This is a genomic window from Myroides guanonis (assembly GCF_900114085.1).
Taxonomy (GTDB): domain Bacteria; phylum Bacteroidota; class Bacteroidia; order Flavobacteriales; family Flavobacteriaceae; genus Flavobacterium; species Flavobacterium guanonis.
Window position 1 is genome coordinate 57,672 of record NZ_FORU01000006.1, and the last position, 57,334, is coordinate 115,005.

Below are 57,334 nucleotides of genomic sequence, written 5' to 3' on the forward strand. Positions count from 1 at the left end.
AACAATACAAACAATTACAAGAGGTATGGAACTGATTCATTTTTTGGATTTAAAAGCGCTGAATGCACCTTATGAACAGGAGTTCTTAGCAAAAACGCAATCGGTTTTGAACGAGGGTTGGTATATTCTAGGAGAAGAGGTCCTTACATTTGAAACGGACTTTGCTGCTTATTGTGGTGTGTCTCATTGTGTGGGTGTTGGAAATGGATTAGATGCGCTTCAGCTAATTTTTAAGGCGTATATGCAATTGGGAAAATTGCAATTGGGTGATGTGGTTATAGTGCCGGCTAATACCTATATAGCAAGTATATTGGCTTTGATTAATGTAGGGTTAAAACCGCTTTTGGTCGATCCTGATTTGGATACATACAACTTAAAGATTGGAGCTGTTGAGCGTGCTTATCACGGTCAAGTAAAAGCTATTTTAATGGTTCATTTATATGGACAAATTTCGGATGTGAACGAAATTAAGGAGTTTGCAAAAACTCATAATTTATTGTTGATTGAAGATGCCGCTCAGGCTCATGGAGCTAGTTACAAAGGAAAAAAAGCTGGGGCTATTGGTGATGCTGCGGGTTTTAGCTTTTATCCTGGTAAAAACTTAGGTTGCTTAGGTGATGGGGGTGCTATCACTACTCATGACGCTCATTTGGCTGGTGTTTTACGAGCTATGCGCAATTATGGTTCTCATATTCGATATCAAAATATTTATCTGGGTGTGAATTCTAGATTGGATGAAATCCAAGCTGCTTTCTTGAATGTAAAACTTCCACATCTAGATGCGGAAAATGCGAAGAGAAGCAAAATTGCGTATCGATATCTTACAGAGATTGAGAATCACAAAGTGTTGTTGCCGAAAATTGAAGATAGAAAGGCACATAGTTATCACTTATTTGTGGTGCGTGTTGCTGACAGAATGAGGTTTCAAAAATATTTACAGGATAATATGATTGAAACGTCTATTCACTATATCACACCTCCTCATAAGCAAAAAGCCTTAGCGACGTTTAATGATTGGGATTTACCTGTAACAGAATTAATACATCAAGAGGTGTTGAGTCTTCCTTTAAATTCTTCTCTAACTGAGGAACAGCAGCGTTATATTATTGAAGTGGTTAATTCTTATTAGTTTGCTTTCATTTAAAAATATAGTTAAGAGTACACTTTTTAAAGTGGGGATGTTGAATAATATATCCTTGCTCATTCGCCTTTTTACCGGTGTGATAAGCGCAAAGATGATTGCTGTTTTTGTAGGGCCAGCGGGTATGGCTTTTCTCGGAAATTTTAGAAATTTTTCTGCTTCTCTAGAGGCGATAACAACTATGGGGTTTAACCAAGGGGTTGTAAAATACGTAGCAGAAAATAAGAATGACCAACAGAAGTTGGCTAAGGCTACTTCAACCATTTTTATTTTTATGCTGGGAGTGGTTCTCCTAGTGGCTATAGCGCTATTGATTTTTAGATCGTATTTGAATCGTTACGTCTTTGGTGGTGGTTTCTCGTTTGAATTTCTTTTTGTTGTTCTTGCTTTTGCCTTTCCTCTGCAAGTATTGAATGGTTTTTTCTTAGCGGTCATAAATGGTTTGGAGCGCTATAGAACGGTGATTCAAGTCAATATTATTGGTAATGTATTGGGTTTTTTACTAACAATTGTCTGTTTGTATTTTTGGCAGCTTAACGGGGCATTATTAGCTTTGATTATTGCGCCTGCTTTAACGGGAATTTGTTCTTATGGTTGGGTAAGAAGGGATTTGGTAGTCGAGTTGCAGTATTGGGATTCCTCTTTTCTGAAATCGTTGTTTTCTTATTCCGCTATGGCTGTGTTTTCTGCTGTATTGTCTCCTCTTACATTCTTTTATATTCGAACTCATTTAATGAAGACACAAGGGGTATTAGAAGCGGGGTATTGGGAAGCATTGTTGCGCATATCTGGTTTTTATATGCTTTTTGTAATCACTTTTGTGTCGGTCTATTTTTTGCCTAAACTTTCTATTGCAGATTCTAGCAAATCGATTCGAAAGTTGATTGTGGAATATCTCACAAGGGTCTTGCCTTTATTTGCATTGGGATTAGTGTTGTTCTACTTTCTTAGATCGTGGCTTATTGAGCTGTTGCTTGATAGGAGTTTTTTACCTTTAATTGATATGATTCAATGGCAGCTAATAGGTGATTTTTTAAAGGCATTTTCTATGATTTATGGCATTTTATTTTATGCCAAAAAGTTAGTGATTCCCTTTATGATAACGGAGGCTTTATCGTATGTTGTGTTTTATGTGAGTAGCTTGTTCTTAACCGAGAGCTACGGTGTTGTTGGTGTTCCAATGGCGCACTGTATTACCTATTTGCTCTATTCTGCAACGCTACTGCTATATTTTACTGTATATTTGAAAAAAATGAATTAGAGGTTTACGAGTATGAATTGCAAGTTGATTGAGCTTCCAAAAATTGAAGACCCAAGAGGGAATTTATCTGTGATTGAAGGGGATGTTCTTCCTTTTTCTATGAAAAGGGTTTATTATTTGTATGATGTCCCTTCTGGAGCAGAGCGTGGCGGACATGCTCATATTGCTCAAGAAGCTTTTTTAATTGCGCTTTCGGGTAGTTTTGATGTGGTTTTACATGATGGGAGAGAGGAACAAACGATTTTACTTAATAAACCCAATGTCGGTTTGTTAATCAATCCTGGCACTTGGCGAGAATTGAAAAATTTTTCTTCGGGGGCTATTTGTTTAGTAGTGTCTCCAGCAGTGTTTGAGGAAGCTGATTATATTCGAGAGTTTGATTTGTTCTTGGAGCGATACGGTGTCTAATCTTTTCTTTTAGAACTTTCTGCTTTGCAGTTTTATTTTAAACCAAGCGTGTTTGGCAAAGTGAACATAATCTTTTCTCTTTAGCGTTTGTGTTAGTTCGTAATGAACGCGTTTTAGCAAAGCCTGGTCTTCTTCTTTGTTTTGGTTGAGCTGAAAGGCTTTTTGAAATATTTTAAATGTAGAGGCAGTCATTTTTATCGAAAATTGCTTTCGCTTTGAAAAACTACTTCCCAATGAGTTTGATAGTATGCGTTTTTTTACCCATATTTTATCTTCATAATAGACTTTATAGTTTCTTGAAGCTCGTATCCAATAGTCTAAATCTTCATATGCCAAGCTTTCGTCATAACCTTGGAGATTTTCAAATATTTTTTTGTTAATCATAGCGCTGACAGAACACATACAGACCCCACCTTTTAATAGACGTTTATAGATATCTCCAAAAGGAGGTGACACAATGGTTTGGTTATTTTCATTTACTGGAAAATAGTGAGATACAAAAACTCCTTTCTCATCTATGTTTTGAGCATTTCCATAAACGATAGCGGTTTGTTCTAGGTCGTGTTTTGAAAAAGAGTGCAGTTGTTCCGTTATAGCGTTCGGGAGTAATAAGTCGTCACAAGAAAGGTCTATTAAAAAGCTTCCTTTTGAATGTGAAACGGCTTTGTTAAAGCTTTTGGTATTCCCCAAATTCTCAGTGTTCTTAATAAATAATACTTCTGGGTTTTTTATTAACCATTGTTCAATTACTTTTACGGAGTTGTCAGTACTAAAGTCGTCAACGATAATTAATTCTGTATTTTTATACGTTTGTGAACATACGGATTGAAGAGTTTCAATAACGAATGCTTCGTGATTGTAACAAATACAAATAACGGTTACTAAAGGTTGGGAGACCATGAAAACTGAGTTTAATCAAATGTAGATAAAACTATATGAAACTGCAAAACAAATATAGAGTAGCATTGGTAGGCTATCGCTTAGGAATAGGTGGTGCGGAACGCGTTATGGCTAATCTCTCTGTTTTTTTTGACTCTATTGGAATAGAAGTGCATATAGTAACTGTGGTAGATGAGTTTGGATATGAATTTAAAGGAGAGGTGTTTTCTACTTCATCTCTAAAAAATGGAAATGAAGGGATTAGAGGTAGAGTCAACCGCTTTGTTGGTTTGTATCGATTTTTTAGAAAGCAGCGTTTTGATTATATCATCGATTTTAGGTTTCGTTTAAAAAGGTTGGAAGAGTTTTTTATTGCTAAGTTTCTTTATAATGCTCCAAGTATTTTTACAATTCACAGCTCAAAAATGGAGGTGTATCTCCCCAAAAACAAGCATTTGGCTAGATGGATGTATGGAAGAGTTTATGGACTAGTTGCTATTTCAACAGAAAGCGAAAAGGAAGTGATTGAGAGATATGGCTTTTCCAATGTGACTGTGATTCCAAACCCTATACGCTTTGATTTAATTGAGGAGCTAAAGGATGAGAAAGTAGATTTGTCTTTTGAATATGTTTTAGGAGTTGGTCAGTTTGAAAATAATGTGAAACAGTTTGACCATTTGATACGAGCGTATGCTTCGTCAAGATTAAAAACACAAGAAATTCATCTCGTAATTTGTGGTGACGGTGTGTTGTTGGATTCATTGAAAGCTTTGAGTGTTTCTTTAAATATTGATGATTTTGTACATTTTGTAGGTTTTCAGAGTAATCCGTTCAAATATATGAGAGCAGCGCGCTTTCTTGTGTTGTCTAGCGCTTTTGAGGGGTTTTCAATGGTGCTCGTGGAGTCTTTGGCTTGTGGTACTCCAGTTGTTTCTTACGATTGCAAAAATGGACCTAATGAGATTATAGTTTCTAGAAATAACGGGCTTCTGGTTGAAAACCAAAACGAAACCAAATTGTGTGAGGCGATGAATGAAATGGTGGAGGATTTGGTGTTGTATGAAAATTGCAAGCAAAATGCTCGAAAATCTGTTGCTCGTTTTTCTTTAGAGAGAATTGGTGAACAATGGATTTCTTTAATGAATATGAAATGAAACTAGTTTATATAGCTTCTCGAATTACTGCTTCTGGCGGAGTCTCTAGGATTTTGTCTCAAAAGCTCAGTGCTCTTGTTGAAGAAAATGGCTATGAGGTTATTGTAGTTAGTACTAATGATGAAAAGCATAATCCATTTTATGAGTTTCATCCGAAGATTCGCTTTCATTATATTGGAGGTTCTTTTAAAAGTGTCACAGATGTTTTACGTCTATATTCGATTTTGAGAGGGATTGTTGATCACGAAAGACCTAACTGGGTGATGGTCACTGATAATGGCTTTAAGGCATATTTCACTCCTTGGTTTTTAAAAAAGCATAAGGTGGTTTTCGAAATTCACGGTTCTAAGCGCTTTTTGTTTTCATCGGATTACAAAAGTTTGAAAAATAGAACGATGCTAGCTATAGTTAATTTCTTGGCGAAACGATTTCATAGTATTGTTTTGTTGAATAAAGCTATGTGCGTTGAATGGAAACATAAAAATATAAAGGTTATTCCCAATTATGTAGAGCGCTCGAAGAATGTAACTTCTATTCCACATTCGAAAAGAATTATAGCTATTGGTAGAGTGGTTGCTGAGAAAGGTTATGTTCGTATGATGGATATTTTTAGAAAAATTCATGAAAAACATCCTGAATGGAGTTTACATGTTTTCGGAGATTTAAAGGATGATGCTTTTTGCAATTCGCTGCTAGTCGGAGAAAATGATTGTGTGTTTTTTCATGGTGAAAGCACGTCTGTATTCTCTGAAATTGAAAGAGCAGATTTTTTAATCCACACTTCTTTCCATGAGGGTTTTTCTTTAGTTATAGCAGAAGCATTGTCTTTGGGGAGACCCGTTGTTGCTTTTGATGTTCCTTTTGTTATCAATAGTCTTGTTAAAAATCAAGAAACTGGTTTTTTGATAGAGGATGGTGATTTGAATGAATTTGAAAAACGAATGTTGGACTTGATTGAACAACCAGAATTATTAGTTGAAATGGGGGCAAAGGCATCTAACTCTCTAAAAATTTTGGAAAAAACGGTGGTATTGAAACAGTGGAAGTCTTTTTTTGAATCTTAAAGAGATTCTTTTTCTTCTAAATGTAATTTGCAATAGTATCCCAATCTATACAAATCAAAAACAAACATATTGGGTTTCTTGGAACACAAGTTTGCTAAAAAAAGAGGTGTCAGTTTTTGTGTTGTTTTGTAGAATAAATAATGCAGTTTAAAAGCTTTTAGTTTTTGATATTTTGCTTCAAAAGGTGTTTCTAGACTGTTTCGATATAGATAGCGCAGTTCTACAGCTTCTAGAGATTTGTTTAAAAATACGTCATTGCTTTCCAGTCCCAAATGATCTATTGTATTGTTAATGTGAATAACTTCAATTTGATTTTCGTATAGGGCTTTTGAAAAAAGAAGATCCATACCGTAAAGGTTTTCTTTTGGGAGGGATAATTGAATATAAGTTTGTTTGGAGATTAAAAAATTCCCTGAAAATACATATTTATAAGGCGTAACATTTCGAGTTTTTGCAGAAATGCTTTCTCGTTGCTTTCCAAAGGTCCAACGAAAGCTTTGAGATGGATGAAAATCATCTCGGTAGTTATAGCCTCCAACAATGATTTGTTTGTGATTTGGAAAAATGTTTAAATAGGTAGCGATAAAATTAGCCTGAGTAGGCATTACATCTGCATCTAAGTAAAGGAGTGTTTCATAAGTAGCTTTATTCGCTAAAAAATCCCTAGTGAATGTACGTCCTTTATTGTTTTCGTGTTGAAAAAAGTGACAGTTACTCAGTTGTTGTATGCGATTGTTTTCTGTTCTGTAGAGAGTCGAAGCATCGTCGCATACACATATTTCAAAAGCGATATTTAAGTTGGTTGCTTCGCTGTGTAGGGTTTTGACCAACTCGTAGATTGAGGTGTTGTAATTAGGTATTAAGATAGAGATCATTAGAGTGATCTTTGCACTACCTCAAAAACACTTCCGTCTTCACATTTTAAAGTTTTAGCAGGATATTTTAATAGTAAGGCGTAATCGTGTGTTACCATTATTATAGTTCTTCCATTTCCATTTATTTTGAAAAGAACCTCCATAACTTCAGCGCTTGTTTGTGGGTCTAGGTTACCAGTTGGTTCGTCGGCTAAAATTAAATCTGGATCGTTCAGCAAGGCTCTTGCAATTGCAACTCGCTGTTGTTCTCCTCCTGATAGTTGGTGTGGCATTTTGTTAGCATGCGGAAGCATTCCTACTCGATCTAGGACTTCTTCGATTTTTCTTTGAATGCCTTCTTTTTCTGTCCACCCCGTTGCCTTTAATACAAATTGTAAGTTTTCGAAAATGGTTCTGTCTGGTAGTAATTTAAAATCTTGAAAAACCACTCCTAATGACCTTCTCAAAAAAGGAATGTCTTTTTCCTTGAGCTTTCTTAAGTCATAATCAACGATGGTTCCCTGACCTTCATGAAGTGGTAAGTCAGCATAAAGAGTTTTCATTAAGCTACTTTTTCCAGAGCCTGTTTTACCAATCAAATAGATAAACTCACCTTTTTGCACTTCCAAATTTACATTGGATAATACTTTGTGTTCGTTTTGATAAATTCCAACTCCTTGTAAGGATAGTACCGTTTTAGACATGCTTATGTAATTTGTTGTAAAAGTAGCAAGTTATATTTTTTAATTGACTTTTTTATTAAATTTTTTGAACTTCGATAGTCTTGACTTTTTATAATAAATTTTATTAAACAAGCAACTACCATTACTAGAACTTCTTCTCATGCTTTAGAAGCTATAAAAGCAATGACTTTAAGCCAAACTTATTGGACTTTTTCTAGTGTTGGCATGATTTTTTCTAGTGTTTTAACAGCAGTGCTTGCACTCTTAATTTTAGAGTGGTTGAGGCATTGGTTTTAATGGTTTTTTTAATGAAATCTTGAGTATTTATGTTTTGAACAAAAAGTTATAGGAGTTCATAATATATTACTAAAAGCCGACGTTAAAAGTTTAATTAATGATATATTTGAGTTTTAATAAACACGGAGAATAATGCGAAAAATCAATAGATTACTTTATCTATCTTTATCTTTAGGTGGTCTTACAGCTGCTGCACAGCAAACTGCTGTTTATACGAATGAACTTTCCGATTTTAACCACGCTGTCGCTCTCTATAACGAAGAACAATATTTGGCTGCTCAGATTTTATTTAATAAAGTCAAGTCGAGTTCTGTTCACGCTAATAGTGAGGTAGAGGCTGATTGTGCATATTATATTGCAAATTGCGCTATTCGTTTAGATCAGCCTAGAGCGGAGGATGTAATTGATGAATTTGTAAAAAACTACCCAACTAGCTCAAAGCAAAATCAAGCTTATGTTGAGGTAACAAAATATTATTTCGATAAGGGTGATTATTCAAAAGCTCTTCGATATTCTGAAAAAGTAAGGGAACATGCTATTTCTAATGAAAAAGTTTTGAACCGCTTTTACTTTCAAAAGGGGTATGCCTATTTCGCTAATAAAAATAAAAATGGTGCACAAAAATACTTAGAAAAAGTAGAACGCTCTTCTGATTATGGGGAACAGGCTATTTATTATTTAGGTTATATTGCTTATGACTCTGATCGTTTTGATGAGGCAAAGAAACTTTTTGGTGAAGTGGTTAGCAAGGAAAAATATCAACAGAAGATGGGCTATTTCCAATCGGATATGAGTTTTAAATCGGGGAATTTTGAAAAGGCTATAGAGCAAGGGGTGGCTCAAATGCAGAAATCTACTCCTGAAGAAAAGTCTGAACTTTCAAAGATTGTTGGTGAGAGTTATTTTAATTTAAAAGAATACGATAAGGCTTTACCTTATTTATTGGACTATAAAGGTAAGAATGAGAAGTGGAGTAACACTGATTTTTATCAATTGGGATATGCTCACTATAAATTGAAGCAATATGATAAAGCTATTGAGCAGTTCAATAAAATAATTGGAGGTAAGGATGCTATCGCTCAAAATGCGTATTACCATTTGGGCGAAAGCTACTTGAATTCATCGAAGAAAACCGAAGCTCTCAATGCATTTAAAAATGCTTCTGAAATGAGCTATGATTTGAAAATTCAAGAAGATGCTTATTTGAATTATGGAAAGTTGAGTTATGAAATTGGAAATCCTTATCAAAGTACACCATCGGTTTTAGCTGGTTTTTTAGCTAAATATCCAGCAACTCCTTACAAGACGGAAATGGAGTCTTTGTTAATTGATTCTTATATTACTTCTAGAAACTTTAAAGAGGCTTTAGAGCTTTTGGAGAAAGATAAAGAGATCAAACACAAAGAGGCTTATCAGAAAGTTACTTTCTACAGAGGGGTAGAGCTTTTTGGAGAAGGTAAGTTCCAGGACGCTTTGGCGTTGTTGAACAAGTCTATTGCTGAGAAACAGAATCTGACTTTTACTAATAGAGCGCATTATTGGAAAGGGGAAACGCAGTATGCTTTAAACAAGTTTTCTGATGCGGTTACTTCTTACAGTACGTTCTTAAAAGACCCTGCTTCTAAAGAAACAGCTGAATATAAAAATGTTGATTACAATATAGCATATGCTTATTTTAAGCAGAAGGACTACGCTAATGCGGTTACTTATTTTCAAAGATATTCTAACACAAAAGGAGATTCAGCTCGTTTGCAAGATGCTTATGTGCGTTTAGGTGATTGTAATTTTGTTTTAGGGAAATATTGGCCTGCAATGGAGGCATATAATAAAGTAATTGATTCCAAAGGTCCAGAGATGGAATATGCGAGTTTTCAAAAAGCGCTTTCGTATGGGTTTGTAGATCGTTTGGATAAGAAAATAGAAGACTTGACTCAGTTTGTGAAAAAATACCCTAAATCTAATTTAGTAGATGATGCTCAATATGAGCTAGGGGTTTCTTATGTCGCTGCTGGTCAAACAACGAAAGCTATACAGGCTTTTGATCAATTGATGAAAGATTACCCAAATAGTGCATTCAAATCAAGAGCTATTTTAAGACAAGGGCTTATCTATTACAACAGCAATCAAAATGAACAAGCTTTGAGTAAGTTTAAAGCTGTGGCAGCTGCGCATCCAAATACGCCAGAGGCGGTGGAAGCAGTTGCGAATGCACGTTTGATTTATATGGATAGTGGTCGTGTTGAGGAATATGGGGAATGGGTAAAAGGTCTAGATTTTGTTGAGGTAACAAATGCAGACTTGGATAACGATACTTTCGAATCCGCTGAAAAACAATATGTTCAAAATAATGTGGCAGCTGCTAAAACAGGATTGAGTAATTATATAGATAATTTTCCTAATGGATTACATGCTGTAAAAGCTAATTTTTATTTGGCACAGTTGTATATGTCTTCTAATGAAACAGCTAAGGCAGTTCCTTATTTTGATTTTGTTATTTCTAAACCCAAGAGTGAGTTTACAGAACAGGCTCTTACGCGTTTAGGCGAAGTTTATTTGACTCAGAAGTCTTATGATAAGGCTATTGCAGTTTTAGAGCGCTTAGAGTTAGAAGCAAATCAAGAACAAAATGTGGTTTTTGCTCAATCTAATTTGATGAAAGTGTTTTATGAACAAGGTGATAAAAACAAGGCTTTGTTCTATGCAGAAAAAGTATTGAAATCTTCAAGAATTGATAATCGTGTCAAAAGTGATGCGCAGCTAATTGTTGCTCGAATTGCTATTCAAAATAACGATGATGCGAAAGCTAAGGCTGCTTATTTAGAATTAGCAAAAGTTGCTAAAGGGGAAGTGGCTGCGGAAGCAATGTATTACGACGCATATTTTAAAAATAAAGCGGGACAATACGAAGCATCTAATACTGCGGTTCAGAAATTGGCAAAAGATTATTCTAGTTATAAGTTATACGGGGCTAAAGGATTGATTTTGATGGCTAAAAACTTTTATAAATTGAAAGATAGCTATCAGGCTACTTATATTTTAGAAAGTGTAACTCAGAATTTTGGTGATTATCCAGAAGTTGTTTCGGAAGCTAAGAAAGAATTAGATAAAATTAAGCAAGAGGAGTCTAAACGAAATTCTTCAATTTCTAATTAATAGCGTTAAAATTTTAATACGTAAACGATGAATAAAAAACATATATACGCTTTATGCTTGTCAACTTTGTTTGTTTCAACAGGAGTTTTCGGGCAGGAGAAAGATAAAAAAGAAAAGAAAGAGGAGAATATTGGGACTGAAGTAGTAAATGTGGTTCGAGCTTATGATGCTACGATTTCAGATGCTTTTAAGGTACGGGAAACTCCTAGCTTTGATAATGAGGCAGGCGTTCAGAAAAAACCAGTTAAATACACTATTAATTCTTTTCCTGTGGCTTCGACCTTCGTTCCTGAAAAAGGAGAGGCGGCGGCCGTTGAAAAAGATGCTCGCCTAAAAGCTTTTGACAATTATTTATTGTTTGGAGCGGGGAGATATGTAAATCTACAAGGTGAGTTGTTTTTGTCTGGAAAAGTGAATGAAACAGATCAAATTGCTGGATTTGCAAGACACTTCTCTTCGCAAGGTGGTGTTAAAGGGGTTGCTCTTGATGATGCATTTTCGAAATCTAGTGCAGAGGTATCTTACAGAAGTCAGAAAGAAACATGGAATTGGAATTTAGATGTTGGTGGTAAGCATCAGATATCTAATTGGTATGGACTACCTAATGAGGAGTTTACTTTTCAAAATGCGCAATTGGACAATCTTGATGAACAACAGATTTATAAAACGGTTTATGTTGGAGGAAAAGCTGAGTTTAGCAATGCTCCTTTAACTGGTGTGGAATTTCAATACAAACGTTTTTGGGATTCTTATGATAGTAAAGAAAATCGATTTTTCATTAAACCGAATATTAGAACTGCAATTGGTTCTAGCGATTTGAATGTGGGAGTGATTGTGGATTATGTTGGAACTGATTATGAGAATTTCTTAATGAACACTTCAACTTCTTACAGTCATTTGAACTTAGGTTTAGAACCTAGTATTACATTTCAAGATGAAGATTATAGTTTTAAAGCAGGAGTAGGACTGTATTTTAATAACGGTAAAGTTGCTGGGGAAACAGATAACTCCTTTTATATTTATCCACAGGTAAAAGCTTCTTTTAAGTTAGTTCACGATATCTTAGTTACCTATATGGGAGCTGAAGGTGGTTTAAAGCAAAATTCGTATGCTGATTTTGTGGATCTTAATCCGTTTGTTTCACCAGATTTAATGATTACTCCTACTAGTGAACAATATGATTTATATGTTGGATTAAAAGGAAAGCTTGATAACTCTATTTCATACAATATTAAAGGGTCTATGAAGTCTGAGGATGATAAGGCGTTTTTTAGAAGTAATATAATTAATGGGCAAAGCCCTAGTAATGCCTATGAGTTAGGAAACTCTTTTGGGGTTCTTTATGGAAACTTAAAGACTTATAGTGTTTTTGGGGAATTAAAATTTGATTTCGAAGAGAATGTTAGTATAGGGTTGTTTGGAGAATTTAATCATTACGAGACAGATTTGTCAGAGGCTTGGAATATGCCAAAATCTCGTTTCGGTGCGGATATTCATATCGATTTTTCAGATAGTTGGTTTGCAGGTACAGAGATTTATTACATAGGTGAACGTAAAGATGTTTTTAGGAATTATGATACTGGAACTTCGATGTTATTAACAGAAGAAGTTCGCAATTTGGACGGATTTGCTGACTTGAATGTTAAAGTTGGTTATAGGCCAACGGCGAATTGGACCTTATTTTTAGAGGGTAATAATTTGTTAAATAAGAACTATGAACAATGGAAAGGATTTAAGAGTCAGGGAATTCAGGTAATGGGTGGAGCTCTTTATAAGTTCGATTTCTAAGATAAGAGTAGCAAAATATTTGAATTAAAGAGCGTTTTTAGACGCTCTTTTTTTTTGTTTGTTAAAAAAGCTTTTTAAAATGAAATAATTCTTATAGTTTTGCTAAAGCTGACTAACAGATAGTATCAAAAAATCAAATGATAGCCAATCTTTATGAGATAAGTTTATAAGATAAAAGTATGAGTATAAAAGAAAAGCTTCTTGAGGTACATTATGAAATGCTTGATGGCAAGATTGATGTTTTTCAAGACATGATCCGTACGATGACGGAAGATGCACAAAATGACGCAAAATCATCAGCGGGTGATAAGCATGAGACAACGCTCTCTAAAATGCATATCGAACAAGAGAATCTTAGTAATAAAATCAGGGAGGCAATCTCGGCTAAAGAAATATTAAAGAGAATTGACCCTAAGAAAAAATCGGAGGTTGTTGGTTTTGGTAGTCTTATTAGGATAAATGCTATTTATTTATTTGTTTCTACAGCTCTACCCAAGGTTTTTATAGATGATTATTCTGTATTAGCAATTTCAGAGGATGCTCCTTTGATTAAGATGTTATGGGGAAAGAAGATATTTGATGAGGTTACCTATAATGGTTCTGTCTTTAGAATTAATGAACTTGAGTAATTCTGATAATTATTCTTGTACTATTTATTATACGCTTTCTACTAGCGGACTCATTAACTGATTTATGTTTTGATTCTGCTTAAAAATCCTTTTTAAGTTAAAATCCGACACTTGTTCTTGTTGATTAAGTGCTCTAAAATGCTTATATTTGCTCGTTAGACATATAAGAAAATAAATATGAGCCAAGAAACAAATAAGAATAGTTATTCCGCGGATAGCATTCAGGCCCTCGAAGGAATGGAGCACGTAAGAATGCGACCTTCCATGTATATTGGAGATGTCGGTGTTCGTGGATTACATCACCTAGTGTATGAAGTTGTCGATAACTCTATCGATGAGGCGTTAGCTGGTCATTGTGATACTATTAGTGTTATTATTAATGAAAACAATTCTGTTACTGTTGAAGATAATGGTCGTGGTATTCCTGTAGATATTCATAAGAAAGAGGGAGTTTCTGCGTTGGAAGTTGTAATGACTAAAATTGGAGCTGGTGGTAAGTTTGATAAAGATTCTTATAAGGTTTCTGGAGGTTTACATGGTGTTGGGGTATCTTGTGTGAATGCTTTGTCTGAACTTTTGGTAGCTACTGTTTATCGTAATGGAAATGTTTACGAACAGGAGTATTCTAAAGGTAAAGCTTTATATCCAGTGAAAGTAGTTGGAGAAACTGACAAGACTGGTACTGCCGTTACTTTTACTCCCGATGCTACAATATTTACGCAAACTCAAGAATTTTCCTATGAAGTTTTAGCGAATCGTTTAAGAGAGCTTGCTTTCTTGAACAAAGGACTTGTCATTAATCTTACTGATAAAAGACACGTTGATGACAAGGGTGAATATCTTTATGATAGATTTCATTCAGAAGAAGGATTAAAAGAATTTATCAAGTTTTTAGATGGTAATCGTACGCCAATTATTGGAGATGTTATCAGTATGGAAACTGATAAAGGAGAAGTTCCTGTAGAGGTTGCTTTGATTTATAATGATACTTATTCTGAAAATATATACTCTTATGTGAATAATATTAATACACATGAGGGTGGAACGCATTTACAAGGTTTCCGTAGTGGTTTAACTCGTACTTTGAAAAAGTATGCGGATGCTTCTGGGTTATTAGAGAAATTGAAGTTTGAGATTTCTGGGGATGACTTTAGAGAAGGATTAACCGCTATTATTTCTGTGAAAGTTATGGAACCTCAGTTTGAGGGACAAACCAAAACGAAATTGGGTAATAGAGAGGTTGTTTCTCCTGTGAGCCAGGCTGTTTCTGAGATGTTGGAAAACTACTTAGAAGAAAATCCAAATGATGCTAAGATTATAGTTCAAAAGGTGATTTTAGCTGCACAAGCTCGTCACGCTGCTAAAAAAGCACGTGAGATGGTTCAGAGAAAAACCGTTATGACAGGTGGTGGGTTGCCTGGAAAACTGTCAGATTGTTCAGAACAAGATCCTACAAAATGTGAAGTGTTCCTTGTAGAGGGAGACTCTGCGGGGGGGACTGCTAAACAAGGTCGTGATCGTCAATTCCAAGCTATTTTGCCATTACGTGGTAAGATTTTGAATGTTGAGAAAGCGATGAATCACAAAGTTTTTGAAAGTGAAGAGATTAAAAATATATTTACTGCTTTAGGGGTTACCATTGGTACTGAAGAAGATAGTAAAGCTTTGAATCTTTCTAAACTGAGATACCATAAAGTAGTGATTATGTGTGATGCTGACGTCGATGGTAGTCACATTGCTACACTTATCTTAACGTTTTTCTTTAGATATATGAGAGGTTTGATCGAAGGTGGTCACGTTTATATAGCAACACCTCCTTTGTATTTGGTGAAAAAAGGACAGCGTAAAGAATATGCTTGGTCAGAAGAAGAGCGTACAGAAATATCTGATAAAATGGGTTCTGGTTTTGCTATTCAACGTTATAAAGGTCTTGGAGAGATGAATGCAGAGCAGTTGTGGGAAACCACAATGAATCCTGAACATAGAATTCTTAGACAGATAACCATTGATAGTCTTGTAGAGGCAGATCGTGTTTTCTCTATGTTGATGGGGGATGAAGTTCCGCCAAGACGTGAGTTTATAGAGAAGAATGCGGTTTATGCAAAAATTGATGCGTAATATTTGATAAATAGAGAGGAGAACCTAATTAGTTCTCCTCTTTTTTTTATATATTTAGCTTTAAAATTGATAAAATATGAAAGTTACAATTATAGGAGCTGGTAATGTTGGTGCATCATGTGCTGATGCAATTTCTTACAGACAAATAGCTAATGAAATTGTTTTGTTAGATATAAAGGAGGGGTTTGCAGAGGGTAAAGCAATGGATATGATGCAATGTGCAACTCATACAGGTTTTAATTCTGTTATTAAAGGTGTAACGAATGATTATTCTCAAACTGCTAATAGTGATGTTGTGGTCGTAACATCAGGGATTCCTAGAAAACCTGGTATGACTCGTGAAGAGTTGATTGATGTAAATGCTAAGGTAGTACAGAGTGTAATGGAGCAGGCTTTAGATCATTCTCCAGAGGCTGTATTTGTATTGGTTACAAATCCTTTGGATTCGATGGCTTATTGGGCTTTAAAGCTGACAGGTTTACCTAAAAATAGAATTATAGGAATGGGAGGTGCGTTGGATAGTGCTCGTTTTAGATATTTCTTGGCTCAAAAATTGCAAAAACCTATTAATGATATTGAAGGTATGGTTATTGGTGGACATGGAGATACTACGATGATTCCATTAATTCGTTTTGCTACTTATGGGGGAATTCCAGTTGAGAAGTTCTTGAGTAAAGAAGAGCAGGATGAGGTAGTTGCTGCTACTATGGTAGGAGGAGCTACTTTAACGAAGCTTTTGGGTACTTCTGCTTGGTATGCTCCTGGTGCTTCAGTTGCTGCTGTAGTGGATAGTATTTTAAATGATAGAAAACGCATTATTACTTGTTCTGTTTTGGTTGAAGGGGAGTACGGAGCAAATGATTTGTTTATTGGTGTGCCGTGTGTTTTGGGGAAAAATGGATTAGAAGAAATTATAGATTTGAAGTTAAATAATATTGAGAATGAAAAGTTTCAGAAAAGTGTAGCTGCTGTTCATGAAATGAATCAAGGTTTAAGAAAGTTTTTAGATTAATTTTAGATATTTCTATACATGAAAGAACGCCTTTTTTAGGTGTTTTTTTTTTATATTCTATTTAAATTAATTGGTTAATCATTGTGTATATCATATATTTGCTCGTTTTAAAAAATTAAAAACATTAATTATTAGTAATAATGCAGAATAAAGGACTCGTTAAATTTTTTGCAATAATTTTTGCATTGGTAAGTATTTACCAACTATCATTCACCTTTGTTACCAGTCATTACGAGAAGAAAGCTAAGGAATTTGCACAAGGCGATTCTGAAAAAGAATTGCTTTATCTTGATTCGATTGGTAATCAAACCGTTTTTCTTGGCGAAACCTTCAATGAAGTTAGAGCGAAGCAGATCAACAAAGGGCTTGATTTAGAAGGGGGTATTAATGTTACCTTACAGATTTCAATTAAAGATATTTTAAAAAGCTTAGCAAACAATTCAAAAAATGCTGTTTTTAACAAAGCATTAGCCGAAGCTGAAAAAAATAGAGAAGGAAATCAGACGTATTTGAACGCATTTTACGATGCTTTTGAAAAAGAATCAAAAGGAACTATTAAGTTAGCTTCTCCTGAGATTTTTGCAAATAGAAACTTATCAGAAGTTACTATTGAAATGAGTGATAGTAAAGTAAAATCTATCCTAAATCAACAAGTTAAAGAGTCAATTGAAAGTGCTTATAAAGTTCTTAGAGAGCGTATCGATAAATTTGGAGTAAGTCAACCGAATATTCAAATGGTTGGTGATTCTGGACGTATTTTGGTTGAATTACCTGGTGCGAAAGATGTTGATAGAATTAAAAACTTATTGCAGTCTACAGCACAATTAGAATTCTGGGAAACTTATAAAGTTGATGAGATTGGTAATTTCTTATTAGCAGCTAATCAAGCTTTAAAGAGTACTGAGAATGTAAAGACAGAAGAAGCTGTAAAAGATACTACTGCAGCTGCTCAAACAGACGTTGATAAATTGTTGACTGGTGTTTCTGCTGATACTACAAAAACTGCAGAGGTGAATCCTTTGTTAGATTTATTTGTAATGGGTGGACAACAAGGTAGTCCTATCTTAGGTTTCTTTAATGTTAAAGACACTGCTCAAGTAAATTCTTATCTTAAAAGAGCTGATATCCGTAATTTATTGCCAGCTGACCAAAAGTATGCTCGTTTTGCTTGGGGTAAACCAAGTAAAAAGACTCCTGATATGGTTGAGCTTTATGCTTTAAAAACAAACAGAGATGGTGTTCCTCCAATGAGTGGAAGTGTAATTACTGCTGCACAGGATGAATTTGACCAATTCGGTAAGCCTACTGTGGCTATGACGATGAATTCAAAAGGAGCTAAAACTTGGGAAGAATTAACTGGTAAAGCATATACTGAAAACTCTAACATTGCTATAGTTTTAGATAATATTGTATATTCTGCTCCTGGTGTAACTACTGGTCCTATTTCTGGTGGTAGATCTGTTATTTCAGGTGACTTTACAGTTTCTGATACAAAAGACTTAGCTAATATTTTGAAAGCTGGTAAACTTCCTGCTTCTGCTGATATAGTGCAATCTGAAATTGTTGGTCCTTCTTTAGGTCAACAAGCTATTGACGCTGGTATGCTTTCTGCTGTTGCTGGTTTAATCATCGTTGCATTATGGATGGTGTTTTATTACGGTAGAGCTGGATGGTATGCTAATATTGCTTTGTTATTAAACTTATTGTTCTTATTCGGTATTTTAGCTAGTTTGGGTGCTGTTTTAACACTTCCTGGTATAGCTGGTATCGTATTAACAATGGGTACAGCAGTTGATGCGAATATTCTTATTTACGAGAGGGCTAAAGAGTGTGTTCGTAAGGGTATGTCGTTGAGTGATTCTGTTAAGGCATCTTACGGATGGCACGGTGCTATGAGACCTATTGTGGATGCAAACGTTACACATATTTTAACTGGATTGATTTTATTCATGTTCGGTACTGGAGCTATTAAAGGTTTTGCTACTACTTTATTGATTGGTATTGTTACGTCGTTATTTACTTCTATTTTTATCGCTAGAATGTTTTTAGATAGAGATATTATTAAAGGTAAGGTTTTGGCTTTCTCTACATCAATTACTAAAAATTGGTTTACAAACTTCAACTTCGATTTCTTGAAAATGAAAAAAGTTACATACTCTATATCTGCGTTAATCGTAATTGTGAGCTGTATTTCATTTGCTGTAAACGGATTGGATCAAGGTACTGATTTCGTGGGTGGACGTACGTTCCAAGTAAAATTCGACAAAGAGGTTAATGCTACTCAGATTTCTGATGAGTTAGGTGAGATCTTTGGTGTTAACGTTGAAGCGAAAGTTTTTGGTAATAAAAACCAATTAAAAATTACTACTAAATATAAAGTAGAAGAAGAAGGTGCTGCGGTTGATCAAGAAGTAAATGAATTATTGTATAAAGGGTTGAAACCGCATTTAGGAGCTCAAACTTATGAAGAGTTTGTAAATGCAACTGAAGGAAAAGACACTGGAATTATTCAAGCTTCTAAGATTGGACCAAGTGTTGCTAAGGATGTTAAGACTAATGCATATTGGGCTGTTATCGGTTCTATGGCTTTAATCTTTATTTATTTAGTTATCTCTTTTAGAAAATGGCAGTACTCTTTAGGGGCTATCGTTTCTGTTGCGCATGATGTTATCTTTGTTTTAGGTTTGTATTCATTGCTTTACAAATTCATGCCTTTCCACATGGAAATTGATCAACATTTTATTGCTGCGATTTTAACTGTTATTGGTTATTCTATGAATGATACGGTTATTGTATTTGATAGGGTACGTGAGTTTATTCTTGGTAAAACAAAAGGTGATTTTAATCAAATCGTTAATGATTCGGTTAATACTACTTTATCAAGAACAATCAATACTTCTCTTACTTTAATTATGGTATTGTTGATTATGTTCATCTTTGGTGGGGATTCAATTAGAGGATTTATCTTTGCTATGTTAGTGGGAGTTGTTGTTGGAACATATTCTTCACTATTCTTAGCTACTCCGGTATTAGTAGATACTATGCCTAGAAAAGATAAAGAAGAAATTGAAAGACGTCACTTAGAGGATGATGAAGAGAATGAAGTTATAGCGTAAGCTGTTTATATATAATGCTAAAAAGGCGTTCTATCTGGTATAGAGCGCCTTTTTTGTTTAAAGTGTATTGAAGTATTCTTTTGATAGTCTGGGGTTTTATTAGGTAGAGATGTTTGTATATAATTGTTAAACATCAATGTCAAGGCTATCAATTGTATTTTTAGGGTATAGTAAGAGAGGAGATATATGTTTGTTATTCTTTGTTGTTTTTTTGCGTATCCGACTTTGAATGATAACTTCTTCGTGTTTTTAGACTACAGTATGAAAACAATGTATTTAGTTATTGTTCATTTTGTATATAAAGTAAAAGCCCTTTTGAATGTTCAAAAGGGCTTTTATTCTTAAATGTATAAGTTCTGTTATTGTCTTTTTCTGATTTTCATGTTTATGAATTCTACTATTAACGAGAACAGGATGGCAAAGTATAAATAACCTTTTGGAACCGCTCCAATCTCTTGTCCTGCTAATACTGCATTGGAAAGGTGCATACTTTCAGTGGTTAACATGAATCCAATTAATATTAAGAACGACAGTGCTAGAATTTGTATTGAAGGATTTTTGTTTACAAAATTCCCTACTGGTATTGCAAACAACATCATGATTAGTACAGAGATAATTACTGCTGCTATCATTATGTATAAAGCACCTTCCAGTCCATTTGTCATTCCGACTGCTGTTAAAATACTATCTATAGAAAAAATGATGTCAATCATAAGTATCTGAAACAATATATTTCCAAAGGATTTATAAGCAATCTTTTTTGAGTTTGGTGCTTGTTCTTCTATATGGCCTACATGGGCTACTTTTTCATGTATCTCTTTTGTAGACTTGTAGATTAGAAAAATCCCTCCTACTAAGAGAATCATCGATTGTCCATTAAAGTCGGCGCTAAACCACTTCCAATCAATGCTAAACCAAGTGTTTTTCATGGCGATTAGCCAAGTTACTCCAAATAATAATGCGATACGCATAAACATAGCTAAGAGCAATCCTATCTTAGTAGCTCTTTTCCGCTTCTCTTCTGGAAGTTTTCCTGTTACAATGGATATAAAAATGACGTTGTCAATTCCCAATACGATTTCTAAAAACGTTAGGGTTAAAAATGCTACAATAGCATCTGCAGTTAGGAATACTTCCATATAGTTCAATGTTTGATTATTCGGATATTTTCTCGATTACACCTCGTTCTCGTCTGCTGTCTCCTACTAAACCATACTCAAACGTATAGGTGTTATCTTTTGTTGTTAGGATACGCATATTTACGGCTTTTTCTTCTGCCATGTTTTTCGGGTGTAGTTTTTTTAATATATATTCACAATCATTTACCCAACGAATACTTGATGTGTCAACTTTTCCTTCGTATGTTTCAATTTCGATGTCATCCATGCGTGTGAAAGTGGAAGTTTTGATCTCTCCGTCTATCTCAATTTCAAATTTAAATGTTCCAGTTTTAAAATCAGCACAGTTTCTCTCCTGTTGATAGCATGATGTTAAAAATGGAATTAATGTAGCGAAGTAGAAAATACGTTTTATCATTTTTGTTTTTTGTTATTTACCGAATAGTGATTTCATTATAGTTTGGATTCCTCTGAAAAATAAAAACATGGATGTTATACAACATAGTATGCCCAATCCGAGCACTGCGTAGTATAAAGGATGATTTTGATTTTTGAAAGAACTATAAATAATAATAGGACCTGCGAACATTAATGGGAGTGCAATAGCTAAGTATTTTACTCCATTAAATAATATGTTTCTATTAGTTTTTTGCATTATTATTGTTTTTATAGTGTTCTATTGCTTTGCGAACTTGTTTGTGTTCTAATAGTAGGTTGTTTGCTTCTTCTATACTGATTTGTAGTTCATCCATAAGCATTTGAGCACCGCGTTGTATTAGTTTTGTGTTAGTCATCTTCATGTCTACCATGCGATTGCCTTTTATTCTACCTAGTTGTATCATGCTGGCAGTGGTAATCATATTGAGAACAAGCTTTTGAGCAGTTCCTGCTTTCATGCGGGAACTTCCTGTAATAAACTCCGGGCCTACTATTAATTCTATTGGGAAATTAGCCGTTTGGCTTAAAGGACTGTTTGGATTACAGCTAATGCTTGCCGTTTGGATTCCATTTTCTACGCATTTTTTTAATGCATTAACTACATAAGGAGTTGTTCCTGAAGCGGCAATTCCAATTACAATGTCTGAGACTCCTATTTGATATTCTAATAAATCTAGCCAACCTTGTTCTGTGTTGTCTTCTGCGTTTTCAACTGCATTCCTAATAGCGGTGTCTCCACCTGCTATTATTCCGATTACCATATTTGAATCAACACCAAATGTAGGTGGACATTCAGATGCATCTAAAATGCCTAGACGACCAGAGGTACCTGCTCCTATATAGAATAATCTACCTCCTTTTTTTAGTCTTTCAACTACTTTCTTAACTACTTCTTCAATTTGAGGAAGGGCTTTTTCAACGGCTAAAGGCACAGTTTTGTCTTCTTGATTAATAGAAGTTAAAACTGTCTCTAAAGACATTTTTTCTAAATCATTGTAATTTGATGCCTGCTCCGTAATCTTTATAAAACTGGACATGTAGTTCATTTAGGATTTCAAACAAATTTACATCTTTTTCTGCTATTCAGAAATATTCTTTTTTTAGAAAAAAATGTATGTCGTATAGAAGAAAGCAGTACTTTTGTGGCAAGCAGACTGCCTTATCGCTAGTTCAGTTTTGAATTAGAGGAAAGTCCGGACACCAAAGAGTAGCATAGTGGGTAACGCCCATCCGTGGTTCGCCATGAGGACAAGTGCAACAGAAAGTATGTACAGGTAATGCTGTAGTGAAACCAGGTAAACTCTATGCGGTGAAATGTCATGTATATTTAGCGTTTGAGGGCTACTCGCTCGATGCTTTAGGGGTAGGCAGATTGAGCCATCGAGTAATTGATGGCCTAGATAAATGATAAGGGTGTTCTTCGGAACATACAGAATCCGGCTTATAAGTCTGCTTTTTTATTCTTCTTCACCAATTGATTCTTCTTCTTGTTCTTCTTCGTTGTTGAATTCAAAGAAAGAAAAGACAGATCCACCATAACTCTTTTCGAATGAAAAGTTTGTTAGGTGATGTAATTTGGTGAATTTAGAGTGTTCTAAAATGAACATTCCTTCTTCATCTAATAGATTTCTTTCAAAAATTATTCTTACAATTTCTTCGAATTGTTCTAAAGTAAAATCATACGGAGGATCCGCAAATATGATGTCATAGGATGTTTGATGTTTTTCCAAAAACGCAATAACATCTGATTTATAGGCATTAATTTCTAAATCAAATTCTTTTGCGGTTTTTTTGATGTAGTTAACACATCCCATGTCTCCATCTACACTGTTTATTAGAGTTGCACCTCGTGAACCAAATTCATAACTCACACTTCCAGTTCCTGCGAATAAATCTAGTACTTGGAGTTCGTTTAGGTTAAAGTGATTGTTTAATATATTAAACAATGCTTCTTTGCACATGTCCGAAGTTGGTCGTACTGGTAATTTTTTAGGTGGATTGAGTCTTCTTCCTTTTAATTTTCCTGAAATGATTCTCATATATTTAGTAAGATAAAATGTTCTTTTTTGGCGTTTTCAGATTCTATATTATTAGAAAGAAACGCTTTTGATTCTTTAATTTCAATATTTCTGATGTATTCATAGGCAATCTTGAAACGATTGTCGCTTTTATTGATTGTTCCAAACAGAATTAGTTGATGTTCATCTGGGTTTAATTGTAATTGTTCGTAGGTGAACAATAAATAGTAGATGAAGTCTTCAGGTGTTTGATATGAATATGTATTGAATAATTGTAGTTTGGAGTTTTTTGCTACAACTATTTCAAAATGGTTATCTTGAATGTGTGTATAAACTCTTGTTGTTGACTGGTTCTTATTGAAATCTAATACTTGATTTATTAAAGGGGTATGAAGGTGATGGTAATGAAATGCGCCGAATTTGTCTATTAGGAAATTGTTTATATTCATAAATGGGACGTAAACATTGTTCATTTCAAAACTGTCTAAATTGTCAAATGAAAAAAAGTCTGTTGAAAACACTTTTGTAGTAAATTGTAAATAGGTGCCTAAGGCATTTTCATCGAAAATAGCTTGGGGTACGAATGTGTTCAGTCGGCTGTCATGAAAAACTAGAATATCGTCATAACTCTGCCTTAGCTCTTCATATTTGCTAAAAACTTCTTCTAACTGTTGCTCTATTGCTTCTTGGTTTGATAGCTTTATTTGTTGATATGAGGTAATTTCATTAGATAGCTGACTTTTAACTAAAAAAGTAAATTGACTAAGTGAAACTTGAATTAATAATTGTGTGTAGTTTTTTGAAGTAATCATATTTTTCAAAACATATCAGTTATGCAAATCTACATATTTTAGATGAGAAATGGACGGCTCCATTGAAAAGCTTAGTATCTTTGGACTGTATGTTAATAAGGATATTTAAATGATGTTGATGAAGGAGTTTTATACTTTGCTTAAAAATAAATTTCCATTTGAAACAACGCTGAAGCAAGATATTTTTTTACAGAAGATTGCACAGTTTGTTACAAATAATTCGGAAGATGAGATTTTTGTTTTGAAAGGGTATGCGGGAACGGGTAAGACAACTTTGCTTTCTACAGTTGTGAATGAACTGCACCATGTTGATAGACGTTTTGTGATGTTAGCACCTACTGGTCGTGCAGCAAAAGTTATTTCTAATTATTCCAGTAAGTCTGCTTTTACTATTCATAAGTATATTTATTATCCAAAGAGTAGTGCTGGAGGTGGTATGCAGTTCTCTATGAAAGCAAACAAGGCTAAGAATACCGTTTTTATAGTTGATGAGGCTTCTATGATTTCTGATTCTAATTCAGAAGCAAATCTCTATCCACATGGATCGCTTTTGGATGATTTGATATATTTTGTGTATTCCGGTAAAAATTGTAAGCTTATTTTGATGGGGGATACGGCTCAGTTGCCTCCTGTTCATATGGATGTTAGTCCTGCTTTACATATTGACACTTTGAGCTTGAATTATCAAATGGAGGTTTCTCATATCGAATTGGATGAAGTGATGAGGCAAGAAGAGGATTCGGGAATTCTTTATAATGCTACGGAGCTTAGAAGTATGTTGGATTCTTATTTTTTCGATGCTTTTGCTTTTTACTTGAAAGGGTTTAAAGATATAGTTCGATTGGTTGATGGTTATGATATTCAAGATGCAATTTTTGATGCTTACTCCAATCTTGGGCCTGAAGAAACAGCATTTATTGTTCGATCAAATAAAAGGGCTAATCAATACAATCAACAAATTAGAACAAGAATTCTCGATAAGGAAAGTGAATTGTCTCCTGGTGATTACTTGATGGTGGTTAAGAATAATTATTATTGGTTGAAGGATTCGACAATTACAGATTTTGTAGCTAACGGTGATATTATAGAAGTTTTGGAAATCTATAAGATTCAGGAATTGTATTCGTTTAGATTTGCTTCGGTCAGAGCTCGTATGATTGATTATCCTCAAATGGTTCCATTTGATACTATCGTTATGCTAGATACTCTAACTTCTGAATCTCCTGCATTAACTTATGATGAATCTAATAGGTTGTATCAAGAGGTTATGCTCGATTATAGTGAAGAGACATCGCAATTTAGAAAATTACAGAAAGTTAAGGCTAATGAGTATTTTAATGCTTTACAGGTGAAATTCTCTTATGCTATTACGTGTCATAAATCTCAAGGAGGGCAGTGGGATACGGTTTTTATTGAACAACCTTATCTACCTGATGGTATTTCAAAAGAGTATATTAGATGGCTTTATACCGCTATGACTCGTGCGAAAAATAAATTATATTTGATAGGGTTTCCTGATGATTATTTTGAAGAATAAATAAAAGATATATATATATGAGAATAATAGCTGTAATTCCTGCTCGTTACTCTTCTACTCGCTTTCCTGCTAAATTAATGCAAGACCTTGGAGGGAAAACTGTGATTACTCAAACGTATGAGGCAACAGTTGCAACTCATTTGTTTGATGATGTTTTTGTTGTTACTGATTCTGATCTTATTTATGATGAGATTTATAAAAATGGAGGTAAAGTAGTACGTAGTATTAAAGACCATGAAAGTGGTAGTGATCGTATTGCAGAAGCAGTGCAAAATATCGATGCTGACATTGTTATTAATGTTCAAGGTGATGAGCCTTTTGTAAATAAAAGCAATTTAGAGAAATTGATTGCTATTTTTAAAGAGGATATGAATACCGAGGTTGATGTTGCTTCGCTCATGACGCCTATAGTTAATTGGGCGGATATTGAGAACCCTAATAATGTTAAAGTTGTAGTCGATGAAATGAATATGGCACTTTATTTTTCGCGCTCAGTTATTCCTTATAAGAGAGACTCTAATGTAGATGTGGTATATTATCAGCATATTGGAATTTATGCTTTTAGGAAAAAGGCTTTGATGGAGTTTTCGACTTTGTCTATGAAGTTTTTAGAGGCAGCAGAGAAATTAGAACAATTACGTTATTTAGAGTATGGGAAGAGGATTAAAATGGCTGTGACTGAGGAGTTAGGTGTTGGTATAGATACCGAAGAAGATTTAAAAAGAGCTCGTTTACTTTGGGAAACTAGATAATTATAAAAAAAGCTTGATATGTAACTATCAAGCTTTTTTGTTATTGTAAATCCTCATTTACTTTTTGCTCTATTGTTTCAGAGGTAGTAGGAGTGATGATTGGAATGTATATTTCAGTCTTCCATTCAGCCGGGTTACTACTGTCTAAGATACTATTCGTTAAACGTAATAACTTCATATGTTGTTTATCTTCTTGAATTTTAGATTTTGCAAAAGAATCTTCCGTTTCTTTTAATGCTTTCGATAAATGTGTATAATGCCCATTAGAGATGGTTTTGAAAGTTAACGGGGTTGTTATTGAGTCCAAGAGAACAAAGTCATCTGGATTGAGATATATGTTTTTATTGATTGGAAGGGCTAATCTATATTTAATGGTGTCTTTCGTTGTTAAAGAATTAAATAATAAAATAGGTTTCAAATCTGCTGCGATTTTGTAGTCTGTGACAAATGACTTTAGTTTTGGGTATTGTTTTTGAATATCCTTTTCTAAAGTGTTTATTGTGGAGCTTTGGTTTAAATATATGTAGATTATTTTATTGAATTCAGTAGGTCCTAGTGTTTCAAGTTCTGTAAAGGTGTATTGATGTTTAATAACAGTAGAAAGTCTGCTTAGGTCTTTTTCTATTGAACGGGTTACCGTTTGTGTTGGACTACCATCCCAAAAGCGTTTAATTTTGGATTGGAAATCTATAATTCCTTCAATTTGAAAGTTTATCTCTGTCTTATTTCCTTCGCTTTTAAATGTCCATTTTAGCTTGACAGGATTTTTTGTAAGTAAGGTTTGTGTAAGACTGTCGTTTTGGTAACTTTTGTTATTCTGAATTTCTGAATAAGGAAAGCCATTAAGTTGAATTTCAATAATGGAATCATTTAGTTTACGACTTTCTGTCCATTCAGACCAATTTTTGGTATTCTGTATGTAATTAAATACGTTTTCTTTAGGTGCTTCTACTATAAAAGTTTTAGAAACATTGAATTTTCCATCTTGAGTCAATATGAAAACGACTAATGATACTAATGTTAGCAGAAAAAGTAGCGCGAAATATTTTAATATTTTCATAGGGTTCACCGCTTAAAGAAAAATATTTTAATTTTTCAGAAATCCTTTTAAGATGAATAAAAGACCAATAAAGGATAGAAAAGCTATTAATACCCAATAATTTCCCTTATAATAGGTTTTGTGTAATTTAATATCTTTTCTGTAAACATATATCATGACAGCTACGAAGGCTACAATGAAGCATATTGCAAAATTTATTTGTCCTGAAGAAAGCATAATTCTTTTTTTACAAAATTAGTCGAAATACTGTTCATAACAACACTATTTTGAAAAATATAACCCATGCACATACATGATTGATTTGTATAAAAAAAGGGTACTGTTATAGAACAATACCCTTTTTAAAGTAAGTTTTTTAAAACTTATATTTTTTCAGTCCAATTGAATGTATCTTCAATAGCTTTTGTCTGAATTCCTTGAAGTGTTTCTTTTAACATTACTGCATACGAATCTTCATCTGCTATTTCTGGTAATTGGTGGTATTCGTCTTGGTATGCGAATCCTTCAATCTGACCAATTGTTACTGCTGTACCCGCTCCGAATATTTCTTTCAATTCACCTTTCTTAATAGCTTCTAATAAGTCATTAACAACAATTGATTTTACTTGAACGTCTAATCCTTTGCTTTTTGCAATATCTAATAAACTTTTTCTTGTAACACCATCTAAGATTCTTTCACTTGTTGGAGCGGTAATCAATGTGTCGTTAATTCTAAAGAATACGTTCATTGTTCCAGCTTCTTCAAGTTTAGTGTGAGTAGCATCATCTGTCCAAATTACTTGTTGGTAACCTGCTTCCTGAGCTAATTTAGTTGGGTAGAATTGTCCAGCGTAGTTTCCTGAACATTTAGTGTATCCAACACCTCCATTTGCAGCACGACTGTAGTGTTCTGCAATTTGAACTTTTACTTTACCTGAATAGTAAGTACGTGCTGGTGAGAGGATGATACAGAACATAAATTCAGATGATGGTCCTGCGACAACTCCTGGGTGCGTTCCAATCATGAAAGGACGGATATATAAAGCATTACCTTTACCTTTTTGTACCCAGTCTCTATCTAGTTGTAAAAGTGTTTTCAAACCATCTACGAAACGAGTTTCATCTATTTGTGGCATTGCTAAACGCTCTGCAGATTTATTAAAACGTTCCCAGTTTTCACGTGGACGGAATAACCAAACATCGTCGTTATCGTCTTTGTATGCTTTCATTCCTTCAAAGATTGCTTGTCCGTAGTGGAAAACATTTGATGAAGGTTCGAATTGCATTGGTCCGTAAGGTTTAATCTCAACTTGTCCCCATGCTCCATCTTTATAATGGCAAACCAACATATGGTCAGAGAAAACGGTACCAAACTTTACGTTTTCAAAATCAATTGAATCAATTTTAGATTTTTCGGTTTTTTGAATCGAGAAATCGTTGATTGTTTGTAGACTCATTATATAAATATTTTTAAATGTTGTAGTTACTTCTTTAAATTGATAAGTCGTATTCTGTGAATTGCTTATCGTTACAAATTTAGCAAAAAAATATGCATATAGGTTGATTTGATTGAAGACTTTTTATCTAGAAGACTTTAAAAATGTTTAATTGAGAAATTAATTGAATTAAAGGTGATTGCAAATAAAATCGATTTTAATTTAACTTTTTATTTGTGTATAATTTTGCTGTACTTTTGAGTTTTACTTAATAGATGTATTTATGATAAAGTATTTTAGTGTGTTATTTCTATTTGGAATAGCTATGGTATCATGTAAAAAGGACAATAAGGTTGTAGAAATCACAAAGAAGATGGAGAATTTCGAGTTCTTTGGTGATTCTATTTCTAGTGATCGAGTTCTAAGTAGTTCGGAGATGTTAGATTTTTATAATAACCTAAAGACCGGAGATACTGTTTCAGTTGCTTTTGAATCAGTTATAAAGGAGGTTTGTCAGCGTAAAGGATGCTGGATGAATGTTGGTTTGAATGATTCTGTTTCGAGTTTCGTGCGTTTTACTGACTATGCATTTTTCGTTCCGATGAATGCGGCTAATCAGAAGGTAATCATGGAAGGAAAGGCTTTTGTAGATGTTGTTTCAGTAGATGAATTGAGGCATTTTGCAGAAGATGCTGGAAAATCATCTGAAGAAATCGCAGAAATTACCGAACCTAAAATTACCTTTGCTTTTAAAGCAGACGGTGTTGCTATTGAAAAATGAGAAATAGTTTAATATTACTTATTCTTCTTACATCTCTATTTTCTTGTATAACTAAAAATGAAAAAATTGAGGTTGTTGAGGAAGAGAAAGTTTTTGTCACTTACGAACTTTCTCCTATGGCTTCTTTGATGGAGCGTATGTATGCGGAAAGTTTATTAATGAAAGGACATATAGTTGAAAAGAACACAAATGTTGTGGTCTCAACTGATTTTATAAAAGAGCTTGAATTTGCTGCTTTAACGGTACCTAGTGATAAGGATGCTTTTTTCGAAATACAAATGAAAGAGTTTGTAGATTTATATACTTCGCTAGAATCTCAAGAAGTGATTAAGAAGGAGAGTTATAATGCTATGATTCAATCCTGCTTGTCATGTCATCAAGTGAAATGCACGGGACCTATAGAAAGAATTAAAAAATTAATAATTAAATAGTTTTGAAAAGAACAGTCATTACAACCTCTGATGGGTCTAGTACTTTAAAAGTAGAGGATTGGGGAGAAACCTATCATTCTGTCCATGGGGCTATTCAAGAGGCTCTACATGTTTATATTAAGAATGGTTTTGAAAGAATTAATAAAGAAGAGTGTAGAATCTTAGAAATGGGTTTTGGTACAGGCTTAAATACCTTGTTGACTTTTATTAATGCAAAGTCACTTGGAAGAAAGGTTGTTTATCATGGAGTAGAAGGTTTTCCATTAAATAAATATGAAGTGGAAGGGTTGAATTATACTTCTGATGGAGATATGCGTGATTTTGAGAAGGTTTTTGAGTCTTTGCATAGTTCAGAGTGGGAGAGAGAAATTGGTTTAACTGAATTTTTTAGTTTAAAGAAGATAGAGTCTAAATTTGAGAGTTTATCGTTAAATCAGGAATATGATTTAATCTATTTTGATGTTTTTGGATATCCTTATCAACCTGAATTGTGGTCTGAAGCGATCTTTGAAAAAATGTATGGTGCTTTGAATGAAAATGGTTTATTGGTTACTTACGCTTGTCGTGGTGTTATTAAAAATGCAATGAAGAAGGTTGGCTTTGAAATAGAGGTGTGTCCAGGGCCTCCTGGTAAGCGTGAAATGTTATTAGCGTGGAAGAGATAATGCAATAGAATTTGGTTGTTTTTGCTTATTTGCTAAAATGTTCTTAAATTTCTTGAATACTGTGGTTTGTTTCTATAAACTTGTTATATTTACAAGAGTTAACAATCTATAAAAAGTATATGTGATATGAAGACAAGACATATGTTTGATTATGCAAAAACAGTTTTAGAGAGTGTAAGTTTTGATCCTAAGTTATTCTATAAGGAATTAGAGAAAGCAATAGGTTCTCTTTTACCTTATGATATGGAGCAACTTGTTCAATGGTTGGATTCATTTGTACAAGGAAAACCTGAACTACGAGATTGTTTAGTATTAATTGATAAGTAATATGTAAGGCACTTAAAGTGTATATGAAGCCGAGACAGATAAATGTCTTGGCTTTTTTATTTTAAGCGGTATTGATAATAATAATAGTTTGATTATTCAATAAATCGTCATTTTGATGTTTTTAGAAAACTTCTAGTTTAGTCAAATGTTTTATAGGATATCATTGAAACTATAAGTTTTGGATGATTATTTATGTCTAGGTTGATTACTGATTTAGACTTCTTATTTAGTGTTTTCTGGGCCATCTTTATCTTCTTTGCTACCAGTCATAAATAAAAAGATAGATCCAATTAAACCTAAACACACAAAAGCAAAGATAATAATCATTAAAGAACCATTATTAAAATTGTAAAGAGGAAGTGATGTGAGTGTCATATTTTCTAAATTGTATTGATTTAAGAGCAAATTAGAAATTAAATGCTAAAAATAACATGATAATTATCAGGTTAAGAAAAAAAGATTTTTTGTGTTTCGGAAAGGTTTATTTATTGTTAATTAGTTAGTTGTGATTTTTAAATAGAATTGTATTGATTGTTGTTGATTTAAAAGCATTAATTATTTTAAAAATAATTATCGATAAGTTTTGTTTTATGCAAAAAAGCCCTACATTTGCACAGCATTTGAGAAACAAACGCGGTATTAAAGACTCAATAGCTCAGTTGGTAGAGCACAACACTTTTAATGTTGGGGTCCTGGGTTCGAGCCCCAGTTGGGTCACAAAAAAGGTGAAATCTAATCTAGATTTCACCTTTTTTTATTGTTAAAATTAGATAAAATGAATACGGAGTTATCTCAATGTTATTTTTTTTATTGAGCTATGCTTCTCTAGCCACTTTAGCGAATTTATCTTTGTACTCTATTGGAGTAAGTCCTGTGATTTTTTTAAAAATACCTCTAAATGATTTTGTATCTGTATAGCCAACATGAAACATTGTTTCTGATATACTCATTTTTGAATTTTCAAAAGATAGTTTTGCAGCCTCTATCCTTACTCTTTGAATATAACCTATTGGTGTATTGTTGGTAGCTGTTTTAAATCGTCTTTCAAAAGTTCTACGGCTAGTGTTTATTAAGCTTGCTAGTATTTCAATTGTTATTTTATCAAAATAATGCTTTTCAATATAATCTTGAACTATCTTGATATCTGTATCTCCATGTGTTTTTTGACCTCTGAAAATAGCGAATTGAGATTGGTTGTTTCTTCCGATGTCTAATGCAAAATGCTTTGCAATCATTATGGCTATTTCTCTGTCAGCGAATTTCTCAATTAAATATAGTATTAAGTTCCAAAGACTACTTGCGCCTCCACTGCTGTATATGTTATCATACTCTGTTATTATAGTGCCATCTTCTACTTCTATATTAGGATATTTTTCTTTAAATTCCTCAATATGTGCCCAATGTGTAGAACATTTCTTGCCATTAAGTAAACCTGTTTCTGCTAATAAAAATGCACCCACGCACAAACTTGCTAGATAGGAACCTTTTTGATATAGTTGTTTTAGATATGGAATTGCCTCTGCATTGATATGTAGGCCTTTTGTGATATCTCCAAATGCTGGAGGTATAAATAATAAATCTGTAGAGGTTACGTTTTTTAATAAACGATCAGTTTTAATAATATATTCTCCATTATTAGCGGGTACATATTCGTGTAAACCTAAATATTCGACTTCGAATATAGGTTTTTTACCCGTGGCTATTAAAAATTCATTGGCTGTTTTAAAACTTCGAAAAGGTGGCGTAATAGCTTCAATTACGCCATATTCTGGTACAAAGATTGAAATTCGCATAAATATCGATTTGGTTTTATAAAAGTATAAAATAGTTTGTCATAATTACCCCCTCATAATGTCACTTTTTGAAATTGAAACCTTTATAAGCTTTTGTAATTTTGAAAGAATGAGAATTAGTTAATTAAAAATGAAGTGTTATGGAACAAAAAGAGAGAATAACAGTAGAGGTACAAGTAAATGCTCCTGTGGAGCAAGTTTGGAAATATTGGAATACGCCAAATGATATTATACAATGGAATTCAGCGGATCCTAGCTGGCATAGTCCAAGTAGTGAGAATGATTTAAGGGTAGGAGGTAAGTTTAAGCATAGAATGGAAGCAAAAGACGGTAGTTTTGGTTTTGATTTTGAGGGTGTGTACGATAAAATAATACCGAATAGAGAAATTACTTATACGATGGGTGATGGAAGGCGATCTACTACTTTGTTTACGGAGAAAGAAGGTGTTACTCATGTTGAAACAACTTTTGATGCTGAGTCGGAGAATCCAGTAGAATTTCAAAAACAAGGTTGGCAAGCTATCTTAAATAGTTTTGTTAGATATGCAGAAGCTAGTAAGTAATAAGGTAGAGTATCTATTTTTAAAATAAAGAAAAAAATATGAAAAAGAATAAAATAACTTTTTGGGTAGCAACAACTATATTGATACTCTTTGAAGGGGTAATGCCACTTGGGACACTTTTATTTGCGCCTGAGTATGCAACTGCTGGTACAGAGCCTTTGGGGTATCCAAATTATTTTGCGTATGCTTTGATTATCTGTAAAGCACTTGGTGTTTTTGCCATTTCTTATAATAAAATACCTGGTAAGTTGAAGGAATGGGCTTATGCGGGTTTGTCGTTTAATTTGATTTTTGCGTTTATTAGCCATACATGTGTAGATAAACATATAGGAAATATGATTCTACCTCTTGTAGTGTTGGTTATACTTTGGGTTTCCTATAGTAACAACGATAGAATTCATAGTTATGGCGAAAACTAATTTTCAAACGATTGATGAGTATCATACAATGTTTCGTGGAGATACTCTAAAAAGGATGGAATCGATAAGAAAGATTATTCACGAAGAAGTTCCTGAAGTTGAGGAATGTATAAGTTATCAGATACCGTGTTTTAAATTTTTTGGATATTTGATTTACTACAGTGCGTTTTCTAATCATATTTCTTTATCAACTCCTTATAGTGACGCTTTTTGGGAACACTTTAAGTTTGAGCTAGATGGGTATAAGACTAGTAAGTCTGTTATTCAATTTCCAAATGCCCAGCCACTTCCGAAGGAATTAATTAGAAAAATCATCGTTTATAGAAAGAGCGAGAACGAAACTAAGAAGAAAAAATAATGAAAGAAAAAATACATCCATGTTTATGGTTTGATGGTCAAGCCAAAGCAGCAGCAGATTATTATTGTTCTATTTTTCCAAATTCAAGGATAATCACGGATTCAGCAATTGTGGTGAACTTTGAGCTTAATGGTGAATATTTTATGGCTTTGAATGGTGGTAAGGAGTTTAAATTTAACGAGGCGGTTTCTTTTGTGATACCTTGTAAAGATCAAGAAGAGATTGATTATTACTGGAATAATCTCATTGCTGATGGTGGTGAAGAGGGAAATTGTGGTTGGTGTAAAGATAAGTTTGGTTTGTCTTGGCAAATTGTGCCAACCATTCTTAGTGAATTAATGAAAGATCCTGAAAAATCCCAAGGTGTTTTGCAGGCTTTTTTGAAAATGAAAAAATTTGAAATTGAAAAACTAATTAACGTGTAATGAATATAAGGGGGTTGAAATGTTCTTCTTATTAAATGTTTGATATGATATTTTATCTGAATTTTTAAAGGAATCATTTTTTATCTCTTCTCTTTTAATTAAATATGCAACAATGAAAAATTTTGATTGGACATCATTTACAAAGCGAATTGCTATTAGGTCTTCTCTAGCTGAAATTTATGGAGCTTGGACTACTGGTATTAATTTAGAAAAATGGTTTTTGGAAAGTGTGACTTTTCGTGATAAACAAGGGAAGCTATTTGATCATACTAAATCAGTAGGAAGTGGAATTTCGTATGATTGGTTCTGGTTCCTTGATTCAACTCCAATGCATGGGGAAATTCTCGATGCAAATGGAACAGATTTTATCCAATTTACTTTTGAAGGACCTAGTATAGTTGATGTTAGGTTGAGCGAATTCGAGGATTATGTGATAGTTGAATTGCGTCACCATAGTATACCGCAAGATGATTTTTCAAAGGAGCATATTCGCTTAGGGTGTTCTAATGGATGGGCTTTCTATCTTCATAATCTGAAGTCGATTTATGAAGGAGGAATTGATTTGCGTAATAAAGATGAGAAGCTTGGTGTTATGATTAATAATTAATAATGATAGTAAATCTGTTCTTTTTTATAAAAGTGTTCTGACTACACAAAATGATGGCTTTTATACTCTCTATCGCTCTTTATTACTGAAAACATTGCTCTGGCTAGGAGTTATTATCTTCTTGTTGTTTATCAGATGTCTACAATATAGCTAATGACGAGTTTCTAGAATGTTTATGATCACAAGACTACTATGTTGAAGAAGAAGATTGGGATTCTAAAGCTACGGGATTAGATTGTAGAATATCCACCTGAAATTTATGACTATTCTTATAATTTTATGGGGTAATTGTAAATGGTTTTTTGAGGCTTATTTAGGATAAGCCATAGAGAAAGATATCTTGAGAGTATACAGGCTTTTAAAATAGGGGAGGTTAAGTTTTTGGTTGAGTTTTTTAAGATTCTAAAAGAGTTGAAAGTCGAAAGAATGATAGCACCTCCTAAACTGAATGCCCGATTATATTTAAATATGAATTGTACTCTTTTTATATTTAGTTATTTGGTTTTAGGTGGTACGGAATATTCATTTTCTCTGTAAGAGAGGGGAGTTCATCTATAGAGAATATCCCAGCAATATACATTATTACTATTTTGTTGTTTCCTTTGTTTTGGGAAATAAGTAATAATTGTGTTATGTGCGAACTGTTATCTTGTTCACCAATATATATATCAGATTTTTCAATTTGATTATTAGTTGTATTAAATTCTTTGAGAGCTAGGTTTTTAATAATTGAATTTGATGCAATTAATAGATCTTTACTGCTTTGAATATCTGAGGTAGATAATACTTTTAATAAATCTAGTTTTTTTACTAGCTCATAGTAATCTTTATCTATAGGATTAGATAAATCGATTTTTACACTTGTAATCATCTCAAACATCTTTTTATTAATACTGATGCTTTGAATTTCCTTTTTATCTTCAAGGCCTATGAATTCATTTTGAGCCACAACTTTTGAGGAGAGTGTGACTAGGAAGATTATGAATATATATGTGAAAATATTTTTCATTTGTTATTGTTGTATTTTAAGTAAAAGTACTGTTTTTTTAGAATATAGTATTTGAAAGCTAACTCGATGAGTCGGAGTACTCTTAAAATAAAAAAGTCGCCTTATTAAGGCGACTTTTAAACAATTGTATAATAGTTAGTTTTTATAAAAATGGTTTGTGCTTTTTCCTGTGTCGAAAGAGTTAATCTTTTTCCCCTCCATATTGTACACATCTACGGTACTTGGCTTAACAAAATCTTTCGCGTTTGAAACAAGGAATTGATTGTTTATAACTGCGAAAGCATACATAAATTCAAAACCTCCAGTTCCTTTAACCTTAACTACTGGTACGTCATTTACTTCGGTCGCAGTTGTAGTCCAAGAGTGGATGTTGTTGTTTGATGTATAGTATAATATATTGTTGTCTATTCTAAGGTTTTTAGCATTTGGTACTTTAGTTGTAGTAATTGTTGTGATAATATTGTCTTCAGTCGCATTGATTTTGTAGAAATTAGAGCGATTTTCAATACTGCTAATTGCATAAACAAATCCAGTGTGTGCTATTAATCCTTGAACATTATCGTTTAATTCAATAGACTTGATAACTTCATCGGTTTTACTATCAATAATAGCGATTGAATTTCCAATTCCAAATGCTGCCTTTTGAACGTATAGCTTATTGTTTTGAGCAACTATATTTTCAACTGGACTTCCTAAAGGAATATCTTTAATAAAACTATAGTCAGTAAGGCTGTATACAGAAACTGATTGTGATCCCATGTTGGTTACATATAGTTTTCCATCTGCAAATGCTGTATACCTAGGGCTGTTTAGGTTTTCTGTAATTGTAGCAATATTTATAAAGGAATATCTGTTAACTATTTCTATTTTATTAGAGTTATTAACTACAATGAATGCTTTATCTGTGTCGAAACCGATGCTTTGAGCTACATCACCTAACTTCCTTTCATCATCGTTATAAATGTCGGTTTTTATGTTGTTGTAATCAAAACTTGAAAACCCAATGCTTGCATCATTACCTTGAAATGAACCTTCGTTTACGAATAGTATTCCGTTACTATAGTTGTACTTTGGTTTTTTTCCTTCAAAAGGGTCGTCCGATTTACTGCAAGAAGCAAATATTAAGGAAGATAGTGCTAAGAAAAGTATTTTTTTCATTCTAGTATAAATTTTCTATTGTTATTAGTGTTTTCTTAATGGCTGTTTTTTAATCTTAACATAAATTAAAGAGTAAAACTTTTCCAAAATTAGATGGATTTATCAAAATAACAAGTTTTATTGTTTCTTTTTTGCTTAGAGGGCTTGTATTTTTTGAAAATATATTGCTTTTCAATACTTCTGTGTCAACTTATTTCTTTAGTGAAATAAGTTTACTTTTGTAAAAAATATTTTATGAGACCAAAAATAGTATTTTTATCGGTATGGATACTTTTTATTTTGGGAGTTTCCTGCAAAAATGAAAGTGTTAAACCTGTTCAAGCTTCTGCTGAAAATGAGATAATATATGCAAATGGTTTTTCATTGTTGAATTATGATAGTTTTTCGATTTTAGAAGTAAATAGACCATGGCCAAATGCTGTTAAACCATATAAATATATTCTCGTAGAAAAGGGAAGTGTTATACCTGATTCATTGAAAAGGTTACCTTTAATTACTATTCCAATATCTAATTATATTGTAACCTCTACTACACACATACCCGCTTTGGAGTTATTAAATGAAACTAAAGGGTTAATTGGGTTTCCTGGGTTAGATTTTGTGTCTTCAAAAGTTGTTAGAGAAAGAATTAATCATGGAGAAATTGTTGATATAGGACAGAACGAGCAATTAAATACTGAATTAATTCTAGATATCGAACCAGATGTCGTTATTGCCTTTGGTATGGATGGAGTTAATAGTGCTTTACAGAGTTTGACTAATGCGGGTGTAGATGTAGTTTACAATGGTGATTGGGCAGAGCAAAGCCCTTTAGGTAAAGCAGAATGGATAAAGTTGTTTGGCGCTTTGTTTAATAAGCAAAATCAAGCCACTGAAATTTTTAATAAGATTGTATCTGATTATAATGCTACTTTAGAATCTATTAAGGGGGGAGTCAAAAAACCTACGGTTATGAGTGGTGCAATGTATCAGGACGTATGGTATACACCTCAAGGAGATAGTTGGATGGCTTTGTATTTTAAGGATGCACAAGCTAATTATATTTGGAAAGAATCTAAAGGGACTGGTAGTTTAGCATTGTCATTTGAGGAGGTTTATGAAAAGGCGGAAAATGCCGATTTTTGGATAAATCCTGGGCAATATGAAACATTAGAATCTTTAAAATTGGCCAATCCTCATTATTCACAATTTAACTCTTACAAGAATGCATCTGTTTATTCATTGACGGAGCAAAAAGGAGAAACTGGTGGTGTGTTGTTTTTTGAATTGGGACCTGCTCGTCCTGACTTGGTATTAAAGGATTTAGTTTCTATTTTTCATCCACATTTATTAGTGGATTATACTCCTGTGTTTTATAAAAAATTATAGCAAGTGAAGAGTAGTAAATATGATTTCTTGTGGATCCTTGTACCGTTATTGTTATTAGCAATTTGGGGAAATGTTTCTTTAGGGGCTATTAAGATTCCACAAAAAGAGCTTTTTTTGACTTTTATGAGTGAATCAGATGTAAAGTCTAGTTGGGTTTATATTATTCAGCAATATAGGGTTCCTAAAATGGTAGTATCAATATTGGTTGGTGTTTCTCTGTCTGTAAGTGGTTTGTTGATGCAGACTCTCTTTAGAAATCCGATGGCAGGACCCTACGTTTTAGGTTTGAGTTCTGGAGCTGGTTTAGGAGTCGCTTTAGTATTGTTAGGGAGTTCTCTTCTGCCAATTTACTTACAAGAATTGTTTCAATCAGCATATGCTGTAGTTATTGCTTCTATTATAGGAAGTCTCTTGTTGCTTTTTTCTATTTTATTATTAGCTCGCAGTGTGAGTAATAGTATGACTTTGCTGATTATAGGATTAATGTTTGGTAGTTTTGCAAACTCAATGGTTGCAGTTTTAACCTACTACAGTTCTGCTGAAGAATTGAAACGTTTTACATTTTGGTCGTTGGGTAATCTCGGGAATCTTTCTTGGACATTTATTTTAATTTTTGGAATTGTAACATTTGTAGGAGTTGTATTGAGTATTTGTTCAGTTAAGTCGTTAGACGCATTGATGTTAGGAGAGCGTTATGCTTCTAGTATGGGAATTTCGATTAAAAAGGCGAGAGTTATCATCATCTTAGCTACTGGTATTTTAGCAGGAGTTTGCACGGCGTTTGTAGGTCCGATTGCTTTTGTAGGTTTAGCGGTTCCTCATATTTCTAGATTGCTATTTAAAGTTTCTAATCATAAGGAAATGATAATAGTTTCTTCTTTAATAGGAGCTATCTTAATGCTTTTTTGTGATGCTTTGACGCAATTTCCAGGTCAATCTTTTATTCTACCTATAAATGCTATTACCTCTATATTAGGTGCTCCTTTAGTAATTGGTTTATTGTTGAGGAAAAGATAATTAAGATATTTAGTTTTAGGTATTAAAAATTAAGTGACATTATATATAAGTTTAAATAATCGTCGATGTATAGATTTAATTATCTTTGTCGATTGTAAAAAGTAACTATGAAATTCGATTTATTACATACAGATCCACTTTCTCGTGCAAGAGCTGGGAAAATCACAACAGATCACGGTGTTATTGAGACACCTATTTTTATGCCTGTTGGTACTGTTGGTACTGTTAAAGGATTGCACCAAAGAGAATTAAGAGATGAAGTAAATCCTGATGTTATTTTAGGAAATACCTATCATTTATATTTAAGACCTAAAACTCCAATTTTAGAGAAGGCTGGTGGATTACATAAGTTTATTAATTGGGATCGTAATATACTTACAGATAGTGGAGGTTTTCAAGTATATTCTTTGTCTGCTAATAGAAAAATTAAAGAAGAAGGAGTTAAGTTTAAATCTCATATAGATGGTTCTTATCATTTCTTTTCACCTGAAAGTGTTATGGAAATTCAACGAACTATTGGTGCGGATATCATAATGGCTTTTGATGAATGTACTCCATATCCTTGTGATTATAGATATGCTAAGCGTTCTATGCATATGACTCATCGATGGTTGGATAGATGTATTAATCATCTAGAAAAAGTGCCTTTTAAGTATGATTATGAACAAACTTTTTTTCCGATTGTTCAAGGAAGTACATATAAGGATTTGAGAGCACAGTCTGCTGAATATATCGCAAATGCTGGTGCTGCTGGTAACGCTATTGGAGGACTTTCTGTTGGTGAACCTGCAGAAGAGATGTATGAAATGACTGAGGTTGTAACTAATATTTTACCAGTTGATAAACCCAGATATTTGATGGGGGTAGGTACTCCAATTAATATTTTGGAAAACATTGCTTTAGGAATTGATATGTTTGATTGTGTTATGCCAACTCGTAATGCTAGAAACGGTATGTTGTTTACATCAGAGGGAATTATTAATATTAAGAATAAAAAGTGGGAAGATGATTTGTCTCCAATTGATGCAATGGGACATACATGGGTAGATTTGGAATATTCTAAGGCTTACTTAAGACATTTGTTTGCAGCTAATGAGTCATTAGGGAAACAAATTGCCTCTATTCATAATTTAGGTTTTTATATGTGGTTGGTTAGGGAGGCTAGAGTACAAATTTTAGCTGGAACCTTTTATGACTGGAAAAATAAAATGGTTAAAAAACTAGGAGAACGTCTATAAATACCTGCTCAGGAGCGATGAAAATAATTGATTGGTACATATTAAAAAGATATCTAGCAACATTTACTGTGATGTTGATCTTGTTTATCCCTATTGGAATTATTATTGATGTTTCTGAAAAAATAAATAGAATTTTAGCAAATAAAGTGCCTCTTACTGCGGTAATGAGTTACTATTTAGATTTTACAATCTATTTCGCTAATATGTTATTTCCTATTTTTCTTTTTATTTCGATTATCTGGTTTACTTCAAAACTTGCTAATAATACTGAAATTGTTGCAATTCTTAGCTCTGGAATTTCATTTAGTAGGTTTTTAAGACCCTATGTTATTGGAGCGACTTTTGTGTGTCTTTTTGCTCTTGTTATGTCAGTTTTTATTGTTCCAAGAGCTAGTGCGGGGTATAATGATTTTAGATATAAGTATTTAAAGAAGAATGATGCTGTTAGAGAAAGTCAAGATGTTTATAGGCAAATCAATGAAAAGGAATTTATATACGTTAGTAGCTTTAACTATTTAACGAAAACGGGGTACAATTTTACACTTGAGGAGTTTGAGGGTAATAAATTGGTTTCAAAAATGAGTGCCAGTAGGATTACATTTAATCCTGAAGAGGATAATTACACGCTTACTAATTATTTTAAAAGAATTGTAGGGGAGAATGATGATGTAATAGAGCAGTTAGATACTAAGGATTTGGAGCTCGATTTTGATATAGATGATTTAACCCCTGTTATTTATGCCGCTGAGACGATGTCTCTAAGAGATCTAAATCGATTTATAGAAAAAGAACAAATGCGTGGTTCTTCTAATATTAACACCTATCTTGTGGTCAAATATAAAAAGTATAGTGGTCCTGTTTCAGCATTTATACTAACTATTATTGCGGTTTCTGTTTCTTCAATGAAAAGGAGAGGTGGTATGGGGGTTAATCTGGCGATAGGTATTGCTTTGGCTTTTACCTATGTGTTTTTCGATAAGATTTTCGGTACCCTTGCAGAAGCCTCGAGTATTCCTCCATTATTTGCAGTATGGTTTCCAAATGTTGCATTTGGGATTTTAGCAATATTTTTATTACGCAATGCAAAACGATAGTTTAAGAAGTTATTTTAAACTCCATTTTATAGTTTTAATTTGGGGTTTTACTGCGATTATAGGAAATTTAATTACTCTTGATGCATTACCTCTAGTATGGTTTAGAATTGGAATTGCAGTGATTACCTTGTTCCTTTTTTTTTGTATTACAAAGAAGTCTTTCGTAGTTCCTAAAAAAGCACTAATAAAGTTTCTACTTGCTGGGATTGTAATAGCTGTTCACTGGTTAACTTTCTTTTGGGCAATAAAAGTGTCTAATGTTTCTGTGACTTTAGCTTGTATTTCTACTGGTGCATTTTTCGCATCTATTTTAGAACCTATTTTTTATAAAAGAAAAGTTATTCTGTACGAAGTTTTCTTCGGATTCCTAGTGATTATAGCTTTGGGGGTTATATTTAGTGTAGAAAGTCAGTACATAGAAGGAATTATGTTAGCATTGTTTTCGGCGTTTCTCTCTGCTTTATTTTCGATTATTAACGGAAAGTTTATTGTTAAGAATGATGCTTCCGTTATAACGTTTTATGAACTAACAGGAGGTTTACTGATATTGAGTTTGTTTTTATTGTTTTCCGGAGGATTTAATATTGCTTTTTTTCAAGTTAGTGCAATGGATTGGTTTTGGCTATTAATTCTAGGTGTGTTTTGTACTGCTTATGCATTTTTGTCTTCAGTTAAAGTTATGAAGTATCTCACTCCTTATACAGTAATGTTAACTATTAATTTAGAACCTGTTTACGGTATTATATTAGCTGTATTAATTTTTAAGGATAGTGAGAAAATGACACCCGAATTTTATTTAGGAGCATTGCTTATTTTGTCTACGGTCGTGTTAAATGGCGTTGTTAAAAATAGAAAAAAACGAAAACTTAGTGAAGGATAGTAATTCTACAGTATAAAAAACTATCTTTGCACCTTATAACTGAACTAAAATTTTACTCATAGAATGGAATATTTAGATTTTGAACTTCCAATAAAAGAGCTCGAGGAGCAGTTAACAAAATGTAATATAATTGGGGAGGAATCGGACGTTGATGTTACATCTACGTGTAAACAGATTGAACAAAAATTAGAGGAAACTAAAAAAAGCATATATAAGAATTTGACTCCTTGGCAAAGAGTACAGCTATCTAGACATCCTAATAGACCCTATACATTAGATTATATCAAAGCTTTATGTGGAGATACATTCTTAGAATTATTTGGTGACAGAAATGTAAAGGATGATAAAGCTATGATTGGCGGACTAGGAAAAATTGGTGACCAATCTTATATGTTTATCGGACAACAGAAAGGTTTTAATACAAAGACTAGACAGTTTAGAAATTTTGGTATGGCAAATCCTGAGGGATATAGAAAAGCTTTGCGATTGATGAAAATGGCGGAGAAGTTCAATGTTCCTATTGTTACTCTTATCGATACTCCTGGAGCTTATCCAGGTCTTGAAGCTGAAGAAAGAGGGCAAGGTGAAGCTATTGCTCGTAATATTTATGAAATGTTTCGAGTTCAGGTACCTATCATAGCTATAATTATTGGTGAAGGAGCTTCTGGTGGTGCTTTGGGAATCGGTGTTGGAGACAGAGTTTTTATGCTTGAAAATACTTGGTATTCTGTAATTTCACCTGAGTCATGTTCTTCAATTTTGTGGAGAAGTTGGGAGTATAAAGAACAAGCTGCTGAATCATTGAAGCTTACTTCTTATGATATGAAGAAAAACAAACTGGTTGATGATATTATTCCTGAACCTGTAGGAGGTGCTCATTCTGATAGGGAAACAACGTTTGCTACAGTTAAAGAATACATAGAAAAGTCATACGAAACACTTAAGAAAATGCCTGTTGATAAAATGATTGACGAGCGTATGGAGAAGTATTTTGAAATGGGAGAATATAAAGAATAGTTTACTACTGTTTTTCTGTAATAGAATCCGAAGCATTGCTTCGGATTTTTTTGTTATTAACAATTTTATTGTTTTTATAAACATTTATTATGGATAAATTGAATTGAGTAATCAGTAAAAATCATGTATTTTCGCATTATGGAACATGTAAAAGAAGTAAGACCGAAAAGTAATTTCTCTAAAGGTGTAGTAGCTTTAGAAAAAGGGAAAATTCCTCCACAAGCTGTTGATTTAGAAGAGGCTGTGTTGGGGGCTATGATGATTGATAAAAAGGGGATTGATGAGGTAATTGATATTTTGCAACCTGAGGCATTTTATAAAGAGGCCCATAAACTTATATTTGAAGCTATTGATCAACTATTTGTTGGTAACCAACCAATTGATATTTTAACTGTTTCAAATCAATTGAGAAAGAATGCAAAGTTAGAGCTTGTTGGTGGGGATTATTATTTAGTTAGTTTAACTCAAAAAATAACTTCTTCTGCACATATTGAGTTTCACTCTAGAATTATTTTGCAGAAATTTATTCAACGTAGTTTGATTAAAATTTCTAATGAGATTATTGAGGATTCCTACGATGAGACTACGGATGTTTTTGATTTGCTAGATAAAGCTGAATCTAGACTGTATGAAGTTACTCAAGGAAATATTAAGAAAAGTTCCGAGACAGCACAATCATTAGTCGCTCAAGCGAAAAAGAGAATTGAGGAAATAGGGAATAAAGAAGGCTTAAGCGGATTACCAACAGGTTTTCATAAACTTGATGAATTAACTTCCGGATGGCAACCAAGTGACTTGATAATTATTGCAGCTCGTCCTGGTATGGGAAAAACGGCTTTTGTCTTGTCTATGGCTCGTAACATTGCAATAAATGCAGATCAGCCAGTTGTTTTATTTTCATTAGAGATGTCTTCTGTTCAGTTAATTACTCGTTTGATATCTTCGGAAACTAGTTTGTCTTCTGAAAAACTCAGAACTGGTAAGCTAGAACAACACGAGTGGGAGCAGTTAAATGTTAAAGTGAAAGACTTAGAACGTGCACCATTATATATTGATGATACACCTTCCTTGTCTATTTTTGACCTTAGAGCTAAAGCTAGGCGATTGGCTTCCCAGCACGGAATTAAATTAATTATTATAGATTACTTGCAATTGATGACTGCTGGTGGTAATTCTAAAGGTGGAGGAAATCGTGAACAAGAGATTTCTACTATTTCTCGAAACTTAAAAGCCTTGGCGAAGGAGTTGAATGTTCCAGTTATTGCTCTTTCGCAGTTATCTCGTGCAGTTGAAACTCGTGGTACTTCAAAAAGACCATTATTATCGGATTTAAGGGAGTCTGGAGCTATTGAGCAAGATGCTGATATTGTATCGTTTATTTATCGACCTGAGTATTATAAAATCGATGAATGGGATGATGAAGAGCGTAGTCCTACAGAAGGTCAAGCTGAGTTCATCATAGCTAAGCATAGAAATGGTGGGTTGGATAATATTAGACTGAAGTTTATTGGTAAACTCGGTAAGTTTGACAACTTAGAGGATAATTTAATGTCATTTGATGCTTTACCTTCTCAGATAAACGGGGAGGAGCAGAGTAATTTTACACGAGGACTTCCTTCAAGCGAAGATGTATTCGGGAGTTCAATGCCTGATGATGATATTCCTTTTTAAATGAAGTGTACATATAGAATAAAAAAAGCGCCCTGAAGAGGGCGCTTTTTTTATTCTATATGTGATTCTAGTTTTGAGCTTACAAAATCCCAATCTATGTGATTAATAAATTCATTTATGTATTGTTCTTTATTGTTCTGATAGGTTGGATAATAAGCATGCTCCCAAAGATCGATTGTTAAAAGAGGTAATCCTCCTTTATATAAGCTATTGTTAAAAGGAGTATCGTTGTTTTGAGTAGCCACTATGCTGAGAGTTCCTTCGTTGTAAATTAGCCATACCCAACCTGAAGCTATTAGTTCATTGGCGGTCTTTTTAAATTTGTTTTTAAACTCATCTAGGCTACCAAAATCTTTTGTTAGTCTATCCGTTAATATGGCATTAGGTAGAGTGTTGGCTTTTTTACTTATGGATTTCCAATATAAATTATGGTTGTAAAATCCTCCAGCGTTCGATATTAGATTAGAGTTAGATGTTTCAGCTGATTTTAAAATTGTTTCTATGTTGTGTTGTTGTAAGCCTAATTGGTCCATCAATTTGTTTAGTGCATTTGCATAATCTAAATGATGTCTACTATAATGTAGTTCTGCGTTAGATGGAGTTATGAAAGATGGGATAGCGTCATATTTGAATGGTAATCCCTCCATATCAAAAGGTCCGTGTGTTGTTTTTACCAGACTAGGGTCTGGAAATTGACTTTCTTTAATGAAAGTACTTTTGACTGGTATTTGTACCTCTGTTAACTCCTTGTCGTTTTGACAACTAAACAAGAATAAAGTAAACACTATAAGTGTTGGAGTGAAGGTTTTAATTTTCTTTGAAAATTTCATGAGCTATTTTGATATATTCTCTTTTAGCTTCTTCTGTTGATAAGTGACTAACTTGTGTCCAAGCATTAAACTTAAAAGAGTTTTTTAAGCTTTGTGACATGTTTTCAAAATCTTTATGACTCAAACCTTGTGTAGCTTGTTTATAGTAAGCATATATTCGTAACATCACGTCTGGAGGTAAGTTAATAGCTTCTTCGGATATTTTGGTATATGCTTCTTCAAATTCCTTATCTAATGAGTCCATAGCTGAGTTTATTTAGTAGCTATAATGGTTTGGTTACCAATGGCTTTTTGATTTAAGGTTACATTTACTTTTGTTCCTAATGGAAGGTAAAGATCTACTCTTGAACCGAACTTAATAAAACCAGCATCATTACCTTGGATTACATTCGTTGATGGTTTTGCGTAATTTACTATTCTCCTTGCTAATGCTCCTGCTATTTGTCTATACATAACTTCTCCGAAAACTGGATTGTCAATAACGACGGTAGTTCGCTCGTTTTCTTCACTTGCTTTTGGGTGCCATGCTACTAGGTACTTTCCAGGATGATACTTACTGTATTTTACAATTCCACTTAAAGCATACCTTGTAACATGTACATTGATGGGAGACATGAAGATTGAGACCATAAGTTTTTTTTCTTTAAAATACTCAGGTTCATAAACTTCCTCAATTACTACTACTTTTCCATCAACAGGAGCAATAATGATATTGTCACTAATTTGTAAATCTCTTTTCGGATTTCGGAAGAATTGTAGAACCATTAATAGGAAAAACAAAACCACAACCTGTACTAGAGTTTTTAACCAACTAATTTGAATAAGGTAATCTGTTGCTAATATTGCAATTACTGCTAAAAATAGCGTGATCAAAATAATTTTCGCTCCTTCTTTGTGAAACATAACTATTGAAATGTTTTAAAAATTAAATATAAAAATGGTGCTACAAAGATAATACTATCTAATCGATCTAGTATTCCTCCATGGCCTGGCATAATCTTTCCACTATCTTTTACATTGGCTTGCCTCTTGAATTTCGATTCAACAAGGTCTCCAATTGTTCCGAAAAGGCTTACAAAAATAGCACTACTAATCCATATAATACTATTGTAAAATGAAAAATAGTAGCTAATTACTAAACTAGCTATTATTGTAAATAAAATACCGCCCAAAAAGCCTTCTATTGTTTTTTTAGGAGATATTCTTTCAAATAACTTGTTTTTACCAAATGATTTTCCGGTTAAATATGCGAAAGTATCATTTGTCCAGATTAGAATAAATATACCAATGATCACTCTCGGTTCATATTTATTATCTATAAGTGGTATTTTTAATAGTGTAATAAATGGAATACTTATATATCCGATTAAGAAAAGATAATTTAAGTATTTGCTTTGGCTATCTATATTTTTTTGAAATAATTGTATTAAGAGGAGAATAAGTATTATTACTCCAAATAGGTTGTAATAATAAAAAGGTATTATACTCTGAGTGAAATAGATTGCTAGTACCGGTAATATTGCTATTATAAAGCTTTTTAGAATTGGAAGGTCTGTTAGTTTTGAAAATTCATATATTCCAATTAGCAAAAAAGAAAGTATTAGTATTTGGTAGCTCCATTCGGAATATAAAGTAGCTCCAATTAGTAATATAATATATATAAGTCCAGAAATAGACCTTGTAATATTTTCAGACATATTATAAGTCTTCTAGAAGTATTAAATATAAATTTTTAGGTGCACTGCCGTAGTTTAAAAAACTATCATTATTAGAGCTACTAAAGCATTTGATAGCTGTTATATTACTTGGAAATTCCGTTAGATATTTATTTTTTATAATACGTAGACCATCACTTTTACTTCTTGTGATTTGACTAGTCCTAGCAAATACTATAATATTGGTTGGTAGTTCAGTAGATTTTAAATGTGAAAGCTGTGTTGAAGAGAATAAAATAGAACCTTCGTCAGCTATTAAACTTTCACAAGTTGCTACAAAGAATACTGGGTTTTGTATGTTTTTATAATAAATTCTATTCTCTTGAAGTAAAGGATAAATTTCTTTTTCAAAAGTGATTGCTTCAGATTCAAACCAATCATTTTCAACTAAAATGTTGACAAAAGTATCTTGTAATTCCGCTTCAGTTTCACAATACAGAAACTTACCACCATTGTTTTTAAAGTTCATAGTGAACTCCTCGTCGATAGGGAGTTCTATCTCTGGCAGATATTGACTTTCTTTTGGTTGGTCTGCGGTTGAAGGGTTATTAAAAAAACCTTTAAATATATTTTTTAAAAAACTCATATACTCAATTAGAGAAATAATGTTCGAATAGAACATTCAAAGATAGAAAAAATCTTAACTTAATAGTTACTTTAAGTTAAGATTTTTAGTTATATTAATGCAAGTTGTTACTTGGGTTATTCAGTAGTAATTGGCTCTTCTTCTTTATCGAAGGGTCTTTTACCAAATATGATTTCTAAGTCTTGTTTAAAAATCACTTCCTTTTCGCAAAGTAGGTCAGCTAATTTTATTAGTTTCTCTCTATTAGCTTCAAGTATTTGTTGTGCTCTTTCGTATTGACCTTCAATTAAACTTGAAATTTCAATGTCGATTGTTCGAGCAGTTTCTTCTGAATATGGTTTTGCAAAGTTGTATTCATTTTGACCTGAAGAGTCGTAATAAGTAACATTACCTATTTTGTCATTTAAACCATATATGGTAACCATTGCTTTGGCTTGTTTCGCAACTTTTTCTAAATCACTTAGCGCACCAGTAGAAATTTTATCAAAGATGATTTTTTCTGCAGCTCTACCTCCCATTGTTGCACACATTTCGTCTAGCATTTGTTCTGTTCTTACAATTGAACGTTCTGCTGGTAAATACCATGCGGCTCCTAAACTTTGACCACGGGGCACTATTGTAACTTTAACAAGCGGTGCGGCATGCTCCAACATCCAACTTACAGTTGCGTGACCAGCTTCATGTATGGCTATAGCATACTTTTCTTCTGGAGTAATAATTTTATTTTTCTTTTCCAAACCTCCGATGATGCGGTCTACTGCATCTAAGAAGTCTTGCATATCTACTTGTTTTTTGTCTTTTCTTGCAGCTGTAAGTGCAGCTTCATTACAAACATTAGCAATGTCTGCTCCAGAAAATCCAGGTGTTTGTTTCGCAAGGAAATCTATATCTAAATTATCTACCTTTTTAATACTTCTTAAATGTACTTCGAAGATTTGCTCTCTTTCTTTTACATCCGGTAAGTCAACGTATATTTGTCTGTCAAATCTACCTGCTCTAAGTAATGCTTTGTCAAGGATTTCAGCTCTATTAGTTGCAGCTAAAACAATCACATTAGTATGTGATCCAAAACCATCCATTTCCGTTAATAGTTGGTTTAAAGTATTTTCTCTTTCGTCGTTAGAACCTGAAAAGTTGCTTTTACCCCTAGCTCTACCAACAGCATCAATTTCGTCAATAAATATAATAGCAGGAGATTTTTCTTTAGCTTGTTTGAAAAGGTCTCGAACTCTTGATGCTCCTACACCTACAAACATTTCTACGAAGTCTGAACCAGATAGTGAGAAGAATGGAACTTTTGCTTCTCCCGCAACAGCTTTTGCTAATAAAGTCTTTCCTGTACCAGGAGGTCCTACCAATAATGCTCCTTTTGGAATTTTACCTCCTATTGAAGTGTATTTTTCTGGGTTTTTTAAAAATTCTACGATTTCAACAATTTCTTCTTTTGCACCTTCTAATCCAGCTACATCCTTGAATGTTACTTTTACATCGTTTTTTTCGTCGAATAGTTTTGCTTTAGATTTTCCTATTGAGAAAATTTGACTTCCGCCACCTCCAGCTCCACCGCCTGTCATGCGTCTCATCATAAATAACCAGAAACCTATAATAATGATTATAGGAAGCATACTAAAAAAGATATCCCCCCAGTTGCTTTCAGGTTCAGATTTGTATTCGGTTAATTTACCTTGTGAAGAGGCTTCATCCAGTTTCTTTTGAAATATTTCAGAGTTACCAATATCTGTTAAGAATTGTGGCCCTGTACTTTCTTTTCCAAGTATACTTTTCTTTTGAAGATTTTCAAATTCACTGTTTTTTAAAGCATCTTCGGTTAAGTATATTTTTGCTACAGTTCTATTAAATTCGACTTTCTCTACATAAGATGAGTCAAGATATTGATAGAACTTAGACAAACTTAATTGCTTAGAGTCACCAAAACTACTTCCATTTGATAGGAAGTTTATTACTAGTACTATGACTACAACGCTACCATATAACAACCATGGGTTGTATTTTGGTTTGTTTGAGTTAGGATTGATATTTTTAGACATGTAATATGTTTAAAATTAATTGATATTTAGTATTGCGATTGGATGACTGTTGTTTTTGCATCACCCCACAAGTTTTCGATTCTATAGAATTCGCGTATGTTTTTTTGAAATACGTGAACGACTATGTTTACATAATCCATTAAAATCCATTCTGCATTTTCTTGTCCCTCAACATGCCATGGTTTGTCATGAAGTTCTTTCGAAACAATTTTTTGAATTGAAGATGCTATTGAGTTTACTTGAGTGTTGGATTTACCTTCACAAACTACAAAGTAGTCACATGGTGTGTTGTCAATATTTCTTAAATCAAGAATGTTTATGTTCTCTCCTTTTACTTCTTCGATTCCCTTGATGATGCTCGCTAGCAAATCGTCATTGTTGATTTTTTTAACTGTCATTTATTTTTTAAGTATTTGTGCAAAGTTATCCTTTTTGTAGCTAATTTTGGCTCCAAATATATGAATCACTTCTAACTATTCCATATTTATTTCTAATGAATATAATCAAACTCGATGCCATAGGCTCTACGAATGTTTATTTAAAGAATTTATTAGCAAATCTTAATCTTGAAAACTTCACAGTAGTTGTTGCAGAAAATCAAACTGCGGGTAAGGGACAAAGGGGAGCTGTATGGAATTCTGAACCTTCTAGTAATCTAACCTTTAGTGTTTTAGTTAAGGATTTGTTGTTGGGGATTGAATCAATTTACGATTTGAATGTTGCAGTTTCATTGAGTGTTTTTAACGCAATAAAAATCTTAGGAATCGGTGGTTTGTCGATTAAATGGCCAAACGACATTTTGGCAGATAATAAAAAAGTTGGAGGGATTTTAATTGAAAACATTATAAAATCTAATGGAGAAATATTTTCTGTTGTAGGTATTGGAATTAATGTTAATCAGAAGATCTTTGGTGATTTGTCACAAGCTTCTTCTTTGGCGAACATGGCTGGAAAGGATTTTGATAAGGAAATCTTGATGAATAGTGTGTTGAAGCAATTGCGATATTATTTTAATTCTTTGAGGAATGGACATAAGAAAGCGATTTGGCAAGAGTATCATAATAATCTGTATAGAATATCTACCCCAAGCGCTTTTGAACTTCCTTCAGGTGAGCGCTTTATGGGGATTATTCAAAATGTTAGCCAGCAAGGAACATTGGTGGTTTTGTTGGAAAGTGGAAATACAGTTGAATATTATATTAAGGAAGTAAAAATACTCTACTAGCTACCTTTTGACTATTTGTGTTTAAATTTTAATGATATAGAATTCATGCAATAACGTTGGCCTGTGGTGTCTTTTGGTCCATCGTTAAATACATGTCCTAGATGGCTTTTGCAATTAGAACAAACTACTTCAGTTCTTGTCATACCATGAGAGTGGTCTTCAATATATTCTACAGAACCTTTTATAGCTTGATCGAAAGAAGGCCAGCCACAATGTGCGTCAAATTTAGTAACTGATTCAAAAAGTTTTTGTCCACAAGCTGCACAATGATATGTGCCGTCTTCATGAAAATCATTGTATTTGCCCGAAAAAGGTGGTTCAGTACCTTTTTGTCTTAATACATAATATTCTTCATCGCTTAGATTTGATTTATAGTATTCTTCAGAATTTGCCATAATATTAAGATTTTGAGATTTGGTTTTTTGACACGTAATTAGTGTGAAAGTTACGAAAAGTATGGGTAAGAGTTTAAGTACGCTATTCATTATTAATAAAATTATTTATCCTATTAATTACATTTTTTGATCCTAATATCTTTCTGTGACCTAAATTTTGGGTAATCATAAGTTCTCCATTTTTTATATGCTTATAGATTGAGTGAGCTGCTAATACGGGTACATCTAAATCTTGTTCATCATGTATTACAAGTATAGGTATTGTTAATTGTGAGGCTGATTTATGCACACAAAAACTATCCATACTTTGTTGAAATTGATTTTCGAATCGAACCTTCATTTTAGAAGCAATGATAGATTTTAGATGTAGTTGTTTAACAAAATCATCAATAATGTCTTCAACGACGTCTCCACTACCAATTATAACTGTTTTTTTAGCTTTGAGTCCTCTTTGAATTGCATTAATGGTACTCATGCCACCTAATGAATGACCAATTACAACATCGAATTCTCCATACTCTTTTTGTATAAAAAGTGCAATCTCTATAAACTCGGTCATGTTACTATTGTTTTTTGGTGAAAAACCATGTCCAGGTGCATCAAAGCTTACTATTGTGAAACCTTCCTTTTTTAGTCTGTTTGCTATTGTAACTAACTGAGTTCCTCTACCATTCCAACCATGAATGATTAGTGCTTTTTTATCACCATTTCCATATTTATATGTAACTATTGACTTATTGATAGTAGGGATATAGACGTTATATTTAATGGCTTTTTCCAACATTTCCATTTCTCTTTTCGGTGTTTTAAACTTGATTGGGGTGATGAAGATTTTTTGAGCAAATAATGTAGCCCAATCGCTAGATAGGAATTGTAAGAATTTTCCTGTAAATACTATTGATTTTGGAATTTTCAAAGACTGTTGATGTTTGAAAGAACCGTTTTTCATATCATGTTTTTTACAAAAATAAGCAATTTGTGAGGATAGAGATATTGAATAATTTTTAGAATTGTTGTTTAACATTTTATTTCGTATTATTTTTGAAATAAAAATGATGAAAAAGTACGTTAGTTTACTTGTTGTAGCATTATTAGTTTCATGTGCTACTAATCCTTTTACTGGGTCAAAAACAATGGCTTTGGTAAGTGATAGTTCCCTTTTTCCAACTTCTTTTCAACAATATGATAGCTTCTTAAAAGAGCATAAGGTAATTACTGGTACAAAAGATGCACAGCGGGTTGAGAATGTAGGTGGGAAAATAAGAATGGCTGCTGAAAAATGGCTTAATGCCAATGGATATAAGGGGTATTTAGATGGATATCGATGGGAGTATCATTTAATAGATAGTAAGGAGCCTAATGCTTGGTGTATGCCAGGTGGTAAAATTGTTTTTTACACAGGTATTCTGCCAATTTGTCAAACAGATGCTGGAATTGCTACTGTTATGGGGCATGAGGTTGCACATGCATTAGCTAATCACGGACAACAACGTATGAGTGCAGGAATGTTACAAGAACTTGGTGCAGAAGCATTGAATGTTGCTACTTCAAGTAAGAGTCAACAAACACAGCAGCTTTTTCAAATGGCTTATGGTGGAGGTTCTCAAGTTTTAGGAATGTTACCTTTTAGTAGAAGCCATGAAAGTGAAGCAGATAAAATAGGTTTAACATTAATGGCTATTGCGGGTTACGATCCTAACGAAGCTGTTTCTTTTTGGTCGAGAATGGCTAGCGGATCTGAAGCAAATGGACAATCAGATTTCCTTAGTACTCACCCAAGTAATCAAACGAGAATTTCTGAGTTAAAAAGACTTATTCCAGAAGCTCGTGCAGAAGCATTAAAATTTGGAGTTACGTTTAAATAAAATTTAAATATATAGCTGCCCTTAATAAGCAGCTATTTTTTATTGATATATATGAAAATATTTCAAAAAGGGGATAAAAAAACCTTATTTGCTTGGGCTTTTTATGATTGGGCAAATTCGGTTTATGCATTAGTAATTTCCTCATCTATTTTTCCATTGTATTATGGAGCATTATTCAGAGAAAACGGCATTGAATCATATGAGATTTTTGGTAAAGAATTACCTAGTGAGTCAATAATTAGTTATGTAACCTCATTGGGGTTTTTACTAATTGTTTTGGTGACACCTATTCTTTCTGGTATAGCTGATTTTTTAGGAACTAAAAAGTTTTTTCTTAAATTGTTTTGTTGGATTGGTTCTTTGTCTTGTATGATGCTTTATTTTTTTAACATTGAGAATATTCTAATTAGTCTTTTCATTTACATGATGGCATTAATTGGTTTTTGGGGTAGCCTGGTGTTTTACAATTCTTACTTACCTGATATAGCATTTACTGAACAGCAAGATAAAATTAGTGCAAAGGGATATGCTTTGGGGTATATGGGAAGTGTATTGTTACTGATTTTAAATCTGTTAATGTTGATGAATTTTGAGTTTTTTGGATTCGATTCAGAGATGGAAGCTATGAGAGTTTCATTCGTTTTAGTAGGGTTATGGTGGCTTGGGTTTAGTCAGTATACCTATAAGTATCTTCCAGACTTTAAGAACAAAAATAAAATCACAAAAAATGTTTTCTTTTCAGGGTTTCGAGAATTGAAAAAGGTTTGGACAGAATTGAAAAACCATCCTATTCTAAAAAAGTATTTAGTTGCATTTTTCACTTATAGTATGGCAGTTCAAACAGTAATGATTATAGCTGTTTATTTTGGTGAAAAAGAAATAGAGTGGATTAGTGATGGTCAAAGGACAATGGGACTAATTGTAAGTATATTGATGATTCAATTAGTTGCAATTGTAGGAGCATTTTTAACCTCTTTCGTATCTTCTAAAATTGGAAATATAAATGCTTTAATAGTGATTAATATTCTATGGGTTTTTATTTGTGTATATGCTTATACGATAATAAGTCCAAATGAGTTCTATATTGCAGCTGCAAGTGTAGGATTGGTGATGGGAGGGATTCAGTCGCTTTCACGATCTACTTATTCTAAGTTGTTACCTGAAACAACGGATACAACTTCATTTTTTAGTTTTTATGACGTTACGGAGAAACTTGGAATTGTAATAGGTATGGTTTTGTATGGATTTATAGCTGATTTTACAGGTAAGATGCAAAATGCAATTCTATTTTTAATTGTATTCTTTATAATAGGTGTTATTCTATTAGCAAGAATACCTAAAATAGATAGGGCATCTTAAAGATTTAAAGTAGGATGTTTTAGGGGGTGTTTTTAAATATATAATATTGATGATTGCTCTCTATACTTGATTGATAATTGAATTTGTAGTAGAAATTTAAATCGATTGTCTCAATAAATTAAAAAGAAAATAGAAATTTATCATTTAACATAAAGTTTGGTAAATTTTTTTATATTTGGCAATAGTATATAATAAGAAAATATGATGAAAAAAAAGGCATTAATTGTAACGCTAAGTTTTTTGAGTTTAGGCGCAATTTTTTTTACTTCTTGCGAGAAAGAGAGTATTCAAAGTGAGCTGTTAGATGAGAGTAAGGTTGGTGAATCAATAGTAAGAGTTCAGTATAACGATACATTAATCATCAGGAAAGGAATTTCTGGAGTATTAAATGGTAGTGGAGAGTTTTCTTTTAAATTAGAAATGCTTGGAAAAGACTATATGAACATTTTAACACTTGGGTTTGAAGAGGGGACTTATCCTACAAATATCAATGTTGCAAAATATTTTTTTTCTGAATTGGGCGAAGATGTTTTTGATTCTGAAGGTGAGAAAATTGGGAAAACTGGTGAGTTTGGGTCTTCTTTGGATATTTCCAGACCACAGTATTCATCAGGTTATATTAAGATAAATCGTGTAAATAAGTTAGCTAGAGCAGTTAATGGAGAGTTTAAGATTAAAATTTTTCCTCCGCTAATGAATGAATTAAACCTGAGACCGTTTGAGGTGCAAGGAGAGTTTATTAATTTAAGATATGACCGTGTAGAAGCGCAATATTTTGATGCTACGGTTGATGGGAAGTCTTTTGTATCTGGTTCAGCATTTGCTCAAATTGAAGAGGAGAATTTAGTAGTAAACTCTAGTAGTTCTGTAAGCGAAGAGTCAATAAAACTTAAGTTTAATAAAGACTTGGAGCAAGGAGTGTATGGGTCAGTTTCTATAGAGGGAACTTATGTTTCTCCATTAGGAGTTGTTTATAATACTAGTAAGGAATTAACTAAGAGTTCTTTGCATGTTAGAAAGAATGAATCTAATGTTATAAGTGCATCATTTACATTACAATTAAAGAATAAGCAAGGAGGGGTTATAGAAGTTAAAGGAGGTGATTTTAGATTACCATACTAATTTTGTACCCTTATTTTAATAGTTTAAAAGGACTGTAACATTTAGTTATAGTCCTTTTTTGATTTTCTTCAATAAATCTGTAACCAAATATTAAAGAGAGTTTTATTAAAATATAGATAGGGGTATAATTAGTTAATATGATTTAGAAATCTTAAACCCTAATTATTTAATGAAATAATCAATTTTGTGCTTTGTTTGTATTGGTCAAATGGTTAAGAGCTATAATTAAGTTAATGGCATAGTGATTGTCTTAATTATAGTATTAAAGATCAATTTATTTATGTTTATTGTTGATATATAGGCTTTTATGGTTTTTTAATCAAAAGTTTTTATTAGCAACTGATAACATTGATGACAAAAAGACATTAAAAAATATTATGGCGAATCAAAAAATAATAACATTGGACAGTTTGTCACTTCAAGATATGCACTCAGATTCTGAGTTTATTCCTTTATTATCGTCGGAAGATGAAGAAGAAATGAATAAAGAAGAATTACCTATGGAATTAGCTATTTTACCTTTAAGAAATATGGTTTTATTTCCTGGTGTAGTTATTCCTATAACTGCGGGGAGAGATAAATCAATTAAGCTTTTAAATGACGTTCAAAAGGGTGAGAAAACTATTGGGGTAGTCGCTCAAATTGACGAGGATATTGAAGA

60 protein-coding genes, 1 tRNA gene and 1 other RNA gene (2 of these 62 only partly in view) are annotated in these 57,334 nt (G+C 33.1%); 38 read left to right on the plus strand and 24 right to left on the minus strand.

All coding sequences use genetic code 11. The features are described from left to right. The 4 genes in view from BM024_RS06715 to BM024_RS06730 are tightly spaced (at most 12 nt apart) and all read left to right on the plus strand, a layout consistent with a single transcriptional unit that may run on beyond the window. Positions 1–35: the final stretch of a hypothetical protein gene (locus BM024_RS06715; protein ID WP_090678694.1), read on the plus strand. 943 nt of this gene lie to the left of the window's left edge; the window shows 35 of its 978 coding nt (coding positions 944–978); the start codon falls outside the window, past its left edge; its stop codon occupies positions 33–35. After that, positions 26–1,129, plus strand: a complete 1,104-nt coding sequence (locus BM024_RS06720; protein ID WP_317040008.1) for a DegT/DnrJ/EryC1/StrS family aminotransferase — start codon at positions 26–28, stop codon at positions 1,127–1,129. Before BM024_RS06715 ends, BM024_RS06720 begins: the two co-directional genes overlap by 10 nt. After that, positions 1,107–2,402 carry an O-antigen translocase gene (locus BM024_RS06725; RefSeq protein WP_177190177.1) on the plus strand — a complete coding sequence of 432 codons (1,296 nt, stop codon included), beginning with the start codon at positions 1,107–1,109 and terminating at the stop codon, positions 2,400–2,402. Before BM024_RS06720 ends, BM024_RS06725 begins: the two co-directional genes overlap by 23 nt. Positions 2,403–2,414: 12 nt before the next feature. Beyond that, on the plus strand, positions 2,415–2,810 hold the full coding sequence (locus tag BM024_RS06730) for a sugar 3,4-ketoisomerase (protein WP_090678696.1): 396 nt from the start codon (positions 2,415–2,417) through the stop codon (positions 2,808–2,810). A gap of 9 nt (positions 2,811–2,819) precedes the next feature. On the opposite strand, the gene BM024_RS06735 is transcribed toward BM024_RS06730, so the two are convergent. Continuing rightward, positions 2,820–3,710: a glycosyltransferase family 2 protein gene (locus BM024_RS06735; protein WP_090678697.1), complete on the minus strand. Its 891-nt coding sequence runs from the start codon at positions 3,708–3,710 to the stop codon at positions 2,820–2,822. 35 nt (positions 3,711–3,745) lie between these two features. Here BM024_RS06735 and BM024_RS06740 point away from each other — a divergent pair, with 35 nt between their 5' ends. After that, entirely contained in the window at positions 3,746–4,843 is a 1,098-nt protein-coding gene (locus tag BM024_RS06740; RefSeq protein WP_090678698.1) for a glycosyltransferase, read from the plus strand. Continuing rightward, on the plus strand, positions 4,840–5,907 hold the full coding sequence (locus tag BM024_RS06745) for a glycosyltransferase (protein ID WP_177190178.1): 1,068 nt from the start codon (positions 4,840–4,842) through the stop codon (positions 5,905–5,907). The genes BM024_RS06740 and BM024_RS06745 overlap by 4 nt, the downstream gene beginning before the upstream one ends. On the opposite strand, the gene BM024_RS06750 is transcribed toward BM024_RS06745, so the two are convergent. Continuing rightward, positions 5,904–6,782 (minus strand): glycosyltransferase family 2 protein, encoded by an 879-nt coding sequence (locus BM024_RS06750; RefSeq protein ID WP_090678700.1) that lies wholly within the window; start codon positions 6,780–6,782, stop codon positions 5,904–5,906. The two genes, BM024_RS06745 and BM024_RS06750, sit on opposite strands and share 4 nt — an antisense overlap. After that, positions 6,782–7,465 carry a cell division ATP-binding protein FtsE gene (locus BM024_RS06755; RefSeq protein ID WP_090678701.1) on the minus strand — a complete coding sequence of 228 codons (684 nt, stop codon included), beginning with the start codon at positions 7,463–7,465 and terminating at the stop codon, positions 6,782–6,784. Before BM024_RS06755 ends, BM024_RS06750 begins: the two co-directional genes overlap by 1 nt. A 120-nt stretch (positions 7,466–7,585) precedes the next feature. Here BM024_RS06755 and BM024_RS13910 point away from each other — a divergent pair, with 120 nt between their 5' ends. The 7 genes from BM024_RS13910 (at position 7,586) to secDF (ending at position 19,557) form a co-directional block, all read left to right on the plus strand. After that, positions 7,586–7,741, plus strand: coding sequence for an LrgB family protein (locus tag BM024_RS13910; RefSeq protein WP_394333272.1), 156 nt, complete (start codon positions 7,586–7,588; stop codon positions 7,739–7,741). 132 nt (positions 7,742–7,873) lie between these two features. Further along, complete coding sequence (locus BM024_RS06760; RefSeq protein ID WP_090678702.1) at positions 7,874–10,894, plus strand: tetratricopeptide repeat protein; 3,021 nt, start codon at positions 7,874–7,876, stop codon at positions 10,892–10,894. 27 nt (positions 10,895–10,921) lie between these two features. After that, on the plus strand, positions 10,922–12,682 hold the full coding sequence (locus BM024_RS06765) for a TonB-dependent receptor (protein ID WP_090678703.1): 1,761 nt from the start codon (positions 10,922–10,924) through the stop codon (positions 12,680–12,682). A 179-nt stretch (positions 12,683–12,861) separates the two neighbouring features. Further along, a complete protein-coding gene (locus BM024_RS06770; RefSeq protein ID WP_090678704.1) occupies positions 12,862–13,311 on the plus strand; it encodes a hypothetical protein in 450 nt (149 codons plus the stop codon). Between the two features lie 177 nt (positions 13,312–13,488). Next, a complete protein-coding gene (gyrB, locus tag BM024_RS06775; RefSeq protein WP_090678705.1) occupies positions 13,489–15,429 on the plus strand; it encodes a DNA topoisomerase (ATP-hydrolyzing) subunit B in 1,941 nt (646 codons plus the stop codon). Between the two features lie 76 nt (positions 15,430–15,505). Then, on the plus strand, positions 15,506–16,441 hold the full coding sequence (mdh, locus tag BM024_RS06780) for a malate dehydrogenase (RefSeq protein WP_090678706.1): 936 nt from the start codon (positions 15,506–15,508) through the stop codon (positions 16,439–16,441). 140 nt (positions 16,442–16,581) lie between these two features. After that, complete coding sequence (secDF, locus tag BM024_RS06785; protein WP_090678707.1) at positions 16,582–19,557, plus strand: protein translocase subunit SecDF; 2,976 nt, start codon at positions 16,582–16,584, stop codon at positions 19,555–19,557. Between the two features lie 359 nt (positions 19,558–19,916). Here the strand turns inward: secDF and BM024_RS06790 are convergent, their stop codons facing one another. From BM024_RS06790 to murQ, 4 genes are read right to left on the minus strand one after another with little or no spacing between them, the layout of a single operon-like run. Then, a complete protein-coding gene (locus tag BM024_RS06790; protein WP_090678708.1) occupies positions 19,917–20,696 on the minus strand; it encodes a TerC family protein in 780 nt (259 codons plus the stop codon). A 16-nt stretch (positions 20,697–20,712) separates the two neighbouring features. After that, entirely contained in the window at positions 20,713–21,093 is a 381-nt protein-coding gene (locus BM024_RS06795) for a DNA topoisomerase IV (RefSeq protein ID WP_090678709.1), read from the minus strand. Between the two features lie 12 nt (positions 21,094–21,105). Beyond that, a complete protein-coding gene (locus BM024_RS13810; RefSeq protein WP_090678710.1) occupies positions 21,106–21,330 on the minus strand; it encodes a DUF6095 family protein in 225 nt (74 codons plus the stop codon). Then, complete coding sequence (murQ, locus tag BM024_RS06805; protein ID WP_090678711.1) at positions 21,317–22,150, minus strand: N-acetylmuramic acid 6-phosphate etherase; 834 nt, start codon at positions 22,148–22,150, stop codon at positions 21,317–21,319. Before murQ ends, BM024_RS13810 begins: the two co-directional genes overlap by 14 nt. A 109-nt stretch (positions 22,151–22,259) precedes the next feature. Here murQ and rnpB point away from each other — a divergent pair. Continuing rightward, positions 22,260–22,573: RNase P RNA component class A (gene rnpB, locus BM024_RS06810), an RNA gene on the plus strand. On the opposite strand, the gene BM024_RS06815 is transcribed toward rnpB, so the two are convergent. Together BM024_RS06815 and BM024_RS06820 are read right to left on the minus strand one after the other, a co-directional pair. Continuing rightward, positions 22,571–23,152, minus strand: coding sequence for an RsmD family RNA methyltransferase (locus BM024_RS06815; RefSeq protein WP_090678712.1), 582 nt, complete (start codon positions 23,150–23,152; stop codon positions 22,571–22,573). The genes rnpB and BM024_RS06815 overlap by 3 nt on opposite strands. Beyond that, positions 23,149–23,943, minus strand: a complete 795-nt coding sequence (locus BM024_RS06820) for a DUF3822 family protein (RefSeq protein ID WP_090678713.1) — start codon at positions 23,941–23,943, stop codon at positions 23,149–23,151. Before BM024_RS06820 ends, BM024_RS06815 begins: the two co-directional genes overlap by 4 nt. A 112-nt stretch (positions 23,944–24,055) precedes the next feature. On the opposite strand from BM024_RS06820, the gene BM024_RS06825 reads away from it, so the two are divergent. Then, positions 24,056–25,480 carry an ATP-dependent DNA helicase gene (locus BM024_RS06825; protein ID WP_090678784.1) on the plus strand — a complete coding sequence of 475 codons (1,425 nt, stop codon included), beginning with the start codon at positions 24,056–24,058 and terminating at the stop codon, positions 25,478–25,480. 17 nt (positions 25,481–25,497) lie between these two features. Further along, a complete protein-coding gene (gene kdsB, locus BM024_RS06830; protein WP_090678714.1) occupies positions 25,498–26,232 on the plus strand; it encodes a 3-deoxy-manno-octulosonate cytidylyltransferase in 735 nt (244 codons plus the stop codon). A 40-nt stretch (positions 26,233–26,272) separates the two neighbouring features. Here the strand turns inward: kdsB and BM024_RS06835 are convergent, their stop codons facing one another. Both BM024_RS06835 and BM024_RS06845 read right to left on the minus strand, forming a co-directional pair. After that, a complete protein-coding gene (locus tag BM024_RS06835) occupies positions 26,273–27,292 on the minus strand; it encodes an SRPBCC family protein (protein WP_143077734.1) in 1,020 nt (339 codons plus the stop codon). 362 nt (positions 27,293–27,654) lie between these two features. After that, positions 27,655–28,728 (minus strand): branched-chain amino acid aminotransferase, encoded by a 1,074-nt coding sequence (locus BM024_RS06845; RefSeq protein ID WP_090678717.1) that lies wholly within the window; start codon positions 28,726–28,728, stop codon positions 27,655–27,657. 262 nt (positions 28,729–28,990) lie between these two features. Here BM024_RS06845 and BM024_RS06850 point away from each other — a divergent pair, with 262 nt between their 5' ends. The 4 genes from BM024_RS06850 (at position 28,991) to BM024_RS06865 (ending at position 30,911) form a co-directional block, all read left to right on the plus strand. Next, positions 28,991–29,488 (plus strand): DUF4920 domain-containing protein, encoded by a 498-nt coding sequence (locus BM024_RS06850; protein WP_090678718.1) that lies wholly within the window; start codon positions 28,991–28,993, stop codon positions 29,486–29,488. Beyond that, on the plus strand, positions 29,485–29,919 hold the full coding sequence (locus BM024_RS06855) for a hypothetical protein (protein WP_090678719.1): 435 nt from the start codon (positions 29,485–29,487) through the stop codon (positions 29,917–29,919). The genes BM024_RS06850 and BM024_RS06855 overlap by 4 nt, the downstream gene beginning before the upstream one ends. 2 nt (positions 29,920–29,921) lie before the next feature. Further along, complete coding sequence (gene mnmD / locus BM024_RS06860) at positions 29,922–30,584, plus strand: tRNA (5-methylaminomethyl-2-thiouridine)(34)-methyltransferase MnmC2 (protein ID WP_090678720.1); 663 nt, start codon at positions 29,922–29,924, stop codon at positions 30,582–30,584. 126 nt (positions 30,585–30,710) lie between these two features. Beyond that, entirely contained in the window at positions 30,711–30,911 is a 201-nt protein-coding gene (locus BM024_RS06865; protein WP_090678721.1) for a hypothetical protein, read from the plus strand. A gap of 222 nt (positions 30,912–31,133) precedes the next feature. Here the strand turns inward: BM024_RS06865 and BM024_RS13705 are convergent, their stop codons facing one another. Then, entirely contained in the window at positions 31,134–31,286 is a 153-nt protein-coding gene (locus BM024_RS13705; protein ID WP_177190179.1) for a hypothetical protein, read from the minus strand. 269 nt (positions 31,287–31,555) lie between these two features. Between BM024_RS13705 and BM024_RS06870 the strand changes: the two genes are divergently transcribed. Continuing rightward, positions 31,556–31,628: transfer RNA gene (locus BM024_RS06870), tRNA-Lys, on the plus strand. A 98-nt stretch (positions 31,629–31,726) separates the two neighbouring features. Here BM024_RS06870 and BM024_RS06875 read toward each other — a convergent pair. After that, positions 31,727–32,704 (minus strand): GlxA family transcriptional regulator, encoded by a 978-nt coding sequence (locus BM024_RS06875; protein WP_090678722.1) that lies wholly within the window; start codon positions 32,702–32,704, stop codon positions 31,727–31,729. 140 nt (positions 32,705–32,844) lie between these two features. Here BM024_RS06875 and BM024_RS06880 point away from each other — a divergent pair, with 140 nt between their 5' ends. The 5 genes from BM024_RS06880 to BM024_RS06900 all read left to right on the plus strand — a co-directional run bounded on the left by BM024_RS06880 (position 32,845) and on the right by BM024_RS06900 (position 35,076). After that, positions 32,845–33,267 (plus strand): SRPBCC family protein, encoded by a 423-nt coding sequence (locus BM024_RS06880; RefSeq protein ID WP_090678723.1) that lies wholly within the window; start codon positions 32,845–32,847, stop codon positions 33,265–33,267. A 38-nt stretch (positions 33,268–33,305) separates the two neighbouring features. After that, positions 33,306–33,686: a DoxX family protein gene (locus BM024_RS06885; protein WP_090678724.1), complete on the plus strand. Its 381-nt coding sequence runs from the start codon at positions 33,306–33,308 to the stop codon at positions 33,684–33,686. Continuing rightward, complete coding sequence (locus BM024_RS06890; protein ID WP_090678725.1) at positions 33,673–34,044, plus strand: iron chaperone; 372 nt, start codon at positions 33,673–33,675, stop codon at positions 34,042–34,044. The genes BM024_RS06885 and BM024_RS06890 overlap by 14 nt, the downstream gene beginning before the upstream one ends. Further along, complete coding sequence (locus BM024_RS06895; RefSeq protein WP_090678726.1) at positions 34,044–34,469, plus strand: VOC family protein; 426 nt, start codon at positions 34,044–34,046, stop codon at positions 34,467–34,469. Before BM024_RS06890 ends, BM024_RS06895 begins: the two co-directional genes overlap by 1 nt. 112 nt (positions 34,470–34,581) lie before the next feature. After that, positions 34,582–35,076 carry an SRPBCC family protein gene (locus BM024_RS06900; RefSeq protein WP_090678727.1) on the plus strand — a complete coding sequence of 165 codons (495 nt, stop codon included), beginning with the start codon at positions 34,582–34,584 and terminating at the stop codon, positions 35,074–35,076. A 490-nt stretch (positions 35,077–35,566) separates the two neighbouring features. On the opposite strand, the gene BM024_RS06905 is transcribed toward BM024_RS06900, so the two are convergent. Next, positions 35,567–36,085 carry a DUF4252 domain-containing protein gene (locus BM024_RS06905; protein WP_090678728.1) on the minus strand — a complete coding sequence of 173 codons (519 nt, stop codon included), beginning with the start codon at positions 36,083–36,085 and terminating at the stop codon, positions 35,567–35,569. A gap of 135 nt (positions 36,086–36,220) precedes the next feature. Further along, the gene (locus BM024_RS06910; RefSeq protein ID WP_090678729.1) at positions 36,221–37,243 is read right to left on the minus strand and encodes a YncE family protein; all 1,023 of its coding nucleotides are present in this window, start codon (positions 37,241–37,243) and stop codon (positions 36,221–36,223) included. A 234-nt stretch (positions 37,244–37,477) separates the two neighbouring features. On the opposite strand from BM024_RS06910, the gene BM024_RS06915 reads away from it, so the two are divergent. From BM024_RS06915 to dnaB, 7 genes are all read left to right on the plus strand, one after another. After that, a complete protein-coding gene (locus BM024_RS06915) occupies positions 37,478–38,611 on the plus strand; it encodes an ABC transporter substrate-binding protein (protein ID WP_090678730.1) in 1,134 nt (377 codons plus the stop codon). 3 nt (positions 38,612–38,614) lie between these two features. Further along, the gene (locus tag BM024_RS06920) at positions 38,615–39,628 is read left to right on the plus strand and encodes an iron ABC transporter permease (protein WP_177190180.1); all 1,014 of its coding nucleotides are present in this window, start codon (positions 38,615–38,617) and stop codon (positions 39,626–39,628) included. A 107-nt stretch (positions 39,629–39,735) separates the two neighbouring features. After that, a complete protein-coding gene (tgt, locus tag BM024_RS06925; protein WP_090678731.1) occupies positions 39,736–40,866 on the plus strand; it encodes a tRNA guanosine(34) transglycosylase Tgt in 1,131 nt (376 codons plus the stop codon). Positions 40,867–40,883: 17 nt separating this feature from the next. Continuing rightward, positions 40,884–41,960, plus strand: coding sequence for an LptF/LptG family permease (locus BM024_RS06930; protein ID WP_090678732.1), 1,077 nt, complete (start codon positions 40,884–40,886; stop codon positions 41,958–41,960). Then, positions 41,947–42,840, plus strand: a complete 894-nt coding sequence (locus BM024_RS06935; protein ID WP_090678733.1) for a DMT family transporter — start codon at positions 41,947–41,949, stop codon at positions 42,838–42,840. Before BM024_RS06930 ends, BM024_RS06935 begins: the two co-directional genes overlap by 14 nt. A 63-nt stretch (positions 42,841–42,903) precedes the next feature. Further along, positions 42,904–43,857, plus strand: a complete 954-nt coding sequence (locus BM024_RS06940) for an acetyl-CoA carboxylase carboxyltransferase subunit alpha (protein WP_090678734.1) — start codon at positions 42,904–42,906, stop codon at positions 43,855–43,857. 138 nt (positions 43,858–43,995) lie between these two features. Next, entirely contained in the window at positions 43,996–45,528 is a 1,533-nt protein-coding gene (gene dnaB, locus BM024_RS06945; protein WP_090678735.1) for a replicative DNA helicase, read from the plus strand. A 50-nt stretch (positions 45,529–45,578) separates the two neighbouring features. Here dnaB and BM024_RS06950 read toward each other — a convergent pair whose 3' ends face one another. The 7 genes from BM024_RS06950 to rsfS all read right to left on the minus strand — a co-directional run bounded on the left by BM024_RS06950 (position 45,579) and on the right by rsfS (position 51,105). Continuing rightward, entirely contained in the window at positions 45,579–46,358 is a 780-nt protein-coding gene (locus BM024_RS06950) for a superoxide dismutase (RefSeq protein WP_090678736.1), read from the minus strand. After that, complete coding sequence (locus tag BM024_RS06955) at positions 46,336–46,602, minus strand: acyl-CoA-binding protein (protein WP_090678737.1); 267 nt, start codon at positions 46,600–46,602, stop codon at positions 46,336–46,338. The genes BM024_RS06950 and BM024_RS06955 overlap by 23 nt, the downstream gene beginning before the upstream one ends. 8 nt (positions 46,603–46,610) lie before the next feature. Continuing rightward, positions 46,611–47,261, minus strand: a complete 651-nt coding sequence (locus BM024_RS06960) for a phosphatidylserine decarboxylase family protein (protein WP_090678738.1) — start codon at positions 47,259–47,261, stop codon at positions 46,611–46,613. A 2-nt stretch (positions 47,262–47,263) separates the two neighbouring features. After that, on the minus strand, positions 47,264–48,055 hold the full coding sequence (locus BM024_RS06965; RefSeq protein ID WP_090678739.1) for a phosphatidate cytidylyltransferase: 792 nt from the start codon (positions 48,053–48,055) through the stop codon (positions 47,264–47,266). 1 nt (position 48,056) lies between these two features. After that, the gene (locus BM024_RS06970) at positions 48,057–48,659 is read right to left on the minus strand and encodes an LUD domain-containing protein (protein ID WP_090678786.1); all 603 of its coding nucleotides are present in this window, start codon (positions 48,657–48,659) and stop codon (positions 48,057–48,059) included. 116 nt (positions 48,660–48,775) lie between these two features. After that, complete coding sequence (gene ftsH, locus BM024_RS06975; RefSeq protein WP_090678740.1) at positions 48,776–50,707, minus strand: ATP-dependent zinc metalloprotease FtsH; 1,932 nt, start codon at positions 50,705–50,707, stop codon at positions 48,776–48,778. 26 nt (positions 50,708–50,733) lie between these two features. Further along, a complete protein-coding gene (gene rsfS / locus BM024_RS06980; RefSeq protein ID WP_090678741.1) occupies positions 50,734–51,105 on the minus strand; it encodes a ribosome silencing factor in 372 nt (123 codons plus the stop codon). 95 nt (positions 51,106–51,200) lie between these two features. On the opposite strand from rsfS, the gene BM024_RS06985 reads away from it, so the two are divergent. After that, the gene (locus tag BM024_RS06985; RefSeq protein ID WP_090678742.1) at positions 51,201–51,932 is read left to right on the plus strand and encodes a biotin--[acetyl-CoA-carboxylase] ligase; all 732 of its coding nucleotides are present in this window, start codon (positions 51,201–51,203) and stop codon (positions 51,930–51,932) included. 11 nt (positions 51,933–51,943) lie between these two features. On the opposite strand, the gene msrB is transcribed toward BM024_RS06985, so the two are convergent. Both msrB and BM024_RS06995 read right to left on the minus strand, forming a co-directional pair. Continuing rightward, positions 51,944–52,327, minus strand: coding sequence for a peptide-methionine (R)-S-oxide reductase MsrB (msrB, locus tag BM024_RS06990; RefSeq protein ID WP_245753871.1), 384 nt, complete (start codon positions 52,325–52,327; stop codon positions 51,944–51,946). Positions 52,328–52,409: 82 nt separating this feature from the next. Beyond that, complete coding sequence (locus tag BM024_RS06995) at positions 52,410–53,276, minus strand: alpha/beta hydrolase (RefSeq protein ID WP_090678787.1); 867 nt, start codon at positions 53,274–53,276, stop codon at positions 52,410–52,412. A 106-nt stretch (positions 53,277–53,382) separates the two neighbouring features. Between BM024_RS06995 and BM024_RS07000 the strand changes: the two genes are divergently transcribed. The 4 genes from BM024_RS07000 to lon form a co-directional block, all read left to right on the plus strand. Next, positions 53,383–54,192 carry a M48 family metallopeptidase gene (locus BM024_RS07000; RefSeq protein ID WP_090678788.1) on the plus strand — a complete coding sequence of 270 codons (810 nt, stop codon included), beginning with the start codon at positions 53,383–53,385 and terminating at the stop codon, positions 54,190–54,192. A gap of 51 nt (positions 54,193–54,243) precedes the next feature. Beyond that, positions 54,244–55,551 (plus strand): MFS transporter, encoded by a 1,308-nt coding sequence (locus BM024_RS07005; RefSeq protein ID WP_090678744.1) that lies wholly within the window; start codon positions 54,244–54,246, stop codon positions 55,549–55,551. 201 nt (positions 55,552–55,752) lie between these two features. Continuing rightward, on the plus strand, positions 55,753–56,673 hold the full coding sequence (locus BM024_RS07010; RefSeq protein WP_090678745.1) for a hypothetical protein: 921 nt from the start codon (positions 55,753–55,755) through the stop codon (positions 56,671–56,673). 377 nt (positions 56,674–57,050) lie between these two features. Next, on the plus strand, positions 57,051–57,334 hold the 5' end (the start) of the coding sequence (gene lon / locus BM024_RS07015; RefSeq protein WP_090678789.1) for an endopeptidase La. Its footprint extends 2,182 nt past the window's final position; the window shows 284 of its 2,466 coding nt (coding positions 1–284); it begins with the start codon at positions 57,051–57,053; its stop codon lies beyond the right edge, outside the window.

Excerpts from the sequence above, each read along its gene's own strand:
- BM024_RS06720 (WP_317040008.1), top strand. The coding sequence starts at position 26 with ATGGAACTGATTCATTTTTTGGATTTAAAAGCGCTGAATGCACCTTAT.
- BM024_RS06730 (WP_090678696.1), top strand. The coding sequence starts at position 2,415 with ATGAATTGCAAGTTGATTGAGCTTCCAAAAATTGAAGACCCAAGAGGG.
- BM024_RS06735 (WP_090678697.1), bottom strand. The coding sequence starts at position 3,710 with ATGGTCTCCCAACCTTTAGTAACCGTTATTTGTATTTGTTACAATCAC.
- BM024_RS06740 (WP_090678698.1), top strand. The coding sequence starts at position 3,746 with ATGAAACTGCAAAACAAATATAGAGTAGCATTGGTAGGCTATCGCTTA.
- BM024_RS06745 (WP_177190178.1), top strand. The coding sequence starts at position 4,840 with ATGAAACTAGTTTATATAGCTTCTCGAATTACTGCTTCTGGCGGAGTC.
- BM024_RS06750 (WP_090678700.1), bottom strand. The coding sequence starts at position 6,782 with ATGATCTCTATCTTAATACCTAATTACAACACCTCAATCTACGAGTTG.
- BM024_RS06755 (WP_090678701.1), bottom strand. The coding sequence starts at position 7,465 with ATGTCTAAAACGGTACTATCCTTACAAGGAGTTGGAATTTATCAAAAC.
- BM024_RS06760 (WP_090678702.1), top strand. The coding sequence starts at position 7,874 with ATGCGAAAAATCAATAGATTACTTTATCTATCTTTATCTTTAGGTGGT.
- BM024_RS06765 (WP_090678703.1), top strand. The coding sequence starts at position 10,922 with ATGAATAAAAAACATATATACGCTTTATGCTTGTCAACTTTGTTTGTT.
- BM024_RS06770 (WP_090678704.1), top strand. The coding sequence starts at position 12,862 with ATGAGTATAAAAGAAAAGCTTCTTGAGGTACATTATGAAATGCTTGAT.
- gyrB (WP_090678705.1), top strand. The coding sequence starts at position 13,489 with ATGAGCCAAGAAACAAATAAGAATAGTTATTCCGCGGATAGCATTCAG.
- mdh (WP_090678706.1), top strand. The coding sequence starts at position 15,506 with ATGAAAGTTACAATTATAGGAGCTGGTAATGTTGGTGCATCATGTGCT.
- secDF (WP_090678707.1), top strand. The coding sequence starts at position 16,582 with ATGCAGAATAAAGGACTCGTTAAATTTTTTGCAATAATTTTTGCATTG.
- BM024_RS06790 (WP_090678708.1), bottom strand. The coding sequence starts at position 20,696 with ATGGAAGTATTCCTAACTGCAGATGCTATTGTAGCATTTTTAACCCTA.
- BM024_RS06795 (WP_090678709.1), bottom strand. The coding sequence starts at position 21,093 with ATGATAAAACGTATTTTCTACTTCGCTACATTAATTCCATTTTTAACA.
- BM024_RS13810 (WP_090678710.1), bottom strand. The coding sequence starts at position 21,330 with ATGCAAAAAACTAATAGAAACATATTATTTAATGGAGTAAAATACTTA.
- murQ (WP_090678711.1), bottom strand. The coding sequence starts at position 22,150 with ATGTCCAGTTTTATAAAGATTACGGAGCAGGCATCAAATTACAATGAT.
- BM024_RS06815 (WP_090678712.1), bottom strand. The coding sequence starts at position 23,152 with ATGAGAATCATTTCAGGAAAATTAAAAGGAAGAAGACTCAATCCACCT.
- BM024_RS06820 (WP_090678713.1), bottom strand. The coding sequence starts at position 23,943 with ATGATTACTTCAAAAAACTACACACAATTATTAATTCAAGTTTCACTT.
- BM024_RS06825 (WP_090678784.1), top strand. The coding sequence starts at position 24,056 with ATGTTGATGAAGGAGTTTTATACTTTGCTTAAAAATAAATTTCCATTT.
- kdsB (WP_090678714.1), top strand. The coding sequence starts at position 25,498 with ATGAGAATAATAGCTGTAATTCCTGCTCGTTACTCTTCTACTCGCTTT.
- BM024_RS06835 (WP_143077734.1), bottom strand. The coding sequence starts at position 27,292 with ATGAAAATATTAAAATATTTCGCGCTACTTTTTCTGCTAACATTAGTA.
- BM024_RS06845 (WP_090678717.1), bottom strand. The coding sequence starts at position 28,728 with ATGAGTCTACAAACAATCAACGATTTCTCGATTCAAAAAACCGAAAAA.
- BM024_RS06850 (WP_090678718.1), top strand. The coding sequence starts at position 28,991 with ATGATAAAGTATTTTAGTGTGTTATTTCTATTTGGAATAGCTATGGTA.
- BM024_RS06855 (WP_090678719.1), top strand. The coding sequence starts at position 29,485 with ATGAGAAATAGTTTAATATTACTTATTCTTCTTACATCTCTATTTTCT.
- BM024_RS06865 (WP_090678721.1), top strand. The coding sequence starts at position 30,711 with ATGAAGACAAGACATATGTTTGATTATGCAAAAACAGTTTTAGAGAGT.
- BM024_RS13705 (WP_177190179.1), bottom strand. The coding sequence starts at position 31,286 with ATGACACTCACATCACTTCCTCTTTACAATTTTAATAATGGTTCTTTA.
- BM024_RS06875 (WP_090678722.1), bottom strand. The coding sequence starts at position 32,704 with ATGCGAATTTCAATCTTTGTACCAGAATATGGCGTAATTGAAGCTATT.
- BM024_RS06880 (WP_090678723.1), top strand. The coding sequence starts at position 32,845 with ATGGAACAAAAAGAGAGAATAACAGTAGAGGTACAAGTAAATGCTCCT.
- BM024_RS06885 (WP_090678724.1), top strand. The coding sequence starts at position 33,306 with ATGAAAAAGAATAAAATAACTTTTTGGGTAGCAACAACTATATTGATA.
- BM024_RS06890 (WP_090678725.1), top strand. The coding sequence starts at position 33,673 with ATGGCGAAAACTAATTTTCAAACGATTGATGAGTATCATACAATGTTT.
- BM024_RS06895 (WP_090678726.1), top strand. The coding sequence starts at position 34,044 with ATGAAAGAAAAAATACATCCATGTTTATGGTTTGATGGTCAAGCCAAA.
- BM024_RS06900 (WP_090678727.1), top strand. The coding sequence starts at position 34,582 with ATGAAAAATTTTGATTGGACATCATTTACAAAGCGAATTGCTATTAGG.
- BM024_RS06905 (WP_090678728.1), bottom strand. The coding sequence starts at position 36,085 with ATGAAAAATATTTTCACATATATATTCATAATCTTCCTAGTCACACTC.
- BM024_RS06910 (WP_090678729.1), bottom strand. The coding sequence starts at position 37,243 with ATGAAAAAAATACTTTTCTTAGCACTATCTTCCTTAATATTTGCTTCT.
- BM024_RS06915 (WP_090678730.1), top strand. The coding sequence starts at position 37,478 with ATGAGACCAAAAATAGTATTTTTATCGGTATGGATACTTTTTATTTTG.
- tgt (WP_090678731.1), top strand. The coding sequence starts at position 39,736 with ATGAAATTCGATTTATTACATACAGATCCACTTTCTCGTGCAAGAGCT.
- BM024_RS06930 (WP_090678732.1), top strand. The coding sequence starts at position 40,884 with ATGAAAATAATTGATTGGTACATATTAAAAAGATATCTAGCAACATTT.
- BM024_RS06935 (WP_090678733.1), top strand. The coding sequence starts at position 41,947 with ATGCAAAACGATAGTTTAAGAAGTTATTTTAAACTCCATTTTATAGTT.
- BM024_RS06940 (WP_090678734.1), top strand. The coding sequence starts at position 42,904 with ATGGAATATTTAGATTTTGAACTTCCAATAAAAGAGCTCGAGGAGCAG.
- dnaB (WP_090678735.1), top strand. The coding sequence starts at position 43,996 with ATGGAACATGTAAAAGAAGTAAGACCGAAAAGTAATTTCTCTAAAGGT.
- BM024_RS06950 (WP_090678736.1), bottom strand. The coding sequence starts at position 46,358 with ATGAAATTTTCAAAGAAAATTAAAACCTTCACTCCAACACTTATAGTG.
- BM024_RS06955 (WP_090678737.1), bottom strand. The coding sequence starts at position 46,602 with ATGGACTCATTAGATAAGGAATTTGAAGAAGCATATACCAAAATATCC.
- BM024_RS06960 (WP_090678738.1), bottom strand. The coding sequence starts at position 47,261 with ATGTTTCACAAAGAAGGAGCGAAAATTATTTTGATCACGCTATTTTTA.
- BM024_RS06965 (WP_090678739.1), bottom strand. The coding sequence starts at position 48,055 with ATGTCTGAAAATATTACAAGGTCTATTTCTGGACTTATATATATTATA.
- BM024_RS06970 (WP_090678786.1), bottom strand. The coding sequence starts at position 48,659 with ATGAGTTTTTTAAAAAATATATTTAAAGGTTTTTTTAATAACCCTTCA.
- ftsH (WP_090678740.1), bottom strand. The coding sequence starts at position 50,707 with ATGTCTAAAAATATCAATCCTAACTCAAACAAACCAAAATACAACCCA.
- rsfS (WP_090678741.1), bottom strand. The coding sequence starts at position 51,105 with ATGACAGTTAAAAAAATCAACAATGACGATTTGCTAGCGAGCATCATC.
- BM024_RS06985 (WP_090678742.1), top strand. The coding sequence starts at position 51,201 with ATGAATATAATCAAACTCGATGCCATAGGCTCTACGAATGTTTATTTA.
- msrB (WP_245753871.1), bottom strand. The coding sequence starts at position 52,327 with ATGGCAAATTCTGAAGAATACTATAAATCAAATCTAAGCGATGAAGAA.
- BM024_RS06995 (WP_090678787.1), bottom strand. The coding sequence starts at position 53,276 with ATGAAAAACGGTTCTTTCAAACATCAACAGTCTTTGAAAATTCCAAAA.
- BM024_RS07000 (WP_090678788.1), top strand. The coding sequence starts at position 53,383 with ATGAAAAAGTACGTTAGTTTACTTGTTGTAGCATTATTAGTTTCATGT.
- BM024_RS07005 (WP_090678744.1), top strand. The coding sequence starts at position 54,244 with ATGAAAATATTTCAAAAAGGGGATAAAAAAACCTTATTTGCTTGGGCT.
- BM024_RS07010 (WP_090678745.1), top strand. The coding sequence starts at position 55,753 with ATGATGAAAAAAAAGGCATTAATTGTAACGCTAAGTTTTTTGAGTTTA.